Below are 57,245 nucleotides of genomic sequence, written 5' to 3'. Positions count from 1 at the left end.
GCGCGCCGAACTCGCCGGTTACGTTCCCGACCTGGAGCCGTCCGCCGGGGCTCTGGGCTTCGCGGTGCCGCTCCGCCTGCGGTCGCCGTACGGCGAACTGCGCCTGATGACGACCGTGACGACCTTCGCGACGGCCGTCGACGTGACACTCGCCGAACTGAAGCTGGAGGCGTTCCTGCCGGCCGACCCGGCGACAGCCGAGGCGCTCCTGGCAGCCACCGGACCCACGGCTCCCTCCGCTGCCGCGGGTCAGGCCCCCGGGAAGGGGTAGTCCGCCCCGACGGCCCGGCACCGCGCGGTACCGGGCCGTCCGCCCTCCCCGGGCCGGTGGCAGAGCGGGAGCGTCCCGGTCAGTTGTTGGCCAGGAACTGCTTGGCCAGCTGGTCGCCGAGGGTCACCGCGGCGCTGTGGCTCTCTATGGGGGACACCTTGGAGTTCTTGAACAGGATGTAGGTCACGCCGGAGTCGGCGCCGCCGGTCGCCGGGTCGGGGTCGATCCCGAGCGCCTTGGCGGTGGCGTAGGAGGCCTCGCCGATGATCTTCGTGGGGCCGGTGTCGCCGACCACCGCGTACTCGACCTTGTTGTTGTAGATCACGGCGACCACACCGCCGCCCTTGATGCCGGCACTGGAGTAGTTCCAGATGCTGCTGGAGCTGGGGACCACGATGTAGGGCAGCGACTCGGCCTTCAGCGGCTTGCCGTCGGACTGGTGGAACGCGGTGTCGTCCTGGTACCAGGGGTCGCGGTTCTCGTTGCAGTTGGTGGTGCGCTGCCCGTCGCAGTCGATGTCCATGTCGGCCTTCCAGAAGACCGCGCCGTTCTTGCCGCAGACGGGAATCGTCGCCGACGTCTCGTCGTCGGTCTTGTACTTGCCGTTGGAGATCTGGGAACAGGACGTCACCTTGGCGAGCAGGTCGGCCGCGCTGACCGAGCCCTCCTGGGCGGACTTCGGGACGGCGCCGGACGCGCTCGCGGGCAGCACTCCGGCGGCCAGCAGTGCGGCCCCGGAGGCCGCGGCAAGGGTCAGTGTTCGGATGCGCACTGTGGGGGGTCCCCTTCTGTTAGGAAAGTTTCCTGACCGGGTCGCGTACAAGGTGGACCCGGCTGCATGTCCGCGTCAAGCCCTGGAGGTCAACTCGGTGATTTCTCGCGCATTGCGGTGATATGGCCGCAAGGGAAGACTGATGGGGCAAGACATTCTGGATATCTGTTCAGGAGCCGTGCGGACGTTCGGCAGTGGCTCCGGTGGCTCCTGGAAGGCGAGGGGTCATGTTCGTACGCGCGGTGTACGTCACCGGCGATCCGGCGAAACTCGAGGCGGCCGTCAGGGCGCTGAACAGCGAGGGGCGCGAACTGCTCGAAGAGCGTCCCGAGTACCGGGGCGCCGGCGTCTTCATCGACCGGGAGCTGGGCAAACTGCTCGCGGTGAGCTGGTGGGGCACCGAGGCGGCCCGGCGCAACAGCGACCAGGTGATGCGCGAGCGGCGCAGGCCGATGCTGGAACCGTTCGCGGGCACCGTCGCCGTCGAGAACTTCGAGGTCGCCGTCCACCACACCGTGCGGCCGCCGAGAACCGGCGGTGGTCTGCGTTCCACCCGGGTGGAGTTCGACCCCGCCGACACGGACCTGTTCGCCGAGACCTTCCGCTCCTCGGCGGTACCCCGGCTGGAGGGACTGCCCGGCTTCGCCCAGTGCTCCCTGTTCGTCGACCGGGAGCGGGGCCGGGGCATGGCCGGCTCGCTGTTCGTGGACCGCGCCGCGATGGCCGCCTCGCGCGCCGGACAGGCCGAGGCGCGGCGCGCGGACGCCGCCAAGGCGCGCGTGACCGTGGTCGGCCTGGAGGAGTTCGAGGTCCTGCACGCGGAGGTCCGCGCCGACTGACGTGCCCCGCACGGGAGTCCGGGAACGCGAACGGCCGTCCCGCCCCGGGCGGGGCGGAACGGCCGTTCGCGGGACGGGCTCCGGTTCAGCCCACGTCGAAGGTGGCCGGGTCCGGACCGATGCGCCGGTCCTCGTTGAGCGCGCTGATCGCCGCGAGGTCCTCGGTGTCCAGGCTGAAGTCGAACACCTGGATGTTCTCCTTGATCCGGGACGGGGTCACGGACTTCGGGATCACGACGTTGCCGAGCTGGATGTGCCAGCGCAGCACCACCTGGGCCGGGGTGCGGTTGTGCTTCTGCGCGATCGCGACGATCGCCGGCACCTCCAGCAGACCCTTGCCCGAGCCGAGCGGCGACCATGCCTCGGTGGCGATGCCCTGCTCGTCGTGGTATTCGCGGGCCGCGTGCTGCTGCAGGTGCGGGTGCAGCTCGATCTGGTTGACCGCCGGGATGACCGAGGTCTCCGCGATCAGCCTCTCCAGGTGCTCCGGGAGGAAGTTGGAGACGCCGATCGCCTTGACGCGGCCGTCCGCGTACAGCTTCTCGAACGCCTTGTACGAGTCGATGTACTTGCCCCGCGCCGGCAGCGGCCAGTGGATCAGGTACAGGTCCAGGTAGTCCAGACCCAGCTTCGCCAGCGACGCGTCGAAGGCGCGCAGCGTGGCGTCGTACCCGTGGTCGGCGTTCCAGAGCTTGGTGGTGACGAAGATGTCCGCACGCGGTACGCCGGACGCGGCGATCGCCTTGCCCGTGCCCTCTTCGTTGCCGTAGATCGCCGCTGTGTCGATGCTGCGGTACCCGGCCTCCAGTGCCGTGGCGACGGCCCGCTCGGCCTCGTCGTCCGGCACCTGCCACACGCCGAAGCCCAGCTGGGGCATCTCGACACCGTTGTTGAGGATTTTCGGGGGGACCTTGCTGCTCACGAGCTCTCGATCCTTAGGTTGTCGACAGGTGGTTCCCCCATCGTCAACGATCACCGGCCCGGACGCATTCCTGACCGCGGAATCCGCCGGAACTGACCGGTGGGTCTGCCGCCGCCGACGGAGATTGGCCGGAAATGCATCCGACGTTATGGGTCCGGACCATTGACCGGGGCCGTATCTGCCGGGACTCTGGTGCGCATCATCGGACGTATCGATGAACTCAGTCCAGGGATGTGAACATCTCTGTGGGTTTCCCGATCGATCCCTGTGAACGAGAAACCTCTCTCTGCGCTCTGAGACCCCCCAACCTCAGGAAAGCAGGTACCCACCCCATGAACGAGACGACCTCCGAGGACCGGCAGTCGACCCCCGCCGCTCCGCAGACATCGGATGAAAAGCTCTGGCGAAGCCCTGGCTACCACGTCGTGGAGACCGCCCTGGAAGTGACCGGCTACGCCCTCGGCGACCGCTGATCCGCCCCGGGCGGGCCACCATGACCGTCACCGCTGCCACCACCGTCCACCCCGCGACGGACCCCGGACCCTGGCCGGTCGCGGAGTTCACCGAACGGCTGCGCGCCGTCACCGCCGACCGCTACCACGACCACCACCCCTTCAACCAGCGTATGCACCGAGGCGAGTTGACTCCGGCCGAACTGCGCCGCTGGATCACCAACCGGTTCCACTACCAGCGGCACATCCCCGTCAAGGACGCCCTGATCCTCGCCAAGCTCGACCGGCCCGAGCTGCGCCGTCCGTGGCTGCGCCGCATCCGCGACCACGACGGCACCGCCGACGGTGAGGGCGGCATCGAGCGCTGGCTGGGCCTCGGTGAGGCGGCCGGCCTCCCCCGCGAACAGCTGTGGGACGGGTCCCGGGTGCTGCCCGGGGTCCGCTTCGCGGTCGAGGGGTACGTCACCTTCTGCCGCCTGCGCCCCGCCCTCGACGCGGTCGCCGCCTCCCTGACCGAACTGTCCGCGCCCGGCCTGATGCGCACCCGCATCACCGCCTTCGAACGCCACTACCCGTGGATCGACCCGGCCGGTCTCGGCTACTTCCGCACCCGCGTCGACCAGGGCGCCCGGGACGGCGCGGAGGCCCTCGCGCTGGTCCTGTCCTGGGCCCGCACCCGCGAGGAGCAGCACCGCGCCGTCGCCGCGCTCGCCTACAAGTGCGAGGTGCTCTGGGCGCTGCTCGACGCCGTGGACCGGGGGGACACCGGGGGCCGGGCCGACGCTCCGGACGGCGGCGGGCCATGACCTGGCGCCCCGTCCTCGCCCGCACGGCCGTGTTGCGCCACGACCGGGCCCGCGGCACCGACCTGTTGCTGCTGCCCGAGCGCGTGGTCGTGCTGCACGGCCGGGCGGGCGGTGTGCTCCGGCTGTGCGACGGCAGCCGGGCGGTGCCCGAGATCGTCGCCGAACTGTCCGAGGCGTTCCCGGGCGCCCCGGTCGCGGCCGAGGTCCCGGAGTTTCTGACCGCGCTACGGAAGGAGGGATGGCTGCGATGACGACCGCGGAGCCGGGCGGCCCCGAGCCGCCCTGGGCACTGCTCGCTGAGCTGACCCACGCCTGCCCGCTCCACTGCGGCTATTGCTCGAACCCCGTCCGACTGATCGGTCGGTCAGTGGAGCTGTCGACCGCGCAGTGGACGGAGGTGTTCCGGCAGGCCGGTGAGCTGGGCGTCGTCCAGACCCACCTGTCCGGCGGCGAGCCGCTGCTCAGGCGCGATCTGCCCGAGCTGGTCGGCGCCGCCGACTCCGCCGGCCTGCACACCCAGCTCGTCACCAGCGGGCTCGGGCTGACCGAGCGGCGGCTGGCAGGGCTGGTCGGGGCCGGGCTGCGCGCGGTGCAGCTGTCCGTGCAGCACGCGCAGCCGACGGCCGCCGAACGCATCGCCGGCGCCCGTTCGTTCACGGCCAAGGAACGTGCGGCCCGGCTGATCCGCGCGGCGGGCCTGCCCTTCGGCCTGAACGTCGTCCTGCACCGGGGCAACCTGGACGCCGTCGAAGACCTCATCGCACTCGGCGTGGCCTGGGGCGCGGACCGGATCGAGCTGGCCAACACCCAGTACCACGGCTGGGCCGCCCGCAACCGCGCGGCCCTGCTGCCACTGCCGGGACAGGTCGAGCGGGCCCGCGAGACGGTCCTGCACTGGCGGCGGCGCCTGGACGAACCGGAGCTGGTCTGGGTCGCCCCCGACCTCCTCACCGGCACGGCGAAACCCTGCATGGGCGGCTGGGGCCGGGTCTCGCTCACCGTCACCCCCGACGGAACCGTCCTGCCGTGCCCGGCCGCCGCCACCCTGCCGGGCCTCGACCCGCCCAGCGTCAGGAACCGTCGGCTCGCCTGGATCTGGCGGGAGTCGAGGGCTTTCAACGTTTACCGGGGCGAGTCCTGGATGCGCGAGCCCTGCCGCGGCTGCGCCCTGCGCACCGCCGACTTCGGCGGCTGCCGCTGCCAGGCGTACGCACTCACCGGAGACGCCCGCAACACCGACCCGGCCTGCCGCCACGCCCCCGACCACCGCCTGACACCCCTGCGGCGCACCTCCGCCGCCGCGGTCCCCGGACAAGCCCCCAGGCAAGCCCCGCGAGAGGCCCCGGTGGATCTCCCGACCGAAGCCGCCGGCGGAGCTCCTGCAGAAGAAGGAGGACCATGAACCGCCTGCGAGCCGCCCTCGTGGCCGTCGCGCTCACCACCGCCATCCCGGCCGTGCTCCCCGCGGCCGTACCGCCCGCCGTCGCTGCCGCACCCGCGCCCGCCGCCCTCGCCGCGGCCGCGACCAGGCCCGCCGCCGCCACCGACTGGTCCACCGCGGTCGTCGACTCCACCATGGCCCGCTACACCCCGAGCACGATCGGCGGCTGGTCCTACCCCGTCGGTCTCTACCTCTACGGCCAGTACCTCACCTACAAACGCACCCACGACCCCCGCTACCTCACCTACATCAAGAACTACGTCGACCGGTTCGTGAAGAGCGACGGGTCCATCAACCAGTCCTTCAACAGCCTGGACAGCATGCAGGCGGGCCGGCTCCTGGTGATCCTGCACCACGAGACCGGCCAGGACCGCTACCGCAAGGCGGCCCAGAAGATCCGCGACCGGCTGAACACCTACCCGCGCACGAGCGACGGCGGCTTCTGGCACGCCGACACCAGCAGCCGCGCCCATCAACTCTGGGCGGACGGCGTCTACATGGTGAACCCGTTCCTGGTCGAGTACGGCAGGGAGTTCGGCGACAGCGCGTACACCGACGCCGAGGCGGCCAGGCAGCTCGCCGTCTACGGCGGTCACCTCCAGGTCGCGAGCGGCCTGCTCAAGCACGCCTACGACGAGTCGAAGAGCGCGAATTGGGCGGATCCGCAGACCGGGCTCGCCCCGGAGCACTGGTGCCGCGCCGTCGGCTGGTACGCGATGGCCGTCGTCAACGTGCTGGACGCGATTCCGGCGAACCAGTCACGCCGCCCGCAACTGCTCGGCATCTTCCAGAGGTTGGCGGCCGGCCTGGAGAAGTACCAGGACCCGGCGACCGGCCGCTGGTTCCAGGTGATCGACAAGGGCGGCCGGAGCGACAACTGGACCGAGACCTCCTGCTCCAGCATGTTCACCTACGCCCTCTCACGCGGCGCCCAGCAGCACTACCTCGACCCGCACTACGCGGACGTCGCCCGCCGCGGCTACCAGGGCGTGCTCGCCGAGCTGTCGGTCGGCGCGGACGGCCGTACCGAGCTCGCCGGTATCTCGATCGGCACCAACGTCGGTGACTACGCGTACTACGTCGCCCGTACCCGGGCCGTGAACGACTTCCACGGCCTCGGGGCCTTCCTGATCATGAACGAGCAACTGCGAGGTGCATGAATGTCATGAGCGCTACATCCAGAAGGGCGGTCCTCGGAGCCGCGCTGGCCGGAGCCGCCACGGCCGCCGTGGGCCTGCCCGCGACCACCGCACACGCCGCGTCCTGGCAGCTCAAGTGGCAGCCGTCGGCGAGCGGTGACGGCCTCGGCGCCTTCGAGACCGTCGAGGACGACCGCGCCGACTCCCACCCCGCCGGGCACCCGCACATCTACGCCACGGGGAACAACTGGCGCTTCAACATGCACACGGTCGACCGCGACACCTCGACCGACCGCCAGCGGCAGGAGGTCACCGGACTGCGCACGGGTGCCGGCAGCTATCTCAAGTGGACCCAGGGCCAGACCTGGCGGGTCACCTACTCGATGTACATCCCGAGCTCGCTGAAGGCGACCACCACCTTCACCCACATCATGCAGATGAAGCAGCCCGGCACCGGCACCTCGCCGATCGTCGTGCAGTCCCTGCGCCGGGTGAACGGCAAGCAGACCATCGAGCTGAACCTCGCCACCGACGGCATCATCGTCGGCCGCGCCGACCTCGACCCGCTGCACGACTCCTGGACCGACGTCGATTTCCAGATCAAGGTCGGCAACGGCTCGGCGGGTTCGGTCCGCTGGATCCTCAAGTCCGGCGGCGCCACCGTGATCGACGCCTCGAAGACCGGCGTGGACACCTTCCTGGCCGACCGGGTCCGCCCGAAGTGGGGCATCTACCGCTCCCTCGGCGACACCTCGGGCTCGCTCCAGGACACCTATCTCCTGCTCACCAACCTCCGTGGCTACCAACAGGTGTGAGGAACCGTCACCATGAAACCCCCACCCGCTGAACGGCACCGTGCCGCCGCGATCGTCCTCTTCGTCCTCGCCGTCGTCCTCGGCCTCTCCCATCCGGCGGCCCTCGCCGCCCAGCACACCGCCGCACCACACGCCGGCGCCGTCTACGACGTGCGCGACTACGGCGCCAAGGGCGACGGCTCCACCAATGACAGCCCGGCCGTCGACAAGGCGATCACGGCCGCGAACTCCGCGGGCGGCGGCATCGTCCGCTTCACCGCCGGCACCTACAAGTCCAAGAACACCCTCCACATGAAGAGCCATGTGACGCTCCAGCTCGACAAGGGCGCCACCCTCCAGGGATCCAGCGCGGACACCTACGACAAGGCCGAGTCCAACCCGTACGACGCCTACCAGGACTACGGGCACAGCCACTTCCACGACGCGATGATCTACGGCGACAGGCTCACCGACATCGGCTTCGTCGGCCAGGGCGTCATCGACGGTGCGGGCAACCTGATCACCGGCAACCCGAAGACCGGCGAGGCCGACAAGATCATCTCGCTGACCCGGTGCGACGGCCTCCGGATCGGCGACGGGCTCACCCTGCGCCGGGGCGGCCACTTCGCGGCCCTCATCAACGGCTGCACCAACGTGACGTCCGACCACCTGACCATCGACACCGCGAGCGACCGCGACGGCTGGAACGTCATCTCCACGACGAACGCCACGATCACCAACGCCACCATCCACGCCAACGACGACGCCCTGGTCTTCAAGAGCGACTACGCGCTCGGCGCCAAACTGCCCAACGGACACGTTCGGGTGAGCGGTTCGACCCTGGGCGCCAAGTGCTGCAACGCCCTGATGTTCGGCTCCGAGACCTGCGGCGACTTCTCGGACTACCAGTTCGAGAACATCCGCATCGACGGTGCCGACAAGTCCGGCCTCGGCATGGTCTCCATGGACGGCGCGAAGATCTCCGACGTCCACTACCGCGACATCACGATGACGAACGTGCACTCGCCGATCATGGAGAAGATCGGGACGCGGAAGCGCTGCGGGAACAGCCCCGGCGTCGGATCGATCAGCGATGTCACGTACGACGACATCACCGCCACCGGCAACAGCCCCTCCTTCAGCCCGACCCTGTGGGGCGAGAGCGGCCACCGCATCAGCGGAGTGACCTTCAACAACGTCGACATCACCGTCCCCGGCGGCAACGGCACCATGTCCACCGGCGTGCCCGGCAACGACCCGAACGACTACAACCCCAAGGCCATCGGCACCCGGCCCGCCTACGGCTGGTACCTGCACAACGCCGACCACGTCCAGTTCACCGACAGCAGCGTGAAGTTCGCCGCGAACGACGGGAGGCCCGCGGTCATCGCCAACGCGGCGAGCGATCTGCGCCTCACCCGCTTCACCGCCCAGAAGGGCAGCGCCTCCCCGTACGACGTGGGCCTCCAGGACGTCGCCGGCGCCTGCGTGACGGACAGTCACACCACCTCGGGCGGCGCGCTCCGCGTCTCCGGCAGTCAGGACTGCACCGCGGCCGCGCGGCCGCTCGACCTGGAGAACCCGCGCCAGGACTTCCTCCGCGCCTCCGTCGGCGGCCTCTTCCTGCACTGGGGCCTGCGCACCGCGCCCGCCCACACCAGCTGCACCGCCTGGGAGAACGACGTCACGAACGGCGGCTGGACCCCGGACTACTGGGTGAACGAGGCCCAGAAGCTGCACACCCAGTACCTGGTCCTCGCCACCTTCCACAGCCGGCTCGGCTACGCCCGCCCCTGGCCCTCCAAGATCCCCGGCTCCTGTTCCACCAAGCGGGACTTCCTCGGCGAGCTGATCACCGCAGCCAAGGCCAAGGGCATGAAGGTCATCCTCTACATGACCAACGACCCCCAGTGGCACGACGAGGGCGGCCACGAGTGGCTCGACTCCGCCGCGTACTCCGCCTACAAGGGCAAGAACGTCGACCTCACCACCAACGACGGCTTCGGGCAGTTCAGTTACGACAACTTCTTCGAGGTCATGGACCGCTACCCCGACCTCGGGGGCTTCTGGATCGACAACGACAACTCCTACTGGGAGAGCCACAACCTCTACCAGCAGATCTACGACAAGCGCCCGAACTACACGCTCAGCAACAACAACGAAGACACGCCGATCATGGACATGATCAGCAATGAGCAGAAGACGGGCATGACCCCGGCCTACGACTATCCGCAGGCCGTCTACACCGCTCAGCCCCGCCTGACCGAGGCCGACTTCAAGCTGCCCTCGACAGGTGCCTGGTGGTACGACGGCTCCAACCCCTCCGTCGACCGCGCGCTCACCCTCGGCCGCCTCATCACCAACGCAGGCTCCTCGGTGAAGGCCCTGATGGCCGAGACGGCCCAGGTCAACGGCAAGTTCCCGTCGAACCAGGCATCCTTCAACACCTTCGCCGACTCCTACCTCGACCCCATCTGGGAGTCCCTGCAGGGCACCGAGGGCGGCGGCTACATGTACGGCGGCCTCAAGCCCGGCGCCTGGAACGACGGCGCGTACGGGGTGACGACCATCGCCAAGGACGACGCGAACCGGCAGTACATCCACGTCCTGACCCCGCCCAGCACCGGCACTCTGCGCGTGCGCGACAACGGCTACCGCATCGCCTCCGTCACCAACCTCCGCACGGGAGCGGCCGTTTCGTGGTCGCAGTCCGGCGGCGTGCTCACCCTGAGCGGGCTCGGCAACTGGGACCCGTACGACACGGTCTTCAAGGTCACGGCGGCCGGCCGCCAGGGCATCCTCACCGGCGTCAAGGTCAGCGCGAGCGCCTCCGCGAGCGGGCACGCCGCGTCGGCGGCCGGTGACGGCGACTACCTCACCTACTGGGACAACAACAAGACGCTCCCCGTGAACCTCACCTTCGACCTCGGCTCGGCCAAGAAGGTGCAGTACATCGGGCTCAACCAGCGAGAGGACTCCGTGGCCTACGCCCGCTCGGACACCGAGCAGTCCGCGCGGATCAAGGACTACAAGGTGTACGTCAGCAACGACGGCACCAACTGGGGGAGCGCGGTCAAGACCGGCCAGCTGCCCAGTCGCCGCGGCATCCAGGGCATCGACCTGACCGCGGCCAACGCCCGCTACGTCCGGCTAGAGGTCGACACGACCTGGGCCGCCTCCAGCGACACCACCCGCTACAAGCGACTGCGGGTCGACGAGGCGTGGATCGGCACGTCGTACGCCACACCCGCGAACGGGGGACAGTCATGACCCGGGTCAGATCGCTCACGGTCGCGGCGGCGGGCCTGCTGCTCGCCGCGGCGGTGCCGCTCCTGGGCACCGCCCACCAGGCGGCCGCCTCCGACAACGGCCAGTCCGCACGGCCCGCCATGGGCTGGTCCAGCTGGAGCTTCGTGCGGCGCACACCGACCGAGGCGAAGATCAAGGCACAGGCCGACGCGCTGGTCTCCAGCGGTCTGAAGGACCACGGCTTCGTCTACGTCAACCTCGACGACTTCTGGCAGAAGTGCGATTCCAACGGCTTCACCGTGGACGGCTACGGTCGCTGGGCCGTCGACACTGCCAAGTTCCCGGACGGCATCAAGGGGGTGGCCGACTACATCCACTCCAAGGGCCTGAAGTTCGGCTTCTACGTCACGCCCGGCATCGCGAAGAACGCCGTCACCAAGAACACGCCGATCGAGGGGACCTCGTACCACGCGAAGGACATCGCGGACACGTCCAGGACCGAGAAGAACTACAACTGCAAGAACATGTACTACATCGACTACTCCAAGCCGGGCGCGCAGGAGTTCGTCGACTCCTGGGCCAAGCAGTTCGCGTCCTGGGGTGTCGACTACCTGAAGATCGACGGGGTGGGCAGCGCCGACATCCCCGACGTCCAGGCCTGGGACAAGGCGCTGCGGGCCGGCGGACGGCCCATCAACTTCGCCCTGTCCAACAACCTGCCGATCGCGGATGCCGCCACCTGGCGGAAACTGGCGAACAGCTGGCGCACCCAGGGTGACGTCGAGTGCTACTGCGGGCCGGGGAGCAACGGCAGCGGCTATCCGCTGACCGACTGGTCCCACGTCTCCAAACGGTTCGACTCGGCCGCCTCCTGGCAGCAGTACGCCGGCCCCGGCGGCTGGAACGACCTGGACTCGCTGGAGATCGGCAACGGCGACCAGGTGGGCCTGACGGCCGACCAGCGCCGCTCGCACTTCACGCTGTGGTCGATGGCGGCGGCCCCGCTGCTGCTCGGCACCGACCTCACCCAACTCGACCCCGTCGACAAGGCGATGCTGACCAACGACCGGCTGATCGGCGTCGACCAGGACGGGGTCGCCGCGAAGCGGATCGTGAGCAGCGGTGTCAAACAGGTCTGGAGCAAGAAGGAGAGCGACGGACAGTACGTCGTGGCCCTGTTCAACACCGGGACCTCGGGCAACGCGACGGTGAGCGTGGACTGGTCGCAGGCCGGCTTCAGCGGCTCGGGTGACGTCACCGACCTCTGGTCCGGATCCCACAAGGGCGTGATCGCCGACTCCTACAGCGCGACCCTGCGTCCGGGCGAGACCCGGCTCATCCGGGTCAAGCCCGTCAACTCCGCGAAGGCGGCGGCCGCTTCGCCCGGGTTCGCCGTGGCCCCCTACGAGTACCTCGGCTGGGGCAGCCCCCAAAGCCCCACGTCGGTGATGTCCGCGACCGGCGTCAAGTGGTTCACCCTCGCCTTCGTCCTCTCCGACGGCACCTGCAACCCGAAGTGGGACGGCTCCCGCCCGCTGACCGGAGGCAGCGACCAGTCCACGATCAACGCGATCAGAGGCGCGGGCGGTGACGTCGTCGTCTCCGTCGGCGGCTGGAGCGGGAACAAGCTCGGCGAGAAGTGCTCCAGCGCCTCCGCGCTCGCCGGCGCCTACCAGAAGGTGATCAACGCCTACCGGCTGAAGGCGCTCGACATCGACATCGAGAACACCGAGTGGTCCAACGCGACCGTGCGGCAGCGGGTGGTCGACGCGCTGAAGACGGTGAAGGCGAACAACCCGGGCCTCAAGACCGTCATCACCTTCGGCACCACCTCCGGCGGCCCCGACTCCACCGGCGTCGACATGATCAAGCGGGCCGCCGACTCCGGTCTGGCGAACGACGTCTGGTGCATCATGCCGTTCGACTTCGGCGGCGGCACCACGAACATGGGCAGCCTCACCACCAAGGCCATGGAAGGACTCAAGGCCCGGGTGAAGTCGGCGTACGGCTACAGCGACGCCACCGCCTACACCCACATCGGGCTGTCGTCGATGAACGGCAGGACCGACGACTCCGGTGAGCGCGTGCGGGTGGCCGACTTCAAGACCATGCTCGCCTACGCCCAGCAGCACCACATCGGACGGCTCACCTACTGGGCCGTCAACCGCGACCGGGCCTGCGGCTCGGGCACCGACGGCGACGCCTGCAGCGGCGTGACGCAGCAGCCGTACGACTACCTCAAGGTCTTCACCCAGTACACGGGCTGAGGGGGAACATCCGTGAACATCAGAAGAGTTCTGCCGTACGGCGTCGCGGCGGCCCTGGCGCTGCCGCTCGCCGGACTCGGCCAGGGCACCGCCCTGGCCGCCACCGACTACCAGGCCGAGGACGCCCAGATCTCGCAGGGCACCGTGGCCACCAACCACACCGGTTACACCGGAACCGGCTTCGTCGACTACACCAACGTCAAGGGCTCCTACGTGGAGTTCACGGTGAGCGCGGCCTCCGCCGGCACCTCCGCCCTCACCCTGCGCTACGCCAACGGGACCTCCACCGACCGGCCGATGGACATCTCCGTGGGCGGCACGGTCGTCGCCTCCGCGGTGTCCTTCCCGGCCACCGCCGACTGGAACACCTGGGTCACCAAGACCGTCAACGTCCCGCTGACCGCGGGCACCGACAAGATCCGGGCGACCGCCACCACCGCCAACGGGGGCCCCAACCTCGACCGGGTCAGCCTCGACGCGGCCGCCGACACCCAGGCCCCGACCCGTCCCGGACAGCCCAGCTGCTCGGACATCGGCGAGGACTCCCTCACCCTGGCCTGGGGGGCGGCCACGGACAACGTGGGGGTGAGCGCGTACGACATCTACGAGCACGGCAACAAGATCAGTGAGGCGCCGGGGAGTTCGACCTCCAAGGCGCTGACCGGGCTCACCCCGAACACCGACTACAACCTCACGGTGATCGCCCGCGACGCGGCGGGCAACACCTCGCCCGCCAGCCCGGTCGTCGACTGCACCACCAGGCCCAGCTCCGACACCACCCCGCCGAGCAAGCCGGGCACGCTGTCCGCGAGCAATGTCACCGCCAACAGCGCCGACCTCAAGTGGGGTGCCTCGACCGACGACAAGGCGGTCGTCGCCTACGACGTCCGCAGCGACACCACCGTCTACGACACGGTCACCAGCGGCACGTCGACCACGCTCACCGGGCTCGCCTGCAACAGCCCCTACAGCCTGAACGTCGTGGCCCGGGACGCGGCCGGCAACGTCTCCGAGGCCGGCAACACCGTCACCTTCACCACGAAGGCGTGCGCGACCGACGGCGGCGTCCCGTCCTCCATCGCGACGCTCTCCAGCGGCTGGACCATCCCCTGGGGCACCTACTGGATGCCCGACGGCAAGACCGCCCTGGTCACCGAGCGGGACGACTTCAAGGTCTGGAAGGTGACCAAGGACGGCACGAGGACGCAGGTCGGCACCGTCCCGAACGCCGTCACCACCAACGGGGAGGGCGGACTGCTCGGCGTCGCCGTCGACCCCAAGTGGGACACCAACCACTACGTCTACTTCATGCACACCGCGGACGAGGGCAACCGGGTCGTGCGCATGACCTACGACGGCACCAGGCTCAGCGACTACAAGATCCTCCTCCAGGGCATCAAGAAGAACCGCTACCACAACGGCGGACGGCTCCTCTTCGGCCCCGACGGCTACCTCTACGTCTCCACCGGGGAGGCCCAGACACCCGACCTCGCCCAGGACAAGAACTCCCTCAACGGCAAGATCCTGCGCATGACGACCGACGGGAAACCGGCCCCCGGCAACCCCTTCGGCAACTACGTCTACAGCCTCGGCCACCGCAACCCGCAGGGCCTCGCCTTCGACCGCAACGGGCGGCTGTGGGAGGCCGAGTTCGGCAACAGCTCCAAGGACGAGCTCAACCTCATCAAGCCGGGCGCCAACTACGGCTGGCCGACCTGTGAGGGCACCTGCTCGGTCGCCGGGATGACCAACCCCAAGGCCACCTGGAACGTCTCCGAGGCATCCCCGAGCGGCATCGCCATCGTCCGCAACGTCGTCTACATGGCGTCCCTGCGCGGCGAACGGCTGTGGCGGATCCCGATCAACGGCGACAACGAGAGCGTGGGCACGCCGACCGCGTACTACGTGGGAACCTACGGCCGGCTGCGGACCGTGACCAAGGTGCCGGGCGCCGACCAGCTGTGGCTGTCCACCACCAACTGCGACAACAACGGCAACGAGCCGGACGGATCCGACAAGATCTTCCGGGTCAGCATCAGCTGACAGGCCGTCAGGCCCGGTACAGGGCCTCGACCTCGTTGGCGTAGGCGTTCTCGATCGCCTTGCGCTTGAGCTTCAACGACGGGGTCAGCAAGCCGTGTTCCTCGGTGAACGGCTGGGCGAGGATACGGAACGTACGGATCGACTCGGCCTGCGAGACCAGGGTGTTGGCGGCCACCACCGCGCGCCGCACCTCGGTCTCCAGGTCGGCGTCCCGCACCAGCTGGGCCGCGGACATCTGGGGCTTGCCGCGCATCTGCAGCCAGTGCTCGACCGCCTCGGTGTCCAGGGTGACCAGGGCGGCGATGTAGGGGCGGTCGTTGCCGACGACGATGCACTGGTTGATCAGCGGATGGTCGCGGACCCGCTCCTCCAGGACGCCGGGGGAGACGCTCTTGCCGCCGGAGGTCACCAGGATCTCCTTCTTGCGGCCGGTGATCGTCAGGTAGCCGTCCTCGTCCAGGGAGCCCAGGTCGCCGGTGGCCAGCCAGCCGTCGTGCAGGGTGGCGTCGGTGGCCTTCTGGTTGTTCAGGTAGCCCTGGAAGACATGGCCGCCGTGCAGCCAGACCTCCCCGTCGTCCGCGATGTGCACGGTAGAGCCCGGGACGGCCTGCCCGACCGTGCCGTACCGGGTGCGCTCGGGCGGGTTGGCGGTGGCGGCCGCCGTCGACTCCGTCAGGCCGTAGCCCTCGTAGATCTGCACACCCGCGCCGGCGAAGAACAGGCCGAGCCGGCGGTCCATCGCCGAGCCGCCGGACATGGCGTTGCGGATCCTGCCGCCCATCGCCGCCCGCACCTTGCCGTAGACGAGCTTGTCGAAGATCTGGTGCTGCATGCGCAGCGACGCCGACGGGCCGGGCCCGGTGCCCCAGGCCTTCGCCTCGACGGCGTCCGCGTACTTCACCGCGACCTCGACCGCCTTCTCGAACGGCCCGCCCTTGCCCTCCTTCTCCGCCTTGCGCCGCGCCGCGTTGAACACCTTCTCGAAGATGTACGGCACGGCCAGGATGAACGTAGGCCGGAACGCGGCCAGGTCGGGCAGCAGCGCCGCCGCGTGCAGCTGCGGCTGATGGCCGAAGCGGACCCCGTGCCGGATCGCCGCCACCTCCACCATGCGCCCGAAGACGTGCGCGAGCGGCAGGAAGAGCAGGGTGGAGACCTCCTCGCCCTTCTTCGCGCGGAACACCGACTCCCAGCGGGCCACGACCGTGTCCGCCTCGTACATGAAGTTGCCGTGCGACAGGACACAGCCCTTCGGGCGGCCCGTGGTGCCCGAGGTGTAGATGATCGTGGCCACCGATTCGGGCGTCACCGCCTGCCGGTGCCGGTGCACCACCTCGTCGTCCAGGTGCGCGCCGGCGTCATACAGCTCCTGCACCGCGCCCTCGTCGAGCTGCCACAGCTGGCGCAGTTGCGGCAGCCGGTCGATGACGGTGGCGATCGTCATCGCGTGGTCCTCGTGCTCCACGATCGCCGCCGTGCACTCGGCGTCGTACAGCATCCAGAAGCACTGCTCCGCCGACGAGGTCGGGTAGACCGGCACCACCTGGGCGCCGATGGTCCACAGCGCGAAGTCGAACAGCGTCCACTCGTAGCGGGTGCGGGACATGATCGCGACCCGGTCGCCGAACCGGATGCCCCGGGCGAGGAGTCCCTTGGCGAGGGCGAGGACCTCGTCGCGGAACTCGGCGGCGGTCACGTCGCGCCACTGGCCGAGCTCGTCCTTGCGGCCCAGCGCGATGTGCAGCGGGTCCGTCCGGGCATGCTCGAACACGCTGTCGGCCAGACCGCCGACCGGCGGCGCCGACACCAGCGGCGGGTTGGTGAACTCGCGCAAACCCCGCTCCCCGCTCCTCGCTCCACAGTGACGGTAGTAGTGACGCTCCGGACAGCGCCGTGAAAGCTACCCCACCGGAAGACCGATCGGGAGGGGGTGCGAAAACGAGCATTGCTCTCGTATGACCACGCTCACGTCCGGAAAATACGCCCACATGGGGAAGGGCCGGACAGAATCCTTACGGTTCAGTAAGTTCCGGCACCGTAATCTCCACGGAATCTGTACGACCCGATTACGGCCCCCGGCCGGTTACCCGCCGGTCAGGGGCGGGGCGCCGCAGCTTCCTCTCTGGACTGCGCCGACAGGGCCGATTCCGTCACTCCCCCCGGCTAGGGGCGTCGCAGGCGGGCTCCGCTGGTCAGGATCGCTGCTGCCAGCGCGTCTGCCGCCGACTGGGCCGGTGAACGTCTCGGGCCGTGTACGAGGACGAAGTCGACCCTGCCCAGTTCCGGGAGGCCCGCGCGGTCCGGGACGCGGAACAGGCCCGGGGGGATGAGGCCCTTCGAATGGGCCATCACGCCCAGACCGGCCTGGGCCGCCGCGAGCAGGCCGTTGAGGCTGCCGCTCGTGCAGACGATGCGCCAGTCGCGGCCCTGGCGCTCCAGTGCCTCCAGGGCCAGCGCGCGGGTGATGCCCGGCGGGGGATAGACGATCAGCGGGACCGGGCGCGCGGGGTCCAGGCGGAGCCGTTCCGCGCCGATCCACACCAGGTCGTCGTGCCAGACCAGCTCGCCCAGCGGGTCCTCGGAGCGCCGCTTGGCCAGCACCAGGTCCAGCTTCCCTGCGGCCAGCCGCTCGTGCAGGGTGCCCGAGAGCTCCACCGTCAGTTCGAGGTCCACCTCGGGGTGGTCATGGCGGAAGCCCTCCAGGATCTCCGGCAGCCGGGTCAGGACGAAGTCCTCCGACGCGCCGAAGCGGAGCCGGCCGCGGACCCGGGTACCCGTGAAGAAGGCCGCCGCCTGCTCGTGCACCTCCAGGATCCGGCGGGCGAACCCGAGCATCGCCTCGCCGTCCTCGGTCAGCTCCACGGAGTGCGTGTCCCGGGAGAACAGCTGGCGGCCGGCCGCGTCCTCCAGACGGCGCACGTGCTGGCTCACCGTGGACTGGCGCAGCCCGAGCCGCCGGGCGGCCTGGGTGAAGCTGAGCGTCTGGGCCACCGCAAGGAAGGTGCGCAGCTGCGAGGGGTCGTACACTCCGACATGTTATCGCGGAACGCGATGGCAGTCAGAGTGGTATGCCGGATTCCCGATCAAGTGGTGGAGGAGGACGATGGAGGGGGCCCTTCCGGGCCCGGCGAGAGACCGGCCGCATCCGCGGCTACGGCACCCTGACCGACCCGCAAGTGGAGCACCGTGAAACGCCTCAGCTGGCCCAGTTGGATGCCGATCGACCCGTACGTCCTGCTGTTGCTCGGGACGGTGTGCCTCGCCGCGCTCCTTCCGGCCCGGGACACGGCCGCCGACGTGGCCTCAGGCGCCTCCACGGCCGCGATCGCCTTTCTCTTCTTCCTCTACGGGGCCCGCCTGTCCACCCGCGAGGCCGTCGACGGGCTGCGGCACTGGCGGCTCCACGTCACGGTCCTGGTCTGTACCTTCGTGATCTTCCCGGTGCTCGGCATGGCGGCCCGCGGGCTCGTGCCGGTCCTGCTCACCCATCCGCTCTACCAGGGCTTCCTCTTCCTGACCCTGGTGCCCTCCACCATCCAGTCGTCCATCGCCTTCACCTCCATCGCCCGCGGCAACGTGCCCGCCGCGATCTGCGCGGGGTCCTTCTCCTCGCTGATCGGCATCGTCCTCACACCGTTGCTCGCCGCCGCGCTGCTCGGCAACAGCGGGGGCGGGTTCTCCGCCGACTCGATCGTGAAGATCGTGCTCCAGCTGCTGGTGCCGTTCGTCGCCGGGCAGCTGCTGCGCCGGTGGATCGGGGCCTTCATCGCCCGGCACAAGAGGATCCTCGGCCTCGTCGACCGGGGCTCCATCCTGCTCGTCGTCTACACCGCGTTCAGCGAAGGCATGGTCCGGGGCATCTGGCACCAGGTCAGCGTGGTCCGGCTGGCCGGGCTCCTCGCCGTCGAGGCCGTGCTGCTCGCCGTGATGCTCCTGCTGACCTGGTACGGCGCCAGGGCGCTCGGCTTCGGGCGCGGGGACCGCATCGCCATCCAGTTCGCCGGGTCGAAGAAGTCCCTCGCCTCCGGGCTGCCCATGGCCAGCGTCCTGTTCGGCGCGCACGCCTCGCTGGCCGTGCTGCCGCTGATGCTCTTCCACCAGATGCAGCTCATGGTCTGCGCGGTCATCGCCAAGCGCCGTGCCCACGACCCCGAGGCCCAGGAGGAGGCCGAGACCCCGGCCGCCCCGGCGGCGGAGTCGCGGCCCGCGGTCGGCACGGGCCCGCTCCGCCGCTGAGCCGCGGCCGTGGCCGGGGTGCCGCACACTCCGCCGTCGGCTGCCGAACGCGACCGGTTCACGGGCCTGTTGATCCGGATTTCCGGTACGGACGGCTCATGACGGCTAACGTTCCGTCATGACCGCACCCCTGGCGCTCGATCCGGCGCGCACGGCCCTCGTCCTCGTCGACCTGATGGACCGCATCGTCGCGCTGCCCCTGGAGCCCCGCAAGGGCACCGACGTCCTGCACACCGCCGAGGAACTGGCCCACACCTTCCGCGCCGCAGGCGCGCCCGTGGTGCTGATCCGCGTAGAACGGCCCTCGCTCGCCGAGCAGCCGCCGGGCAGCGGACTCGTCGCCGGGCTGAGGAAGGAAGGGGACCTGGAGATCGTCAAGCGGACGATCGGCGGCTTCCAGGGCACGGAACTCGACGCCCGGCTCCGCGCGCTCGGCGTCACCCGGCTGGTGTTCGGCGGCATCGCCACCAACCTCGGCGTCGAGTCCACCGCCCGCGCCGCCGCCGACCTCGGCTACGACCTGGTCTTCGTCGAGGACGCCATGGCCGCGCTCACCGGCCCCGAGCACGAGGCGTCCGTCCGGCTCGACTTCCCGCGCCTCGGCACGGTCGTCACCGCCGCCGACCTCGGCCTCACGCCCTCCTGACCGCCCGGTCGGTCAGACCAGCGTCCCGCCCCCGTCCACGACCACCACCGACCCGGTGCTGTACCCCCCACGCATCAGGTACAGGTACGCCTCCGCCACATCCGCCGGCTCGCCCATCCGCCCCACCGGCAGCGACTCGGCGGACGACCGGAACAGCTCCTCCCGGACCGCCTCCGGCAGCTCCCGCCACAGCTCGGTCCGCACCACCCCCGGCGAGACCACGTTGACCCGCACCGGCGCCAGCTCCACGGCCAGCGCCCGGGTCAGCGACTCCATCGCCCCGCACAGTGCCGACGCGACGCTCGATCCGGACAGCGGCCGCTGCCCCGCGGTCCCCGTGGTCAGCACCACGGACCCGCCCGGCCGGATCGACCCGCTGCCGTGCTTCACCGCCGCGTAGGCACCCCACAGCCGGGTGTCCAGAAAGCCCCGGGCCGTCGCGATGTCCGTCCCGGCCATCGGCTCCAGCAGGATCGAGTCACCGGCCGTGTACACCAGGTGGTCGTACGCCCCGATCCGCGTGAAGAAGGCGCGCACGGCGTCCTCGTCCGTGGCGTCGAGGACCTGCCCCTCGGCGCCCTCCGGCAGCACCTTCAGCGTCGCATCGACACTCTCCTGCCGCCGCGAGGCGACGACCACCCGCGCGCCCTCCCGTGCCGCGCCCTCGGCGACCGCGCGGCCGATGCCCGACGTACCCCCGATGACGACGACACGCTGTCCCTGCAGACCCATGGCTGATCCCTTTCCAGGCGTTCTTCAGTCCCGTTCGGACATCCCCAGGCTGCGGTCCGGTGGCATCGGCCGTCCAAGACCTCTTTCGGTGGTGGCGATACCCTGAAGACATCGCCACCCGGGAAGGAGCCGCGGTCATGGACCTGGATCTGCGCAAGGTCCGCTACTTCGCGGCGGTCGCCGAACTCCTCCACTTCGGCCGGGCGGCGGAGCGGCTGCACATCGCCCAGCCCGTGCTGAGCCGTCAGATCCGCGCCCTGGAGAAGGACTTGGGGGCCGAGCTGTTCGTACGGGACAGCCACGGTGTGACCCTGACCGACGCGGGGCGCCAACTCCTGGAAGACGCACGGCAGCTGCTGGCCGTCGCCGACGGAACCCGGCGCCGGGTCGCGCAGGCCGCGCGGGGCCGGCGCCGCCTCGTCGTCGGCTTCCGGGCCGGTGTCGTGGTCACCGAGGCACTGCGGGCCTTCACCGCGCACCACCCGGACGTCGAGGTGCGCGCCCTCCGGGTCGAATGGGACGACCAGGAGCAGCTGATCCTCGACGGCACCGTCGACATCGCCTACGTACGGCTCCCGGTCCGGGGGGAGGGTCTCGACGTGCGGGCCCTGTACAGCGAGCCCCGCGTCGCCATGCTCCCGGACCGGCACCGGCTCGCCGGGAAGCAGGAGATCTCCCTCTCCGACCTCGACGGCGAGCAGTGGCTGCGCTACAACGACCCCCGGCCCGGCGACCTGCCGCTGCGCACCATCGAGGAGAAGTTCGAGTGCGTGGCCGCCGGCACCGCCATCACGATGGTGCCGCGCTCGGCCGCCGAGCAGTACTCCCGCCCGGACATCGTCTACGTCCCGGTCGTCGACGCCGAACCCGACCGGGTGCTGCTGGCCTGGGCGGCCGGCCGCCGCTCGGCGCTGGTCGCCGCCTTCGCCGAGGCAGCGGCGGACGTCGGGGCGCCCCGCTCCGGCTGAGGCGGGGCGTTGCGGCGCGGGGGACACGGGACTGAGGCGGGGCCCCTGCGGCGCAGGGGGCGCTCCCCGCCGGCCGGGGCCCCGCCGCCGTGCCGCGGGGAACCGTCAGCCCTGGGCGGCCGCGGCCCGCAGGGCGATGCGGTCCTCGCCCGCGTACACGTTCATGTTGCTGCCGCGCAGGAAACCGACCAGGGTCAGCCCGGTCTCCAATGCCAGGTCCACCGCCAGCGAGGACGGCGCCGAGACGGCCGCGAGCATCGGGATGCCCGCCATCACGGCCTTCTGCGCCAGCTCGAAGGAGGCCCGCCCGGAGACGAGCAGGATCGCCCGGGACAGCGGCAGGCCGCCGTTCTGCAGGGCCCGGCCGACCAGCTTGTCCACCGCGTTGTGCCGGCCCACGTCCTCACGGATGTCCAGCAGCTCGCCGTCCTCCGCGAACAGGGCCGCCGCGTGCAGCCCCCCGGTCCGGTCGAAGACCCGTTGCGACGCGCGGAGCCGGTCGGGGAGGCTCGCGAGCAGCTCGGGCTCCACCCGGACCGGGGGAGTGTCGGCGATCGGCCAGCGGGCCGTCGTACGCACCGCGTCCAGGCTGGCCTTGCCGCACAGCCCGCAGGACGAGGACGTGTAGACGTTCCGTTCCAGGGTGAAGTCGGGGAGCCGGACGCCCGGCGTGGTCCGGACGTCGACGACGTTGTAGGTGTTGGAACCGTCCACCGTGGCGCCCGCGCAGTACACGATGTTCTGCAGGTCGGCGGCGGCCGCCAGTACCCCCTCGCTCACCAGGAACCCGGCCGCCAGCGCGAAGTCGTCGCCGGGCGTGCGCATGGTGATGGCGAGCGGTTTCCCGTTGAGTCTGATCTCCAGCGGTTCCTCGGCGACGAGCGTGTCCGGCCGGGCGGAGACCGCTCCGTCGCGGATGCGGATGACCTTGCGTCGTTCCGTGACTCGTCCCATGGTCTGATCAGCCCCGGTTCTGTACGTGCTGGTAGCCGAAACGGCCCTTGATGCAGAGATTGCCGTGGGTCACCGGGTTGTCGTGCGGTGAGGTGACCTTGACTATCTCATTGTCCTGCACGTGGAGCGTGAGGTTGCAGCCCACACCGCAGTACGCGCACACCGTGGTCGTCTCCGTCTGCTTCGACTCGTCCCAGGTACCCGCCGCCCGCATGTCGAACTCCGACTTGAACGACAGCGCCCCCGTGGGACACACCTCCACGCAGTTCCCGCAGTAGACGCAGGCCGAGTCGGTCAGCGGGGCGTCGTGCTCGACGGCGATCCGGGCGTCGAAGCCGCGCCCGGCGACGGAGATCGCGAAGCTGTTCTGCCACTGGTCGCCGCAGGCGTCGACGCACTTGTAGCAGAGGATGCACTTGCCGTAGTCGCGCACGTACAGATCGTTGTCGACCCTCGGTTCCTCGTTCAGGCGGGCCGCGTCGGGGCCGAAGCGGTCCGGTTTCGCCTCGTACTCCTTGATCCACTCGGCTGCGCGGGGGGTCGTCGACAGGTCCACCGAGGAGGCCAGCAGCTCCAGGACGATCCTGCGGCTGTGCCGGACGCGTTCGCCGCCGGTGCGGACGACCATCCCCGGCTCGGCCTTCCGGGAGCAGGCGGGCACGAGGGTCCGCGCCCCCTCCACCTCCACCACGCACACCCGGCAGGCGTTCTTCGGGCGCAGCGTGTCGCCCTCGCACAGGGTCGGCACGTCCTTGCCTGCCGCCCGGCAGGCGTCCAGGATCGTCGAGCCCTCCGGGACCCGCGCCTCCTCGCCGTCGATGGTGAACTCCAGCAGCCGGCGCGGGATCCCCAGCGGTGTCACGGTCATTCGTACGCCCCCAGACGGTCGATGGCGGATTCCACGGCGTTCCACGCGGTCTGCCCGAGACCGCAGATCGAGGCGTCCCGCATCGCCCGGCCGACCTCGCGCAGCAGCGCGACGTCCCCGGCCGCGCCGGCGCCGGTGCGCTCGACGATCCGGTGCAGCGCCTCCTCCTGCCGGACCGTGCCGACCCGGCAGGGCACGCACTGCCCGCAGGACTCGTCCCGGAAGAACTGGGCGATCCGGAGCAGGAGCCGCGGCAGCGGCACGGTGTCGTCGAAGGCCATGACCACACCGGAGCCGAGCGTGGTGCCGGCCTCCCGGGTCCCTTCGAAGGTGAGCGGGATGCCGAGTTCGTCCGGCCGTACGAAGCCGCCCGCGGCGCCACCGAGCAGGACCGCCCGCAGGCCGTCGCGCACTCCGGCCAGGTGGAGGAGTTCGCCGAGCGTGGCGCCGAAGGGGAGTTCGAAGATGCCGGGGCGGGCCACGCTCCCGGACACGCAGAAGAGCTTCGGGCCGGTGGACCTGGCGGTGCCGATCGCCGCGTACGCCGGGGCGCCCATGGTCAGGATCGGCAGGACGTTGACCAGCGTCTCCACGTTGTTCTCGACCGTCGGCTTCCCGAACAGCCCTTTCTCCACCGGGAACGGCGGCTTCGAGCGCGGCTCGCCCCGGTACCCCTCGATGGAGTTGAACAGGGCCGTCTCCTCGCCGCAGATGTACGCCCCGGCGCCGCGCCGGATCTCGATGTCGAAGGCGAAGCCCTGCCCGAGCACGTCCTCGCCGAGGAAGCCCCGGGCGCGGGCCTGGTCGATCGCGTGCCGGAGACGCCGGGTCGCCCGCGGGTACTCGCCGCGGAGGTAGACGAAGCCCCGGCGGGCGCCGATCGCGTACCCCGCGATCGTCATCGCCTCCACCAGGGAGTACGGATCGCCCTCCATGAGCACGCGGTCCTTGAAGGTGCCCGGCTCCGATTCGTCGGCGTTGCAGACCAGGTAGTGCGGGTGGTCGGGCTGGGAAGCGGTGGCCTGCCACTTGCGGCCGGTGGGGAAGGCGGCGCCGCCGCGCCCGACCAGCCCCGAGTCGGTGACCTCGCGGATGACCCCGGCGGGGCCGAGCGCGAAGGCGTGCCGCAGGGCGGTGTAGCCGCCGTTCGCCCGGTAGTCGTCGAGCGAGGCGGGGTCGACCACGCCCACCCGCTGCAGCAGGGTCAGGCCCTCCTGTCCCGCCTGGGGTACGGCCGCCCCGGCCGGCGGCTCCTCCTGTGCCGAGTCGGGCGCGGTGGCCGCGAGCACGGCCGCCTCGACCGTCGCCGGGGCCGCCACCGCCGTACGCACCGGGCTCCCGGCCCGGATCGCCAGGGCCGCCGGGGCCCGCTCGCACAGGCCCAGACAGGGGCTGCGCTCGACGTGCACGCCGGGGCCGAGGCCCGCCTCCACCCCGGCGCACAGTGCGGACGCCCCGGCCGCCGTGCACGCCAGGTCCGTGCAGACGTGCAGGACGGTCGCCGGGCGGGGCCTGACGGAGAACATCGCGTAGAAGGTGGCGACTCCGTACGCCTCGGCCGGGGGGACGGTCAGGCGGCGGCAGAGGTAGCCGAGGGCGCCCTCGCTGATCCAGCCGACCCGGTCGTTGATCGCGTGCAGCCCCGGCAGCAGCAGGTCGCGGCGGTCCCGGGCCTCCCGGCCGCCGCGCGCCCAGCGCAGGTCCGCGTCGGAGCGGTCGGCGCCCTCCCAGGAGGACTCCGGAGGGCCCAGCAGGGCGTCGACGGCGGCGCGTTCGTCGTCCGTCGGTTTGCTGTCGCCGAAGTGCAGGTCCACTTACGTCACCTCACGATGGTCGCGACCGGGAGCTTCTCGATACGGATCGCGGACGCCTTGAACTCCGCAGTCCCCGCGATCGGGCAGTTCGCCTCGATCGTCAGCTGGTTGGTGTCCACCTCGTCGGGAAAGTGCATGGTCATGAAGGCGAGCCCGGGGCGCAGCGCCGGGTCGACCCAGACCGGCGCCACCACCGCGCCCCGCCGGGAGGACACCTGGACCTCCTCGCCGACGGTCACCCCGTACCGCTCGGCGTCCTCCGGGCACAGCTCGATGTACTCGCCGCGCCGCAGCGGGGAGGCGTAGCCGCCGCTCTGCACACCGGTGTTGTAGGAGTCGAGACGGCGCCCGGTGGTGAGCCGGATCGGGTACTCCTCGTCGGTGAGATCGACCGGGGGATCGTGCCGGACCAGCCCGAACGGTGCCGGTGTCCCGCGCCTGTCCGGGTCCGTCTCCCACAACCGGCCGTGCAGGTACGTCGGTTCGAGCCGCTCGGTGCTCGGGCACGGCCACTGGATGCCCTGGTGCTCGACGAGCCGGTCGTACGTCATGCCGTAGTGGTCGGGGGAGACGGAGCGGAGCTCGTTCCAGACGGCCTCCGCGTCGGCGTACTTCCAGTCGTGGCCCAGGAGCCCCGCCAGCTCGCAGATGATGTCGATGTCCTCACGGGCCTCGCCGGGCGGGGCGACCGCACGGCGCACCCGCTGCACCCGGCGCTCGCTGTTGGTCGTGGTGCCCTCGGTCTCCGCCCAGCCGGCGGTCGCGGGCAGCACCACGTCCGCCAGTTCCGCCGTCTTCGTGAGGAAGATGTCCTGGACGACCAGGAAGTCGAGGGCCCGCAGCCGCCGCACCGCCTGCTCGCTGTCGGCCTCCGACTGGGCCGGGTTCTCACCGATGCAGTAGACCGCCCTGAGCGAGCCCTCCTCCATCGCCTCGAACATCTCGGTGAGGGTCAGCCCGTAGTGCGGCGGGATGACCGTGTCCCAGGCCGACTCGAACTTCAGCCGGGCGTCCGGGTCGAGGATGTCCTGGAAGCCGGGCAGGCGGTTGGGGATCGCGCCCATGTCGCCGCCGCCCTGCACGTTGTTCTGCCCGCGCAGCGGCTGCAACCCGGCGCCCCAGCGTCCCACCTGACCGGTGAGCAGGGAGAGGTTGATCAGGGCGCGGACGTTGTCGGTGCCGTTGTGGTGCTCGGTGATGCCGAGGGTCCAGCACAGCTGGGCGCGCTCGGCGCGGGCGTAGGCGTGCGCCAACTCCCGTATCGCGCGGGCCGGTACGCCCGTCACCTTCTCTGTGAGGGACAGCGTCCACGGCTCGACGAGGGCCTTGTACTCCTCGAAGCCGGTGGTGGCCCGCTCGACGAACGCCTCGTTGACCAGCCCCGCGTGGATGATCTCCCGGCCGATCGCGTGCGCCATCGGGATGTCGGTGCCGACGTTCAGCCCGAGCCAGCTCTCCGCCCACTCCGCGGTGGAGGTGCGCCGCGGGTCGACGGCGTACATCCGGGCGCCGTTCCTGATCCCCTTCAGCACGTGCTGGAAGAAGATCGGGTGCGCGAAGCGGGCGTTGGAACCCCACATCACGATGACGTCGGTGTGCTCGATCTCCTCGTACGACGAGGTGCCGCCGCCGGACCCGAAGGCCGCCGAGAGACCGGCCACGCTCGGGGCGTGACAGGTCCGGTTGCAGGAGTCGACGTTGTTGGTGCCCATCACCACCCGGGCGAACTTCTGCGCCACGTAGTTCATCTCGTTGGTCGCGCGGGCGCAGGAGAACATCCCGAACGCCTCGCGGTTGCGCTCCAGGCCGCGGGCCGCGCGGTCCAGCGCCTCCTCCCAGCTCGCCTGCCGGAACGGCTCGTCGCGGGAGTCCCTGACCAGCGGGTGGGTGAGACGGGTGTAGGTCTTCGGTTCGCGCTTCCGGGTGCGCTTCGTGCCTGTCGTGCTCCTCATGCGGCGCTCCTCAGGGCGAGCAGGTCCGAGATGGCGTGCACGGTGCGGAGGGTGGGCACCTGCACGCCGGTGATCTCCGCCAGCTCCACGACGGCCGCGAGCAGCACGTCGAGTTCCAGCGGCTTGCCGCGCTCCAGGTCCTGGAGCGTGGAGGTGCGGTGGTCGCCGACCTTCTCGGCGCCCGCCAGCCGGCGTTCGATGGAGATCCCGACCTCGCAGCCGAGCGCCTCGGCGACGTCGAGCGTCTCGCGCATCATGATCTCGATGACCCGCCGGGTGCCGCCGTGCAGGCACATCTGCCGCATCGTGGCGCGGGCCAGCGCGCTGATCGGGTTGAAGGAGATGTTGCCGAGCAGCTTGAGCCAGATGTCGTTGCGCAGGTCGGGCTCGACCGGGCACTTCAGGCCGCCGGTCTGCATGGCCTCGCTGAACCGCAGACACCGTTCGGACACGCTGCGGTCGGGCTCGCCGACCGAGAACCTGGTGCCCTCCAGGTGCCGTACCACGCCGGGGGCTTCGAGCTCGGTGGCCGCGTACACCACGCAGCCGACGGCGCGTTCGGGGGCGAGTACGGCGCTGACGGTGCCGTCCGGGTCGACGCTCTCGACGCGGTGGCCGTCGTAGGGGCCGCCGTGCCGGTGGAAGTACCACCAGGGGATGCCGTTCTGGGCGGCGACCACCGCAGTGCGCTCGTGCAGCAGCGGCTCGACCAGCGGCCCGCACGCCGCGTACGAGTTGGCCTTCAGGCCCAGGAAGACGTAGTCGACCGGGCCGACCTCGGCCGGGTCGTCGGTGGCGTGGGCGTGCGCGGTGAAGTCGCCGCGCGGGCTGAGCACCCGTACTCCGTACTGCCTCATGGCCGCCAGATGGGGTCCACGGGCGATGAGATGCACATCGGCGCCCGCGCGGTGGAGCGCGGCACCGACGTAGGCGCCGATCGCACCGGCGCCGAGGACTGCGACTTTCACGGAACGCTCCGTTCGGTTTGAGGGATACCGCGGAGGTGGCCTCGGACTCGGCCGCGGAGTCGGCCTTCGCGAGGCATGTCGACGAAATATTGTCTACAGTATGGAGTCCGGGTCGACAAGGGTCCGGACAGCGACCGTTCGGCGCATTCTGGATACCGTTCAACGCATACGATCGAACTCGCGGGTTCTCAACCACCCTTGCGGGGCCATAGCGTCCGGGATTCATGAGCAGCCCCCCTGTTGCGCCTCCGGGCTGGAGCCGCTGGCTCGTCCCGCCCGCCGCCCTCTCCGTCCATCTCGCCATCGGCCAGGCCTACGCCTGGAGCGTGTTCAAGCCGCCACTCGAATCCGCCCTGAACCTGAGCGGCACCCAGAGCGCGCTGCCCTTCCAGCTCGCGATCGTGATGCTCGGCCTGTCGGCCGCGTTCGGCGGCACCCTCGTCGAACGCAACGGACCGCGCTGGGCCATGACCGTGGCCCTGATCTGCTTCTCCTCCGGCTTCCTGATCTCCGCGCTCGGCGCCGAGACCAAGCAGTACTGGCTGATCGTCCTCGGCTACGGCTTCGTCGGCGGTATCGGCCTCGGCATCGGCTACATATCGCCCGTCTCCACCCTGATCAAGTGGTTCCCGGACCGGCCCGGCATGGCCACCGGCATCGCCATCATGGGCTTCGGCGGCGGCGCGCTGATCGCCTCACCGTGGTCGGCGCAGATGCTCTCGTCCTTCGGCAGTGACAACGATGGCATCGCCCTCGCCTTCCTGGTGCACGGGCTGTCGTACGCCGTCTTCATGACCCTCGGGGTCCTGCTCATCCGTGTCCCGCGCACCGAGAAGCCGGTCGCGGCGGCGCCGAGCGCCTTCGAGGGTGTGCAGGTCTCCGCGAACAGCGCGATCCGCACTCCGCAGTTCTGGTGCCTGTGGGTCGTGCTCTGCATGAACGTGACCGCCGGCATCGGCATCCTGGAGAAGGCCGCCCCGATGATCACGGACTTCTTCGCCGACAGCTCCACCCCGGTGTCGGCGTCCGCGGCGGCCGGCTTCGTCGCCCTGCTGTCCGCCGCCAACATGGCGGGCCGGATCGGCTGGTCGTCCACCTCCGACCTGATCGGCCGCAAGAACATCTACCGCGTCTATCTGGGCGTGGGCGCCGTGATGTACCTGCTCATCGCCCTGTTCGGGGACTCGTCCAAACCCCTGTTCATCCTCTGCGCCCTGGTGATCCTCTCCTTCTACGGCGGCGGCTTCGCGACCGTCCCCGCCTACCTGAAGGACCTCTTCGGCACCTACCAGGTCGGTGCCATCCACGGCCGGCTGCTCACCGCCTGGTCCCTGGCAGGTGTGCTCGGCCCGCTGATCGTCAACTGGATCGCCGACCACCAGAAGGGCGCCGGCAAGCACGGCGCCGACCTCTACACCCTGTCCTTCGGCATCATGATCGGCCTGCTCGTCGTCGGTTTCGTCGCCAACGAGCTGGTCCGGCCCGTCCATGCCCGCCACCACATCCCCGCCCCGAGGGAGGCCGTCGATGTCGAACGAGAGCAGCCGGCCTGAGCCGGACCGCCGCTGGCTGATCGCCGTCGCCTGGGTCTGGGTCGGCGCGCCCTTCGCCTACGGGGTGTACGAACTCGTACAGAAAGCGACACAGCTGTTCAACGGGTGACCGGTGGGGATAGCCGGGCGTCCGAGGGTCTGCAAGAAGCCGACAACTCGGGCGCCCGTTTCCTGTGGCCTCACATGCCGTCGTACCCGTGAGTCACTGAACAGACTGGTGGACCCACACCGAGGCAACGAGGGGGCTCCACCACCCATGATCGGATCGCGCATCGCCGCCGTCGGCCACTATCAGCCCGCCAGGATACTCACCAACGAGGACCTGGCGGGCATGGTCGACACCAGTGACGAGTGGATCCGCAGCCGGGTGGGCATCAACACCCGGCACATCGCGGGCCCCGACGAACCCGTCGACGAACTGGCCGCGCACGCCGCCGCCAAGGCCCTCGCCACGGCCGGCCTCACCCCCGCGGACATCGACCTGGTCCTGGTCGCCACCTCCACCGCGATCGACCGCTCGCCGAACATGGCCGCGCGCGTCGCCGCCCGGCTCGGCATCCCGCGGCCCGCCGCGATGGACGTCAACGTCGTGTGCGCCGGTTTCACCCACGCGCTCGCCACCGCCGACCACACCGTGCGGGCCGGCGCCGCCGCCCGGGCGCTCGTCATCGGCGCCGACAAGATGTCCGAGGTGACGGACTGGACCGACCGTACGACCTGCGTCCTGGTCGGCGACGGGGCGGGCGCGGCCGTGGTCGAGGCCTGCGGGCCCGGCGAGGAGCCCGGGATCGGACCGGTCCTGTGGGGCTCCGTCCCCGAGATGAGCCACGCGGTACGCATCGAGGGCACCCCGCCCCGGTTCGCGCAGGAGGGGCAGAGCGTCTACCGCTGGGCCACCACCCAGCTGCCGCCCATCGCCCGGCGCGCCTGTGAGAAGGCCGGGGTGGCACCCGCCGACCTCGCGGCCGTCGTGCTGCACCAGGCCAACCTGCGGATCATCGAGCCGCTCGCGGCGAAGATCGGCGCGGTCAACGCGGTCGTCGCCCGTGACGTCACCGAATCGGGGAACACGTCGGCGGCGAGCATCCCGCTCGCCCTCTCCAAGCTGGTCGAACAGGGCCGGGTGTCCAGCGGCGACCCGATCCTGCTGTTCGGCTTCGGCGGCAACCTGTCGTACGCGGGGCAGGTCGTGCGCTGTCCCTGAGAGCGGGGTGCGGGGTGCGGGGTGCGGGGTGCGGGGTGCGATGTGACCGACCCCCGCTTCCTCTGGCGGCTGTGCGCCGTAGACTGTAGACGAAAGACAATCGATACTGAGTGTCCGCTCGTAACGGGAGTCTGCCGAAGGGGGACCCGATGTTGTCAGCCGGACTGCCGCAGGGCGCGGTGCCCAGACTCGAACGCCCCGGACCGCTCCGCGACCGCGTCTACGAGGCGCTGCTGGAACTCATCACCACCCGCGCCCTCCAGCCCGGCCAGCACCTCGTCGAGAGCGAACTCGCCGGGCACCTCGGCGTCTCCCGGCAGCCGGTCCGTGAGGCGCTCCAGCGGCTGAACACCGAGGGCTGGGTGGACCTGCGGCCCGCACAGGGCGCGTTCGTGCACGAGCCGACGGAGGCGGAGGCCGATCAACTCCTCACCGTCCGCACCCTGTTGGAAGCCGAGGCGGCACGGCTCGCGGCGGCCAACGCGGGCAGCGCCGGCGTGGCCGCCCTCGAATCCCTCTGCGCCGAGGGCGAGAAGGCGGTCGCCGCGGACGACGTGGACGGAGCCGTCGCGCTGAACGCCGCGTTCCACGCCAAGATCATGGACCTGGCCGGCAACGCGGTCCTCGCCGAACTCGCCGCCCAGGTCGACCGGCGGGTCCGCTGGTACTACACGCCGGTGGCCCGGCAGCGCGGCCACCAGTCCTGGGTCGAGCACCGCGCACTGATAGCGGCGATCACGGCCCGGGACGAGCAACTGGCCACCACGCTGATGCGCGAACACACGGAGCACACACGGCGGTCGTACCACGAGCGGGCGACGTCCTGACCCGAGTGACGGCGCGGGCCGTGTCCGTCCCGGCCGGGCGGTTCACGGCAGCGTGATGAGAGCGATGCCCTCCGCCGTCGCGACGGCCAGCCGGGTGCCGTCGGGGTGGAGGGCGGCGACGGGGGTGGGAACACGCCGGTAGCCGAAGCAGGTCGGTTTGACGGGCACGGCGACCTCCGGCCACTCCGCCACGATGCGCCCGGTGACCGGGTCGAGCAGCCGCGGGTGGCCGAAGAACGAGAGCACCTGGTCGCCACGGGGCACCAACAGCACCCCCGGCTCGGCATCGCCGACGGGACTGCGGTGGAGCCAGCGCCCCTCGGACACGGACCACACCCCGACGTGGCGCGGCGGCAGCCCGGCCGTCTCCTCCTCGTAGCACTCCTCAGCTCCCGTCGCCAGCACCAGCCGGTCGGCGTCGAGCCAGCAGCCCGCCGTCACCTCGGCGGTCATGACCGCCGATATCGGCAACAGACCGTCGCCATCCAGGGTGCCGGGGTCGCTGAGCGCGAGCGCGGTGTCGTAGACCAGGGCCATGCCGAAGGGCTGCCAGACCCAGCCGACCGAGAGCAGGTACCGGCCGTCCGGGCTCAGACTCAGCCTGGAGTGGAAGACGTCCTCCGGCTCCCGCCCGCCGGCGGTCAGCCGCTCGCCGCTCGCGGCATCCTCGATCTGCAGGACGTTGTACTCGTCGGGGCAGTGCACGACGACCTCGCGACCGTCGCCCAACGCGCCCAGGGCGAGCGGATAGTCGTAGTCCGGCGCGTGGTAGTAGCTGCGGTTCAGCTCCCGCACGGTCCGTTCGCCTCCGACCAGCACCGCCTTGGTGCCACGCTCCTGGTACACCGCGGAGTAGTGCCCCGAGGCCGAGGCGGTCCCGGCGTCGAACGGGAAGCTCCACGTGAAGGACGCCGTGTGCTCCACCCCGTCACGGTCCCAGCGCCGACCGCCCCCGACCGCGGAGACCAGTTCGTCGCCCTCCCACATCAGCGACTTCGGCGCCGACTTCACCGGTATCGACTTCACGGTCATGGATGCCCCCAACCCGGAGCACCTCGGGCGGGCCTCCGCCGGGAATCTACGGGACGCCGCGCACTCAGCGCGTACGAATTTCGCGGCTCCATTCCTGTTCCTACCCGTCGTCCCGGCACAGGCAGAAGGGATGACCGGCGGGATCGAACAGCACCCGTACGTGGTCCTGTGGTTGATCCGGCGCGAACCGCGCCCCCAGGGCGACGGCCTCGCCCACCGCCGCGTCCAGGTCGGCCACCTGGAAGTCGAGATGCGTCATCTCGCGCTGCTCACCGACGGCCGGCGGCCAGGTGGGCGGCCGGTAACCGGAGGCCTCCTGGAAGACGATGTACACGGCTTCCTGGGGTGGGGCGACGACAGCCGCCCCGGACTCCTCGTGCACGACCGGCCAATCCAGCAGCTCGGAGTAGAAGCGGGCCAGGAGCGCGGGGCCGATGCCTCGACGGCGGTTCCCCACCACATGTCGATTGTTCGGGATCGGCGCCGGGGTCCTGCGTCGAACAGACCGACGAGCCGATCTACCGCCTTCCGGACCGGGAGCAGCATTGTCCGGGCCGGCGGCGAAGGCCGTATCCGGAAGCGGCTGAGTCCCGGACCCGGGTCCGGGACTCAGCCGTCGGGAACACCTCGCCCCGAGGTTCGGCGGAACCCGTCAGGTAGCCGTCTGCGGCTGCATCACCCCCGCCATGGTGGCCGCACCCCGCCCCGGCTGCCGCAGCAGCAGTGCCACCCCCGCCGCCAGCATCGAGATGCCGCCGGCCAGGGCGTAGGCGCCGTTGTAGCCCCAGGCGCCGACGACCATGGAGCCGAGGCCGCCGCCGAAGAGGCCGCTGATGAGTTTGCCGCTGTAGACGAGGCCGTAGTTGGTGGCGTTGTAGTTCTCGCCGAAGTAGTCCGGGGTGAGGGCGGCGAAGAGCGGGTAGAAGGCGCCGCCGCCGAAGCCGGAGAGGAAGGCGAAGAACAGGAACAGCCACTCGCTCTTGATGTCACCGGCCCAGATCACGCCGAACTGGGCGAGGCCGAGGACGACGATGACGAAGACGAGGGTCGGTTTGCGGCCCAGGCGGTCGGAGAGCCAGCCGACCACGCCGCGGCCGATGCCGTTGATGACCGCCATCACGCCCATCGAGGAGGCCGCCACCAGCGGGCCGAAGCCCACGTCCTTCGCGAAGTCCACCTGGAAGGAGATGCCGAAGATCGAGACGCCGGCCGTCATGACGATGGAGATCCACATCAGGGGGAGCATTCCCGTGCGGATCGCCTCCTTCGGCGTGAACTGGCGTACCGCGGGCGGGTTCTTGGTGAGGGCCGCACCGGTCCTGGTGTCGGTCGCGTGCGTGAGCGGGTCCACGTCGGCAGGCCACCAGTTCTTCGGCGGGTCCTTGAAGAAGAACGCGGTGACCAGGACGACGACCATCACGTAGGCGCCGATCAGGTCCAGGACCCGGTGGTAGTTGGCCGTGTCGAAGGCGTAGTTGAAGATGAAGATGAAGGGCAGCGAGCCGTACGCGAAGCCGCCGTTCACGAACCCCGTGCGGGCGCCCCGGCGTTCGGGGAACCACTTGCCGACCATGTTGATGCAGGTCGCGTAGACCAGGCCGGAGCCCAGGCCGCCGATCACGCCGAAGCCGATGATCGCCAGCCAGATCTCGCTGATGTGGGAGAGGGCCAGGAAGCCGATCAGACACATCCCGGAGCCGGTGTACATGGCGCGCCGTGCGGTGAGGACGCCCTTCTCGCGCAGCCAGCCCGCCGGGAAGGCGATGCCGGCCTGGAAGAACACCCAGACGCTCAGGATCCAGAAGGTGTTGGACTGCGTCCAGCCGTGCGCGTGGGACAGCGTGTCCTCCGCGGAGCCGTACGCGTACTCGAAGACGCTGATGGCCATCATGGCTGTCCAGGGGAGGTACACCATGATGTTGCGGGAGTGGCCGAGGATGTCCCGGTCGGTCTCGCCGATCCGGTAGACGCGGCCGCGGGCGTCCGTGACCTCGCGGTACGGGCGGCTTCCGGCGTCCGTGCTGTTCGTGGCTACAGGGTCTGCCGTCATGTCACGCCATCTCCTCGCCGAGCGGCTGCGGGTTGGGGACGATGCGCCGGGCGCTGGGCCTGCCCGGTGCCTTGAGGAAGAGGGCCAGCACTGCGGAGGCCAGGCCGACGGAGCCCGCGAGCACGAACGCGCCGTGGTAGTCCCACTCACCGACGACGACCGCGCCCAGACCGGAGCCCACCAGGCCGGAGATCAGCTTGGAGCTGTAGACCATTCCGTAGTTGGTGGCGTTGTTGTTCTCGCCGAAGTAGTCCGCCGTCATGGCCGCGAAGAGCGGGAAGATCGCCCCGCCGCCGAACCCGGAGACCATGGAGCAGAACAGGAAGAACGGCATGCTGTGCATCTGGCCGGAGACCAGCACGCCGAACTGCGCGGTGCCGAGCACGATGCACACGATGATGAGCGTGTTGCGGCGGCCGTAGCGGTCCGATATCCAGCCGATGACGCCGCGCCCGGTGCCGTTGACGATCGCCTTCAGGGACATGGCCGTGGCGACGATCCCGCCCGCGAACCCCATGTCCTTGCCGAACGGCACCTGGAAGGCGATGCCGAAGATGTTGATCCCGGCCGTGCAGAGCAGACAGAACCACATCATCCACAGGACGGGCGTACGGGCGGCCTCCTTGGGTGTGTACTGCTTGACGGCCGGCGGGTTCTTCTCCAACGCCCGCCGTATCCTGGGATCCTGAGTGGCCTTCAGCGGGTCGACGTGCGGCGGCCACCAGTTCTTCGGCGGGTCCTTGAAGAACCAGCCGGCCGACGCCACCACCAGGCACAGCCCGACCCCGACCGCGGTGAGCACGACCCTGTAGTTGCTCAGGTCGAGGACCGAGGTGAAGAGGAACACGAACGGCACGGACCCGTAGGCGAAACCGCCGTTCACGAAGCCCGTCTTGCCGCCCTTGCGCTCCGGATACCACTTGCCGACCATGTTCACGCAGGTCGCGTAGACGAGACCGGCGCCGATGCCGCTGCACATGCCGAAGCCGAGATAGGCGACGACCACGTTCGGCGCGAACGCCAGCGACACATAGCCAAGGAGCGTGCCGACCGCGCCGATCAGCATGGCCGTACGGGCGGGAAGCCGTCCGCTCTCCCGCAGTTGCCCGGCCGGGAAGGCCACGGCCGCCTGGAAGAACACCCAGACGCCCATCAGCCAGAAGATGTGCCCGCTGCTCCACAGATGCGCCTCGTGCAGCGTGTCCTCCGCCGACGTGAACGCGTACTCGGCGGAGCTGATGCCCATCATGCCCACCCAGGGCAGGATGACCATCCACTTGCGTGTCCGGCCCATCAGATCGACGTCTGTCTCGCCGATCCGGTACCTGCGGCCGTTGCGGTCCGTCACCTCCCTGTAGGGGACGGACGCCGTGAGATCGATGGATGACATGTTCGTTCAGCACCCCTTGCGTCGAAAGTTCTGGCCAGCGCCCCCTGTCCAATGCCTTTCGTGCGCGCTCGGGTCCCGGGGCCGGCCGACGCGCACCGTCGGCCGGCTCCCTCCCGCACCTACGTCATGAGCCGCCCCCCAACAGTCCGGCCGCCCGCGCCCAGCGGTACTTGGCGCCGAGCACGGCCACCGGCCGCTCGGTCGTGTACGGGTACGCCACGACCCCCCGCTCGTACAGGTACTGGCAGGCCTCCTCGACCTCGACGTCCCCCGCGAGCGAGGCGACGACCGGCTTCTCGATGCCCCGCTCCCGGAACTCCGCGACCACCCGCGCGGTCAGCTCCGCGAACACCATCGGCGGCGTGACGATGGTGTGCCAGTAGCCGAGGACGAGCGCGTGGATCCGCGGGTCCTCAAGACCCAGCCGGATCGTCGCCTCGTACGTCGACGGCGGCTCGCCGCCCGTGATGTCCACCGGGTTGCCGGCGGCCCCGAACGGCGGGATGAAGCGGCGGAACGCCTCGTCCAGGTCGGGCGGGATCTCCATCAGGGTCAGGCCGTTGTCGGTGATCGCGTCGGACAGCAGGACGCCGCTGCCGCCCGCGCCGGTGATGATCACGACGTTGTCGCCCTGCGGGGGCGGCAGCACCGGCAGGCCGCGCGCGTACTCCAGCATGTCGTTGAGGCCCGGTGCCCGGATGACGCCCGCCTGCCGCAGGATGTCGTCGTACACCGCGTCGTCGCCCGCGAGCGCGCCCGTGTGCGAACCGGCCGCCTTGGCACCGGCCGCCGTACGGCCCGCCTTGAGGACGACGACGGGCTTCTTCGGTACGGTCGCCCGCGCCGCCTCGACGAACGCGCGGCCGTCCTTCAGGTCCTCCAGGTGCATCGCGATGCACTCGGTGTGCGGGTCCTCGCCGAACCAGGTCAGCAGGTCGTCCTCGTCCAGGTCCGACTTGTTGCCGAGGCCGACGATCGCCGACACACCCGTCTTGGTGGTGCGCGCGAAGCCCAGGATCGCCATGCCGATGCCGCCCGACTGGGACGTCAGCGCCACGCCGCCCTTCACGTCGTACGGCGTGCAGAACGTGGCGCACAGGTCCTGCCAGGTGGAGTAGTAGCCGTAGATGTTCGGGCCGAGGAGGCGGATGCCGTGGCGCTCGCCGATCGCGACGATCTCCTCCTGGAGTTCGTGCTCGCCGGTCTCCGCGAAGCCGGACGGGATCAGGACGGCGTTGGGGATCTTCTTCCGGCCCACCTCCTCCAGCGCCGCTGCCACGAACTTGGCGGGAATGGCGAAGACGGCCACATCCACCTCACCGGGAACGTCCGTGACACTCTTGTACGCCTTGCGGCCCAGAATGTCATCGGCCTTGGGGTTCACCGGATGGATCTCCCCGGCGAAGCCGCCGTCGACGAGGTTGCGCATCACCGAGTTGCCGATCTTGCCCTGCTCGTTGGAGGCGCCGATCACGGCGACCGAGCGGGGCTGCATCAGCCGGCGCATGCTCTCCAGGATCTCCTCGCGGGAGTACTTCCTGCGCGGCGCGGGCTGGTGCTCGGCCAGGATGATCCGGATGTCGGCGGCGACCGCGCCCTGCGGCGTGGCGATCACCGGGTTGAGGTCCACCTCGGCGATCTCCGGGAAGTCCGCGACCAGTTGGGAGACCCGGCGGATCTGCTCGGCGACCGCCCACCGGTCCACCCCGGCCTGCCCGCGCACCCCGCGCAGCACCTCGGCCGCCGCGATGGAGTCCAGCATCGACAGCGCCTCGTCGGCGGAGACGGGCGCGAGCCGGAAGGTCACGTCCTTCAGCACCTCGACCAGCACCCCGCCGAGCCCGAAGGCGACGACCTTCCCGAAGGTCGGGTCGGTGACCGCGCCGACGATCACCTCCGTGCCCTTCGGCAGCAACTCCTGGACCTGGACGCCCTCGATGCGTGCGTCGGCGTCGTAGGCACGAGCGTTCTCGACGATCCGGTGGAAGGCCGCCCGCACGTCCGCCGCGCCCTCCACCCCGACGACGACTCCGCCCGCGTCGGTCTTGTGCAGGATGTCCGGCGACACGATCTTCATGACCACCGGTCCGCCGAAGCGCGCCGCGTACGCCACGGCCTCGTCGACGTCGGTGGCCAGTTCCTCGCCCGGTACGGCGATCCCGTACGCGTCGGCGACCACCTTGCCCTCCGGCGCGGTGAGTGCCGTACGGCCCTGCGCGCGCACCGAGTCGAGGAGTTCCCGGACCCGCAGCTCCCGGTCCTCTGCCATCACGTCAGATCACTCCGTTCGACTTGAGCAGGCGCAGCTCCTCGTCGCCGAGGCCGAGTTCACCGATGTAGACCGCCTCGTTGTGCTCGCCGAGCAGCGGTGAACTGGTGACGTCCACGGGGGAGTCGGAGAGTTTGAGTGGGCTGCCGACGGTGACGAACTCACCGCGCTCGGGGTGCGGGACGGTGACCACCATCTCGTTGGCGACCAGCGACTCGTCCTCGATGATCTCCTTGGTGGAGAGGATCGGCCCGCACGGGATGCTGTGGGCGTTGAGCTGCTCCAGCACCTCCCACTTGGGGAGCGTCGAGGACCACTCCTCGATCAGCTGGAACATCTTGTTGAGCTTGGGCAGCCGGGACTCCGGGGTCGCCCACTCGGGGTCGTCCGCGAGCTCCGGCCGGCCGATCAGCCGGGTGATCGGCTGCCAGCCGACCGGCTGCACGATGACGTACACGTAGTCGTTCGGGCCGCCCGGCGCGCACCTGACCGCCCAGCCGGGCTGGCCGCCGCCGGAGGCGTTGCCGGAGCGGGGCACCTCGTCGCCGAAGTCCTCGTTGGGGTACTCGGCGAGCCGGCCGTGCGCGAGCCGCTGCTGGTCGCGCAGCTTGACCCGGCACAGGTTCAGTACGGCGTGCTGCATGGCGACGTTGACGCGCTGGCCGCGGCCGGTGTGCTCCCGCTGGAAGAGTGCCGCCAGTATCCCGGCCACCGTATGCACTCCGGTGCCCGAGTCACCGATCTGCGCGCCGGTGGCCAGCGGCGGGCCGTCCTCGAAGCCGGTGGTGGCCATCGACCCGCCCATCGCCTGGGCGACCACCTCGTACGCCTTGAAGTTGGTGTACGGGCCGTCCCCGAACCCCTTGATGGACGCGTACACGATCCGCGGGTTGATCTCCTTGATGCGGTCCCAGGTGAACCCCATCCGGTCGACCGCGCCGGGGCCGAAGTTCTCCACCATCACATCGGAGCGGCGGATCAGCTCGGTCAGCAGCTCCTTGCCGCGCTCGGTCTTGGTGTTGAGGGTGATGCTCCGCTTGTTGCAGTTGAGCATCGTGAAGTAGAGGGAGTCGACGTCCGGGAGGTCGCGCAGCTGCTTGCGCGTGATGTCACCGGTCGGCGCCTCCAGCTTGACGACGTCGGCGCCGAGCCAGGCGAGCAGCTGGGTGGCGGAGGGGCCCGACTGGACGTGGGTCATGTCGAGGACGCGAATGCCCTCAAGTGCCTTGGCGGTCATGGGCGTTCCACCTCACTTGTACATGGTCTGGTTCATGGTTCCGGGGGCGTACGCGTCCGGGTCGACCCAGACGTTGATCAGCGACGGCTTGCCCGACTCCCGGGCCCGGCGCAGGGCGGGGCCGATGTCGGCGGGGTCGCGGACCTCCTCGCCGTAACCGCCCAGCATCTGGGCGAACTTGTCGTAGTGGACGTCCCCGAGGGTGTTGCCGACCCGCTCGCGCTCGATGCCGTACTTGGCCGCCTGGCCGTAACGGATCTGGTTCATCGAGGAGTTGTTGCCGACGATCCCGACGAAGGGCAGGTCGTAGCGGACCAGGGTCTCGAAGTCCCAGCCGGTGAGCGAGAAGGCGCCGTCGCCGAAGAGGGCGACCACCTCCTTGTCGGGGCGGGCCTGCTTGGCGGCGAGCACGAAGGGGACGCCGACGCCGAGGGTGCCGAGCGGGCCGGGGTCCATCCAGTGGCCGGGCGACTTGGGCTGCACGACCTGCCCGGAGAAGGTGACGATGTCGCCGCCGTCGCCGATGTAGATCGAGTCCTCGGTGAGGAAGTCGTTGATCTCGCTGACCAGGCGGTACGGGTGGATGGGCGAGGCGTCCGACCTCAGGCTCGGCAGCCGCTTCTCCAGCGCGGTCTGCTCGGCGGCGCGCAGCTCGTCGAGCCACTCCTTGCGCCTGGAGGCACCCGCGTCGACACGCCCCGAGGCGGCCTCGGTCACCGACTTCAGGACCAGCCCCGCGTCTCCGACGATCCCGAGGTCGATGTCCCGGTTCTTGCCGACCGTGCGGTAGTCGAGGTCGATCTGGACGACGGTCGCGGCGGGAGAGAGACGCTTGCCGTAGCCCATGCGGAAGTCGAAGGGCGTGCCGACGATCACGATGACGTCGGCGTTGGAGAACGCGTACCGGCGGGAGAGCTGGAAGTGGTGCGGGTCGCCGGGCGGCAGGGTGCCGCGCCCCGCGCCGTTCATGTACGCCGGGATGTTGAGGGTGCGCACCAGCTCGATGGCGTCCGCGGTACCGCGGGTCGTCCAGACCTGGCTGCCGAGCAGGATGGCCGGCTTCTCGGCGTGCACGAGCAGGTCGGCGAGCTTCTCGATCGCCTCGGGGTCGCCGGCCGAACGGGTCGAGGCGCGGTAGGCGCCCGCCCTGGGCACCCGCGCCTTCTCCGCGGGGACCTTGGCGTCGAGGACGTCGCGGGGGATCTCCAGGAAGGAGGGGCCCGGCGCGCCGTGGTAGCACTCGCGGAACGCCATGGAGACCATGTCGGCGGCGCGGGCGGTGTCCGGGACGGTCGCCGCGAACTTGGTGATCGGCGTCATCATGTCGACGTGCGGCAGGTCCTGCAGGGAGCCCATCTTGTGCTGGGTGAGCGCCCCCTGGCCGCCGATCAGCAGCATCGGGGACTCCGCGCGGAAGGCGTTGGCGACCCCGGTGACGGCGTCGGTCGTACCCGGACCGGCCGTGACGACCGCGCAGCCCGGCCTGCCGGTGAGGCGCGCGTAGCCGTCGGCGGCGTGCGCGGCCACCTGCTCGTGGCGGACGTCGACGACTTCTATGCCCTCGTCGACGCAGCCGTCGTAGATGTCGATGATGTGGCCGCCGCACAAGGTGTAGATGCGGTCGACCCCCTCGGCCTTCAGCGCCTTGGCAACGAGATGACCACCGGAAATCACGTCCTGGGTGTCGTCGGGCATGGCGAAGTCCTGTCCCTTCGTAGGGGGTTGGAACGCTCTCGCGGTACATTGCATACAGTCGACGAATACTGTATGAACCTTGTTATCCCGCATCCGGTGGGTGGTGTCCAGGGGGCGTGCGGCACTTTTCAGTCGTCGGAGTTCGGCCTCGTTCGGCCTCTCGACGGCTTCTCGACGGACTTCGCAGACAGGAGCCGGAATGGACCTGTACGAACACCAGGCAAGGGAACTCTTCGAAGACCACGGCATCGTGGTGCCGAGGGCCGAGGTCACCGACTCGCCCAAGGAGGCCCGGGAGATCGCCCGCCGACTCGGCGGCAGGGTCGTCGTGAAGGCGCAGGTCAAGACCGGTGGCCGGGGCAAGGCGGGCGGCGTGAAGCTCGCCGCCGACCCGGCCGCGGCGGAACTCACGGCACGGCAGATCCTCGGCATGGACATCAGGGGCCACACGGTCGGCAAGGTGATGCTGGCCCAACCCGTCGACATCGACAGCGAGTTCTACGTCTCCTACGTCCTCGACCGGGCGGCCGGCGGCTTCCTCGCGATCGCCTCCGCCGAGGGCGGCACGGAGATCGAGGAGGTGGCCGCGACCCGCCCGGAGGCGGTGGCCCGGATCCCCGTCGACCCCGCGGCCGGCGTCACCTCCGCCAAGGCCCAGGAGATCGCCGACGCCGCCGGACTGCCGCCGCAGACCGTCGACGTCCTGGTACGGCTCTGGCAGGTACTGGTCCGCGAGGACGCGCTGCTCGTCGAGGTGAACCCGCTCGTCCGCACCCGAGAGGGCCGGATCCTGGCCCTCGACGGCAAGGTCACCCTTGACGGCAACGCCCGTTTCCGGCAGTCCCGCTGGGGCGCCGACGACGGTGAGCACCACGACCCGCTGGAGGCGGCGGCCGCCGCGAAGGGACTCAACTACGTCAAGCTCGACGGAGAGGTCGGCATCATCGGCAACGGCGCCGGCCTGGTGATGTCCACCCTGGACGTGGTGGCCGGCTGCGGTGCGCGGCCCGCCAACTTCCTCGACATCGGCGGCGGGGCCTCCGCCCGGATCATGGCCGACGGACTCTCGGTGATCCTCTCCGACCCGTCCGTGAAGTCGGTCTTCGTCAACGTCTTCGGCGGGATCACCGCGTGCGACGCAGTCGCCGACGGGATCGTGCAGGCCCTGGAGACCGTCCGGCTGACCAGGCCGCTGGTGGTCCGGCTCGACGGCAACAACGCGGCCCGCGGCCGGGCGATCCTCGACGGCCGCGCGCACCCCCTGGTCGAACAGGCCACCACCATGGACGGCGCCGCCCGCCGCGCCGCCGAACTCGCCACCACCGCCTGAGGAGTCCTGTCATGGCGATCTATCTCACCAAGGAGAGCAAGGTCCTCGTCCAGGGCATGACCGGCGGCGAGGGCATGAAGCACACCCGCCGGATGCTCGCCGCCGGAACCGACGTCGTCGGCGGGGTCAACCCGCGCAAGGCCGGCCGGACCGTCGACTTCGACGTCCCCCAGTGCCCGAACGGCCTGGGCGGTGCCCCCACGGCCGTCCCGGTCTTCGGCACGGTCGCCGAGGGCATGGCGGCGACCGGCGCCGACGTCACCGTCGTCTTCGTGCCGCCCGCCTTCGCCAAGGCGGCGGTCCTGGAGGCGGCCGACGCCGGCATCGGCCTCGCGGTGGTGATCACCGAAGGCATCCCGGTCCACGACTCGGTGGCCTTCACGTCGTACGCCAGGCGGAACGGCACCCGGATCATCGGGCCCAACTGCCCCGGCCTGATCACGCCCGGCCAGTCCAACGCCGGCATCATCCCCGCCGACATCGCCGAGCCCGGCCGCATCGGCCTCGTCTCCAAGTCGGGCACGCTGACCTACCAGCTCATGTACGAGCTGCGGGACGTCGGCTTCTCCACCTGCGTGGGCATCGGCGGCGACCCGGTCGTCGGGACCAGCCACATCGACTGCCTGGCCGCCTTCGAGGACGACCCCGACACCGAACTCGTCGTCCTCATCGGGGAGATCGGCGGCGACGCGGAGGAACGGGCCGCCGCCTACATCCGGGAGCACGTCACCAAGCCGGTCGTCGGCTACATCGCCGGGTTCACCGCGCCCGAGGGCCGCACCATGGGCCACGCGGGCGCCATCGTCTCCGGCGCGGCCGGCACCGCCCGGGCCAAGCAGGAGGCGCTGGAGGCGGTCGGGGTGCGGGTGGGGAGCACGCCCACCGAGACCGCCCGGCTCGTGCTGGAGCTCCTGAAAGCGGGGAGTTGACCATGGTCCTCGTCCGCAAGCCCGGCACCGGCTGGGACGACGCCTGGGCACGCTGCCTCTCCCTCGCCCCCGAGGCCTTCCGGGACGACCGCGTCCTCAACCTCTGGGCCGGCGCCTGGCAGCCCGACGGCGGTCCGCTCCCCGCGACCAGCCCCGTCGACGGCAGCCCGATCGCCGGCGCCCCGCGCCTCGACCACACCACCGCGCACCGGGCCGTCCGCGCCTGCCTCGACCAGCACCGCGCCTGGCGGCACGTCCCGCTGGAGGAGCGCCGGGCCAGGGTGGCCGCCACCCTGGACGCCCTCACCGAACACCGCGAACTTCTCGCCCTGCTGCTCGTCTGGGAGATCGGCAAGCCCTGGCGGCTGGCCCAGGCGGACGTCGACCGCGCGATCGACGGGGTGCGCTGGTACGTCGACGGCATCGGACCGATGCTCGCCGGACGGGCCCCGCTGGACGGGCCGGTGTCCAACATCGCCAGCTGGAACTACCCGATGAGCGTGCTGGTCCACGCGGTACTGGTCCAGGCCCTGGCGGGCAACGCGGTGGTCGCGAAGACCCCGACCGACGGCGGGGTCGCCTGCCTCACCCTGGCCTGCGCACTGGCCGCCCGGGAGGGCCTGCCGGTGACGCTGGTCAGCGGCAGCGGGCGCGAACTGTCGGAGGCGCTGGTGCGGGCGCCCGAGATCGGCTGCGTCTCCTTCGTCGGCGGCCGGGACACCGGAGCGGCAGTGGCCACGGCCGTCACCGACCTCGGCAAGCGGCACGTACTGGAACAGGAGGGACTCAACACCTGGGGCATCTGGAACTTCACCGACTGGGCCGCGTTCACCGCCGTCGTCCCCAAGCTCTTCGACTACGGCAAGCAGCGCTGCACCGCCTACCCGCGCTTCGTCGTCCAGCGCGAGCTGTTCGACGAGTTCCTCACGGCCTACCTCCCGGCGGTGCGCCGGCTCCGGGTCGGCCACCCGCTGGCGGTCGCCGACCCCGCCGACCCGCTCCCGGAGCTGGACTTCGGGCCGTTGATCAACGCGGCCAAGGCCAAGGACCTGACCGACCAGGTGGCCGAGGCGGTCGACCGCGGTGCCGTCCCGCTGCACCGCGGCAGTGCGGCCGACGCCCGCTTCCTGCCCGGCCAGGACACGTCGTCGTACGTCCACCCGGTCACCCTCCTCAACCCGCCGCCCTCCTCACCCCTGCACCACGCGGAGCCCTTCGGCCCGGTCGACACGATCGTCCTGGTCGACACCGAGGCCGAACTGCTGGCCGCCATGAATGCCTCCAACGGCGCGCTGGTCGCCACGCTCTCCACCGACGACGAGGCCACCTTCGCGCGCCTGGCCCCGCAGATCCGCGCCTTCAAGATCGGCCACGGCACGCCACGCTCCCGCGGCGACCGCGACGAGCTCTTCGGCGGCTTCGGCGCGTCCTGGCGGGGCGCCTTCGTCGGCGGGGAACTGCTGGTGCGGGCGGTGACCCGGGGGCCGGTGGGGGAGCGGCTGCCGGGGAACTTCCCGGAGTACCAGCTGATGCCCTGACCGCGCGCCCCCTCGCGCCGTGGCGCGCCCGCCACCCGGGCGCGCCCGCCACCCGGGCGCGCCCGGGTGCCGGTGCGCCCCCCCGGCCCCGTCACGTTCCGGACGTCCGCGTGCCCGGCGACCGCCCCCGGCGGACCGCCGGGCGCCGCTTCCGCCCGCCGCCGCCCACCCGGTGACGGACCCGCCACGCCCCGTGACCCGCCCCCCACCTGCACCGGAGCCGACGGAAACGCAGGTGAAAGGCACTCCGAAAGCTTGGTATTGTTGTCCATGTCGCCGCGGGGAACACCCCCGGTCGCGCGACAGACACCTAGTCCGGGTGGCGGAATGGCAGACGCGCTAGCTTGAGGTGCTAGTGCCCTTTATCGGGCGTGGGGGTTCAAGTCCCCCCTCGGACACAACCACTGACGATACGGTGATGAGGGCCTCGACCTTACGGTCGCGGTCCTCTTTGCGTGTTCGTAGCTGATGGTGATGCCCAGGCCTTCATAGAGCGAGCCTTTCTTGTGGACGTCGGCCGTACGGATGCGCTGTGCGATGCCTCCAAGACTGTCAGTGATCTCGCGGATCTGCTGGGCGTTGAGTGGGGGTTGCTTCTTCCGGGCGAGGGCGGGGAGCGCGTCAAGTTTCTTCTGGGCCGCCTCTTTGTCTTGCTGTGCTGCGTTGATCCACTGGGTGACGACGGCTGGGTCCGCTCCGGCTTCGAGTGCTGCCTGGTAGCGGGCGGCGTCGTGGGCGGAGGGGCAGGGGATGCCGTCGCGGGTGAGCTGGGCGGCGATGGCTTCGTCGCTCATGCCGTCGATGTACAAGCGGAAGATCCGCTGCACGACGGGTGCGGCGGCGGGGTCGGGTTCGAGTTTGTGGATGCGCTGGCCGACGGCGGCTTTGGAGGGGTTGGGGTGGGGTCCGGCGTCAGTGATCCGGTAGCCGTAGGGAGGTCGTCCGCCGAGGTAGCGGCCCTTGAGCTGGGCCTGGGAGCTCATGGCGGTCCGGACTCGGATCTTGATGCGGTTGCGTTCGCCCCTGCTCATGCCGCCGAAGACGGACATGACGAGATCGTGGGCCTCGTTGTCCGGGTCGATGGGGCCGCCGATCTCCGGGACCCACAGGGGGATGCGGAAGTGGACGAAGACGGGGAAGGTGTTGCCGAACTGGTTGCCGTAGAAGGTGCGCTGTGGCTCCCCGATCACGACTGCGTCGAATCCGCGGTTGGGGTTGCGGAGGGCCTGGAGGAGTTCGTTGGCGCGGGGGCGGCGCTGCCAGGGCATGCCGCTCAGCGCCCCAGGATGCCCGGAGGCGCCGAAAAACGAGGCCGAGGCCGCCCGCGCCCTTACGCTGCGGCGGGCCCGGGCGGAGCGGGATGCCCGGCGCAGGCACGTCGGACGTAGCGCCAATGTGCGTCGATATGTGCACGCCGCTTGCGGACTGGAGCTGGACCTCGTCATCGAACACGGTCTCGGAGCACGCCTAATCCACGCCGTCAACCACGTCCCGGGCAACGGGCTGCACAGCATCGCGGAACCGTACGACGCCGACAGCGAGCGGTGCGCACTGGGTGCGTAGGATACCCAGCCGACAGATCATGCGGGAGGGGACAACATGAGAAGACGTATACGGGCGGCCGCAGTTGTAGTCGCCGCGATAATGGGGTGGGTGCCGATAAACGAGGGCGCAGCGTCCGCGGCACCGTCCGACATGCACGTGTCCACGCCTCACCAGATCGGGACATTGAAGGAGTGGGCCAGCGGAATCCCGAAGTCCCTGCACCGAGGCGGCACGATCGACCTCACTATGTCCTACGCGCAGAAGTCCCGAGACGTTCTGGCCCCGGGCAGCTTTGCGCTGTCCTTGTGGAACTTCGCTGCCCCGGGCGAAAAGCAACTGCGGGGCATCTCCGGCACGTGGTGGAATCCGGTGCACCGCCGCTGGGAGAAGGCCAGCTACTACGATTCGAACGGGTTGATCGGTTTCGATCTTCCTGGGTCTTCACCCACGATAAAGGTCGCCTCCGGCAAGGTCGGCCACATCTATGTGCGAGTCACCTTCGGCAAGACCGCCTACACGGGCACGTGGCACTTCGAGCCGATGGTGGACTCGTACCAGCTGCTCACCTCGAAGGGCACCTACGACCCCAACTTCCTCGGCGACGACAGGAGCCGGTACACCTCCACTCTGCGCCCGTAAAAGGTCGCATTCTCGCGACGTTTCTTCGTGGACTGAGTGTTTCGACCTGGGGCCTCGGGCGGCCGATTCCGGAGCGCCGTCTCGTGCGGCATCAGGATCGGAGGCCTGGGGGAGGAGCACCGTCCGTGCATCTGCCAATCGAGCGACCAGGTTCTCCTCCCCTCCTGCTCCACCTCGGCGCTCCGCGCCCGGACCGCGGCATCTGCGGCCAGTGCGGCGGGCAGCCGAGTGTTCTGCCAAGATCGGGCAGCCGGCAGTTGAGCGAACTGGGCTCGCCGGCCTGGGCGGGAACGAGACGTCAAGCGAGGCCGGCCGCCCCGGCTCGCCTTCTCCGACAACGCCGCACCGAACTCCACGACGCCCTCGTCTCCCTCGCTTGCGGACTCATCTGCGCGGTGCAAATGGTCGAGAACTCCAGCTTGTTGCCAGCGGCCCAGACGCCGCCAGCAGGTCTGCCTGGAGCCGAATCCCAGCTCCGGTGGCAGGAGTTGCCAGGCTATGTCCTGTGTGCCTTGAGCAGTGTCCTGATCTTCAGCAGGGTGCGGTGCATGGCAGTCCGACTGCTGTCGAACAGCATGGCGCGGCGTCGTTGCGGTTCGCGGAGAACGTGCCGTTCACCGCGGCGCACGCGGTGAATGCGATGGAGTGGGCGCGCGTGGACAGGCCGGTGGCGCATGCGTCGGGGATCGCCTGGCAGGCCGTGAAGGCGGGAGACCCGCTCACGGTCCTGTCACTGGAACCCGAACTGTATTCAGGCACCGGCATCACTCCGCTGAACCCCACCTGGCCTGGCCTGAAGGCCGTTCCACCTCGGGTTCGAGCCCTGAGCGGAGACTCCGGCAGCATGATCAGGACAACGTGTTAATGATCTGCAAGCCCTTAGCGGCTGAGCGCGTGCCGGAGAGCGGATCTGATCGTCAGTCGGTCCGCGAAACGGCCTCGACCACGTTGATCTGATGGATCTTGCGCCGACGCGGGCTGCAGTGGACATCGACGACGTCCCCTACCCGGAACCGGTCCTTGAGCTCCGGGTTCGCTGCGCGTGAGAACATCGGCCGTCTCCACTGGTCGACCTCGAAGGACCAGGCTCTCCGCGTCGCGGGGTCCTCGATGGAGCAGCAGTAGTGCGTGACATCCGTGTGCGGGTCGTCGTGGTGAGTGTCGTAGTCCCAGCGTGAGATGACGGCACCGCGAAAGCTCGACTCGTCGGGAACCGCCAGGACCCTCCGGCGGGCCGGCAGCCACAGGCCCCACAGCAGTACGCCGGTGAGCACCGGAGCGGTGTCCCATTCCCAGCCGAACGGCGGGCACGCGGTCAGGGTCACCACGACCACGGCGACGAAGGCGGCGCACACGGTCACGGCCAGCACCACGAACTGCCACAGGTGTCCCCAGCGCGGGGTATCCAGCGGCCCGGCGTCCACGACGTGCCACGATCTGCCGTACGAGGACCAGATCCGCTGCGGCTTGCGTACGGGAAGCGCCGATTCGGGCCCAGCCGCTCCCACCTGGCGTTTGGGCAGCCGATGCTCTCCAGCGTGGTCGTGGGTCCGCCACTCGCGCGCGGCCTGCCGTCCGGCGGCCGTCAACCTGGGCCCGGATTCGAGCGGGACGTCTGACAGCCACACCAGCCCCAACAGGCTGAGCACGAGGACCACTTTGAGAATGATCCGCATCCACTCGGGACTGAACGAAACGCCCGCCCACAGGGCGCCGAACCAGGCCGCGAGGGCCGCACCCCGATACAGCAGCGTCACGTACTTGTTCCGGGCCGGCCGTATGAGGCCAAGAGCAGTCGCCTCGTTGCGGATACTGTTCTGAAAGCCGCGCCACCATACCCAGAACTCGTCGCCGTCGCCCGGCCCGAGGGCGCCTATCGGCACGCGGTCGACACCGCTTCGGCAGCGCCGGCGGATCCGTTCGACCACCAGTTCCTCGACGGGCCGCAGCGGTGCCGAGTCGGCGGTCTGCGGGACGATCCGTACGGTCACCGTACCGTCGGCTTTCTCTTCACCCTGGAGTCGGCCCGTGCGGACCATTTCCAGGGCGGTGGTCTCGATGCCCTTCGGAGTTGTCTCCCCTTCTCCCATAAGCAGGTTCACCACACCCGCGGTCAGCATTCGATATTTCATACGCCCCCCAGAAATGTGACCGAGACGACTGTAGATGCTCTTGGGGATCACCGCATCGGGGAAATCACGCAGCCGAGGCATCGTCGAAGCTGATGTCCGAGCTGAGAGGTGTTAAGTCACCACGATCCTCCACGGCCAGGCCGCCCGCCCCGCGACCGAGATCACCTCAGGCCGATCGGACAGGGCTGCGCGGAACCCGGCGCGAGGCAGCCGACGCCTGCGTCCGCTACCTCACGGCCACCTCGACCACCTCCGCTACGACACCACGCTCACCGCGGGCTGGCCCATCGCCACCGGTCCGATCGAAGGCGCCTGCCGCCACTTGATCGGCGTCCGCCTCCACATCACCGGCAGCCGCTGGGGCCTGGACGGCGCCGAAGCCGTCCTCCAACTCCGCGCTCTCATCGACAACGGCGACTTCGACGCCTACCGGCGATACCACCTCGCACGCGAGCACGAACCCCTCCACCCACCCCCGAAGTAGCCGACACTCCCGCCCCACCTGCAGATCTCCCGAGGCACTTCCGCCTGCGGGCGCACCTTCAGACGGGCCTGCCAGGCCGATAGCGTGTGGTCGTGACGGACCATTCCTATGACGCGGCCGACATCGAGGTACTCGAGTTCGATGCCGCCGTGCGCAGACGCCCGGGTATGTACTTCGGGGTGGGATCCGGAAATCCGAAGCTGCCGGCCAACTTGCTCTGCGCGGTGGGCCGCCATGTGCTTCATCCAGCGGCAAACGTTGCCCGGGAGCACACACTGCGTGGTCTTCTCGAGATCACCAGCGACAGCAGCTTCACGATATCCATGGACCAGCCGCACGCCTGGCATGACCCCGGTGCTCCCGTCCTCGGATACTTCGGCTCCCTCCTTGGGCCCGAGTGGTGGCTATTGGCCGCTGCTGCCACGCTGTCCGGGCAGATGACTGTTGAGATGTGGTGCGCAGGGCGCGGGTTGCGCCAAGTCCACACCGGCATCCGGCCTCGCACCGCCCCCCAAGCGTTTCATCCACCACAAGGCAGCGGCACGAGCGTGAGCTTCGCCTTCGACCCGGCATATGTCGGGCCGCATTTCGTTCTCCCCGCGGGACTTGAGGACCTTGACCTGCACGGTCCGCACTGCTCGGAGCCAGCGGGCCCGGGCCACGTCCTGTTGAGGGACGTCCGCCGCGGACGAGCAGTACAGGAGGAAGTCTTGCACCGCTGACTTGATCGCCTGATCAGGGACGTCCCTCAAGGGGAACTACACCCGTCTCCAGGCGCTGTCCGGGCGCGGCGGCTGGCGGCGTTGGGACCGCATCCAGGAGTGCCTGGTGGCGCACCACGAGATGTTCACCGCTGCCCTGTTGAAATAGCGGGCTCAGCGGGTGCGTGGATCTCTGCGGCGATTCAGCTGCGCGGGCGCGCTGTCGCCCTCCTGCGCACCAACGGGACCAGCGTCTCGGCCAGGCCACCGGCGAGACTCCGTCAGGTCGGGGCCCCGTTGCTGTTGAACCGCCTGCGCAGGTGCGCAGTTGAGGGGCTTCGCCGAGGGGGCACCAGGCATGTCAGAGGGGTTGGCCCAGTGGGGGCCAGAGCTCTTCATGACGCGGGAACGGGAGCTACGTCGCGGCCTGGCACCGGAGAACGACGTGGGAGGGACATCGCGCACGGGGGGGTGCCTCTATGTCTTTCGTCAAGGCACTCAGGTTCGGTTTGGGGTGGTTTGGCTTGTGGGGGTCATGCGGCGAGTTCGATGTCCTCAGCAGTGCGTGGTTCGTAGAAGGTGCCGTCTCGGAGCATGGCGAACAGGACGCTGATGCGTTGGCGGGCCAGGCGGAGGAGGGCCTGGGTGTGGGTTTTGCCGCGGGCTCGTTGCTTGTCGTAGTAGGTGCGGGAGACGGGATCGGCGTTCATGCAGGCGAAGGCGGAGAGGAACATTGCCCGTTTGAGCTGCCGGTTTCCGCTTCGGGGTGCGTGTTCGCCGTGGATCGAGGTCCCGGACGACTTCGTGGCCGGGGCCAGGCCGGCGTAGGAGGCGAGGTGGGCGGCGGTGGGGAAGCTGGTGCCGTCGCCGACGGTGACCAGCAGGACGGCGGCGGTCCTGACGCCGACGCCGGGCATCGACGTCAGGACCGGGGAAAGAGGGTGGGCCTCCAGCAGGGCGTTGATCTGGGCTTCCAGGGCCCGGCGCTGGGTGTGGACGGCGGCGAGCGAGGCGGCCAGGGAGGGCACGACGATGTCGAGGGTGCCGGTGCCGGGCACGACGACGGTCTGTTCGTCGAGCGCGTCGAAGACGTCGTCGATCAGCCGCTGGGCCATGCGCGGCGCCTTGGGCCGGATCAGGTCCACGAGTCTGCGGCGTCCGGCCTTTCGCAAGGCGGCCGGGGAGCCGTAGCGCTCCAGGAGCCAGGTGACGGCCTGGTGGTCGAGACGAGGGCCGAGGACGCGTTCGAGGCTGGGGTGGAACTGGGTGAGCAGGCCGCGTATCCGGTTGGACGTGCGGGTGGCCTCGGCGGCGAGGTCCTGGTCGAAGCCGACGAGGACGGTGAGTTCGGCGGTGATCTCGTCGGTCAGTTCCAGCGAGCGCAGGGTGTGGGGCATCGTCCGGGCAGCGTCGGCGATGACCGCCGCGTCCTTCGCGTCGGTCTTGGCCTCACCCGGGTAGAGATCGGCGATCCGGCGCATGGCGAGTCCGGGCAGGTAGGCGACCTGGCAGCCTGCGTCGCGGGCAACGGTCAGCGGGAGGGCGCCGATGGAGGCGGGCTGGTCCACGATCACCAGCACGGTGCCGAACTTCGAGGTCAGCTTGTCGAAGACGGCCCGCAGTTTTGGCTCGCTGTTGGGCAGCTGCTTGTCGAAGACCTTCTTCCCGGCCGGGGTCAGCCCGTGACCGTGATGGCTGCTCTTGCCGACGTCCAGGCCGAGGAACACGCCCACGTCTTCGGTGTCGAACATCGCGCCTTTCCCAGGGTGTTGACGGTGCCGGCCTCGGCTTCGGTGTCGTACGCGCGCATCCACGTTATGCAGACCTGCCGCTCGCGAGTTGTCCGGCATTGCGCCGAACCGGGCGGTGGCCGGACCTCTCATCAGCGTCTCCGACGGCACCTCCCGGGCCCGGTGACACCACCCCCCAGGTCATCCGTTCGACAGGGGGACACAGTCATGCCGGGCCCGGAGGCCAGCGGCCCCGTTGCGGAACCGCGGAAAACATAACGGGGGGGGGCGAGCCCTGCCTGCTGACCCTTCTGCGGCTGTCGGTGCGCAGGCACTCGAGCACCGGTCTCACCAGTGGGTGGTTCCCGAGGGCGCTTGCCCGCCCGCACCGGCCACCTCGTCCGCGCGGCTGAGCTGGCGTACACGATCAGTGACGACCTCAAGCAGGGTACGGAACTACTGGAGCTGGTGCAGGCCGCGGCGGGCGCGGGAGACCTGGGCAGCGCTCAGGCGCTGGCCGAGTCGATTCCCCTCCGGCAGGTGCGGGACCAGGCACTGGTCGCCCTCGTGCCGACGTGGGCCCGTGCCGGTGAGCATGACCGGGCCGTCTCTCTGGCGGAGAGGATCCGCTACCCGCACAACTGTGGGTGGGTCTGGGCCCTGTTGGCGAAGGCTGTGACGGACAGCGGCGACATCGATGAGGCGCTCAGGTTCGCCGCTCGCGCCGACGACGTGGTGAGTTCTTACGCCGACGGGACGGAACAGGTGCCCGCCCTCCTGGTGGAGGTGGCCGTCGCCAGCGGCGACCATGACCGGGCCGCCGCACTTGCCGACCGCGTGGAGGACCTCACCCGCGCCCCCAACTCGACAGGGTGGTCCGAGCCTGTTGACACAGCAGCAGTGCATCGCGCAACTCGGCTTCGCCGCCGTTCTTCAAGGCGAGCGCACTCGCTCCGTCCCCCTGCTCGAACAGGCCCTGGCGACGTCCGAGGCCCAAGGAAACTCGTGGCACCAGTGCTACCTGCTTTGGGCCCTTGCCGTCGACCAAGGTGAAGCCGGGGCGCCCGAGACCGCCCTGCGGCTCCTCCACCGTGCGCTCCGGCACACCAGGAAGATCGACGAGTACCTGGGAGAAGCAATACTCAGCGAAACTCTGGCCTGGCTGCTCTCCTCCTATGGCGACGCACGCTCGGCAGCGGTCCTGCTGGGAACCGTGGGCCGCGTGTGCGCCCGTCCGGCACTCCTCGGCTCTTCGGGTTCGCCCTCCTGACCGCCCACCGGGAACGCGGTCTCGAAAATGCCCGTAGCTCACTCGGCGACATCGAGTACACCCGTGCGTACCAGGAAGGCCAACGCCTCGGTCTGCGCCAGGTCCTGGAGAAGACACTCCGGGAAAACGAGTTTTTCCGCCAAGGCGCTTTCCCAGCGACGGCACATGGCGATGACTCCAGAACAGAACAGGACGCACAAGAGTGAGCTGGCGGTTACGCCCCCTGAGGGACGATGGCGCCCGTCCGCCTGAGCCAGACGTCGCCCGTTCGGTTGACGTGTCTTGGAGTGCCGAAAGCGCGGACCGAGGCGGAAGCGGCTGAGGCCCGGGTTCCCAGTCATTCCCGCCGCCAGTTACGTTACTGAGGTTGAACTCGTGATGTCGCCGGGTTGCTCGGGTGAGTCTGGTTGTCGGGCCGGTCTTGGCGAGGCAGCCGCTTATGACCAGAACGCCGGCCGCCGCCGATTACCGGGTGCGCTCAGTGCGGCAGTCGTACTCTTCGCGGGCGGTGATGACTTCTTCGATGTGCAGCACGGACCATTCCGTGAGCGCCTTCAGCGGTTCCCGCAGCGTCTGGCCGAGCGGGGTCAGCTCATACTCCACGTGCGGCGGCACCTCTGGGTAGACGGTCCGGCTGACCAGCCCGTCGCGTTCGAGGGTGCGCAGCGTCTGGGTGAGCATCTTCTCGCTCACGCCCGCCAGCGCCTGCCGGAGCTGGCCGAACCGGGAGGTCCCGTTCCGGCCGAGTTCGCCCAGCACGAGGACCGCCCACTTGCTGCCGATCTGGTCGAGCAGGTCCCTCGACGGGCAGCCGCGCTCGTACGGATCGAATGACGGTGTGGGCTCGGTCATGTTTTCGACAGCGGCCATAGGGCTCACCTCATTGCTATCGGTCCGGTAAGTACCCTACCAAGAAGTGGCTACTACCCAGCAGAGAGTGTCCAGGTCAGTGTGTGTTCCATCCGGCCGCGGACGGACCGCGGCAGGCGTGCGAGGCACGCCCGGAAGGAAGGGCTGACCATCATGTCGATCGTCGTCACCGGAGCCACCGGCCAGCTGGGCAGGCTCACCGTCGAGGCACTGCTGCGGCACGGGACCCCGGCCGCGGACATCATCGCGACCGGCCGGGACATCGCGAGGATCAAGGACCTGGCCGACCGGGGCATCACGGTACGCCGCGCCGACTTCGCGGACACCGACGGCCTGGCCGAGGCATTCGCGGGGGCGGACAGGCTGCTGCTGGTCTCGGCCTCGGTCCCCGTGGGCGAGCGGGTCGCCAACCACCGCCGCGTGATCGACGCCGCAGTGTCAGCAGGCGTGTCGCTGGTGGCGTACACGAGCACGACGCACGCGAACACGGCCACCACCGTCATCGGCGCCACGCACGGCGAGACGGAGGAGTATCTGCGGGACCGCGGAATCCCCAGCGTGCTGCTGCGCAACAGCTGGTACTTGGAGAACTACACCAGCCAACTGCCGCAGATCCTGCAGAACGGCGCCGTCGTCGGCGCCGCTGGCGAGGGGCGGATCAGCGCCGCGTCCCGCGCCGACTACGCCGAGGCCGCAGCGGTCGTCCTCACCACCGAAGGCCACACCGGCGCCGTGTACGAGCTCGGCGGCGACGAATCCTTCACCCTCACCGAGCTCGCCTCCGCGATCTCCGCTGCGGCCGGAAAGCAGGTTACCTACGCTGACCTCCCGGAGACCGACTTCGCCCAGGCACTGGCCGCCGCGGGCCTGCCCGCCGAGCTGGCGGAGGTTCTCGCCGACGCTGACCGCGGCATGACCCGCGGCGAGATGTACACCGACTCTGGCGACTTGCGCCGCCTGATGGGCCGTCCGCCCGTGACCCTGGCCGAGGCACTCGCGGTCGCCCTGCATTAATGAGGTTGAAATCGTGATGTGGCCGGGTTGGTCAGCTGGGTCTGATTGGCAGGCCGGTCTCGGCGAGGCAGCCGTCTATGAGTTCGCTGCGGTACTGGATGTGCCGGAGGCCGCGCCGGATGCGCTGGACGAGGAGTTCGGGGGTGCTGAAGGCGACGTTGGAGAGCCAGCCGCGTCGCAGGAGAGACCAGGTCGGCGGGCAGGCCGTCCATGCCGGTGTCGGGGCAGTGGTGGCGAATCAGCAGCCGGCCTGCGGCTCCGGGTGTGCCGACGGGCCGCGGAGCCACCGCAAGTATGCCGCCGATGGCGTCTTTTCAGGGCCTGCTGTCAGGTCGCGGCGTCAGGGTGCCCGACGTTCGCGTCCTCCTGATGCTGTTGGTAGACGACCCCGGCGGCCTACGACCGGGCCGCTTCGGCCGCGGTGTCTGCCAACTCCTTGCGCACCTGCTCGGCGTGTTCTTCCCGCACCCCACGGCGCTCTGTCAGCCACACCATCAGGTTCTGGGCCGTGCCCCCTCCTTTCGCGGGCCCATCGTCACGGCCCTGCATGCACGGTAGGGAGTCCGGTGCGCAGCGTGCAGGAGATCCGAGGAGGAACGCCCTCAGGCGGGGACGCGCGGCGGCCGGCTGCAGAGCGGACCTGCTCGACGGACCAGTGCGGGTGATCGGCACGGAGGCACATCGTGCAGGGGCGGACACGTGGTGGAATGCGGGGGGTGGTGGCCCCGGTTCCGACGGGGCCACCACCCCCTGTTCTGCTCTGTCCGGTCAGGCCGGTTCGGCCAGGGTCAGCGGTAGCAGGTGGTCACGAGGACCGTGTCACCCGGGTGGACGACCGTCGGGGCATGCGGCGACAGCGCGACCACCGCGTCCTCCTGCTTCTTGCAGTCGGACATCCGGACCCGGGTGAACTCGGGCGTGAGGCGGAAATGGACAAGCGCCACCCTGGCCCTCGCCGCGCTCACGCCGGCCAGCTGCTCCCTGGCGGTCGTGCCGTCGCTGGTGCGGACAAGCAAGGTGGTGCTGTCGGCGGTGGTGCTGTCGGCGGCGGTCTGCGCCGAGGTGTGCGAACCGCTGCCGGCGACGCCGGCGGCCAGGGCGGTGCCTGCGCCGCAGGCCACGACCAGGGCGGTGGCGATGCCCGCGATGGCGGTGGCTCGCCTGCGGCGAGCCCCACGCTCGATGACGGCCGTGTCGAAGTGCGGCGTCTCGGCGGTGTTCACGAAGTCGTTCATAGCGTTCACCAGTTCCTGCTCGAAGAGTGTGCAGCCGGAAGGCTGCGAATCGCGTGATCTCATCGGGTTCCTTCCGTGGGCTGCCGTGGTGAAGGGCTGGAGAGTGCGGGGAACTGGCCTCTGAGCTTGTCGATGCCGCGAGCGAGCTGGGACCGCACGGTGCCTGGTGAGATCTTCAGGTCGGCCGCGATCTCGTCATCCGACAGGTCGTGGAAGTACCGCAGTACCACGACCGTCCGCATGCGAATCGGCAGACCCTGGAGAGCCCGGACCAGTTGGTCCCTCGTGTCCACCTGCCCGTACTGGTCCCCGGGGGCGGCACGGTCGCCGCCGTCCTGGTGCGGGACCGTGCGGCGGAACCTCCGCCACCGGTCGTTGACCAGGTTCACCATGATCCGCCGCACGTAGGCCTCCGGAGCGTCCTTGGCGGCGATGGTG

Annotated in this window: 51 protein-coding genes, 1 tRNA gene and 3 pseudogenes (2 of these 55 running past the window's edge); 29 read left to right on the top strand and 26 right to left on the bottom strand. The window is 70.0% G+C overall.

Translation table 11 applies throughout. The features are described from left to right. Positions 1-271: the final stretch of a helix-turn-helix domain-containing protein gene (locus BLW82_RS07520; RefSeq protein WP_093498078.1), read on the top strand. It extends 512 nt beyond the left edge of the window; only the last 271 of its 783 coding nucleotides appear in the window; its start codon lies off the left edge, out of view; it ends in the stop codon at positions 269-271. A 79-nt stretch (positions 272-350) separates the two neighbouring features. On the opposite strand, the gene BLW82_RS07515 is transcribed toward BLW82_RS07520, so the two are convergent. Next, positions 351-1,043, bottom strand: a complete 693-nt coding sequence (locus tag BLW82_RS07515) for a glycoside hydrolase family 75 protein (RefSeq protein WP_093498077.1) — start codon at positions 1,041-1,043, stop codon at positions 351-353. Positions 1,044-1,270: 227 nt separating this feature from the next. Between BLW82_RS07515 and BLW82_RS07510 the strand changes: the two genes are divergently transcribed. Further along, positions 1,271-1,882: a hypothetical protein gene (locus BLW82_RS07510; protein ID WP_093498076.1), complete on the top strand. Its 612-nt coding sequence runs from the start codon at positions 1,271-1,273 to the stop codon at positions 1,880-1,882. 85 nt (positions 1,883-1,967) lie between these two features. Here the strand turns inward: BLW82_RS07510 and BLW82_RS07505 are convergent, their stop codons facing one another. Next, positions 1,968-2,804, bottom strand: coding sequence for an aldo/keto reductase (locus BLW82_RS07505; RefSeq protein ID WP_093498075.1), 837 nt, complete (start codon positions 2,802-2,804; stop codon positions 1,968-1,970). A 332-nt stretch (positions 2,805-3,136) separates the two neighbouring features. Between BLW82_RS07505 and BLW82_RS43135 the strand changes: the two genes are divergently transcribed. From BLW82_RS43135 to BLW82_RS07465, 9 genes are read left to right on the top strand one after another with little or no spacing between them, the layout of a single operon-like run. After that, the gene (locus BLW82_RS43135; protein WP_107408511.1) at positions 3,137-3,277 is read left to right on the top strand and encodes a pyrroloquinoline quinone precursor peptide PqqA; all 141 of its coding nucleotides are present in this window, start codon (positions 3,137-3,139) and stop codon (positions 3,275-3,277) included. 20 nt (positions 3,278-3,297) lie between these two features. Then, on the top strand, positions 3,298-4,062 hold the full coding sequence (pqqC, locus tag BLW82_RS07500) for a pyrroloquinoline-quinone synthase PqqC (RefSeq protein WP_093498074.1): 765 nt from the start codon (positions 3,298-3,300) through the stop codon (positions 4,060-4,062). Then, positions 4,059-4,313 carry a pyrroloquinoline quinone biosynthesis peptide chaperone PqqD gene (gene pqqD, locus BLW82_RS07495; RefSeq protein WP_093498073.1) on the top strand — a complete coding sequence of 85 codons (255 nt, stop codon included), beginning with the start codon at positions 4,059-4,061 and terminating at the stop codon, positions 4,311-4,313. Before pqqC ends, pqqD begins: the two co-directional genes overlap by 4 nt. Beyond that, positions 4,310-5,464 (top strand): pyrroloquinoline quinone biosynthesis protein PqqE, encoded by a 1,155-nt coding sequence (gene pqqE / locus BLW82_RS07490; protein ID WP_093498072.1) that lies wholly within the window; start codon positions 4,310-4,312, stop codon positions 5,462-5,464. The genes pqqD and pqqE overlap by 4 nt, the downstream gene beginning before the upstream one ends. Then, positions 5,461-6,663: a glycoside hydrolase family 88/105 protein gene (locus BLW82_RS07485; RefSeq protein WP_093498071.1), complete on the top strand. Its 1,203-nt coding sequence runs from the start codon at positions 5,461-5,463 to the stop codon at positions 6,661-6,663. The genes pqqE and BLW82_RS07485 overlap by 4 nt, the downstream gene beginning before the upstream one ends. Before the next feature lie 5 nt (positions 6,664-6,668). Beyond that, entirely contained in the window at positions 6,669-7,457 is a 789-nt protein-coding gene (locus tag BLW82_RS07480) for a heparin lyase I family protein (RefSeq protein ID WP_093498070.1), read from the top strand. A gap of 12 nt (positions 7,458-7,469) precedes the next feature. Then, entirely contained in the window at positions 7,470-10,706 is a 3,237-nt protein-coding gene (locus BLW82_RS07475) for a glycosyl hydrolase family 28 protein (protein ID WP_107408509.1), read from the top strand. Beyond that, positions 10,703-12,952 (top strand): alpha-galactosidase, encoded by a 2,250-nt coding sequence (locus BLW82_RS07470; protein ID WP_093498069.1) that lies wholly within the window; start codon positions 10,703-10,705, stop codon positions 12,950-12,952. The genes BLW82_RS07475 and BLW82_RS07470 overlap by 4 nt, the downstream gene beginning before the upstream one ends. 12 nt (positions 12,953-12,964) lie before the next feature. Further along, positions 12,965-14,995, top strand: coding sequence for a PQQ-dependent sugar dehydrogenase (locus BLW82_RS07465; protein WP_093498068.1), 2,031 nt, complete (start codon positions 12,965-12,967; stop codon positions 14,993-14,995). A gap of 7 nt (positions 14,996-15,002) precedes the next feature. On the opposite strand, the gene BLW82_RS07460 is transcribed toward BLW82_RS07465, so the two are convergent. Further along, positions 15,003-16,829 carry an AMP-dependent synthetase/ligase gene (locus BLW82_RS07460; RefSeq protein ID WP_093498067.1) on the bottom strand — a complete coding sequence of 609 codons (1,827 nt, stop codon included), beginning with the start codon at positions 16,827-16,829 and terminating at the stop codon, positions 15,003-15,005. Positions 16,830-17,158: 329 nt separating this feature from the next. Beyond that, a complete protein-coding gene (locus BLW82_RS07455; RefSeq protein ID WP_093498066.1) occupies positions 17,159-18,022 on the bottom strand; it encodes a LysR substrate-binding domain-containing protein in 864 nt (287 codons plus the stop codon). 159 nt (positions 18,023-18,181) lie between these two features. Between BLW82_RS07455 and BLW82_RS07450 the strand changes: the two genes are divergently transcribed. Then, positions 18,182-19,231, top strand: coding sequence for a bile acid:sodium symporter family protein (locus BLW82_RS07450; RefSeq protein WP_093498065.1), 1,050 nt, complete (start codon positions 18,182-18,184; stop codon positions 19,229-19,231). A 118-nt stretch (positions 19,232-19,349) separates the two neighbouring features. Continuing rightward, positions 19,350-19,877, top strand: coding sequence for an isochorismatase family protein (locus BLW82_RS07445; protein ID WP_093498064.1), 528 nt, complete (start codon positions 19,350-19,352; stop codon positions 19,875-19,877). Positions 19,878-19,889: 12 nt separating this feature from the next. Here the strand turns inward: BLW82_RS07445 and BLW82_RS07440 are convergent, their stop codons facing one another. Then, positions 19,890-20,609, bottom strand: coding sequence for an SDR family oxidoreductase (locus tag BLW82_RS07440; protein ID WP_093498063.1), 720 nt, complete (start codon positions 20,607-20,609; stop codon positions 19,890-19,892). Positions 20,610-20,746: 137 nt separating this feature from the next. Here BLW82_RS07440 and BLW82_RS07435 point away from each other — a divergent pair, with 137 nt between their 5' ends. Continuing rightward, the gene (locus tag BLW82_RS07435) at positions 20,747-21,577 is read left to right on the top strand and encodes a LysR family transcriptional regulator (protein ID WP_093498062.1); all 831 of its coding nucleotides are present in this window, start codon (positions 20,747-20,749) and stop codon (positions 21,575-21,577) included. Positions 21,578-21,682: 105 nt separating this feature from the next. Here BLW82_RS07435 and fdhD read toward each other — a convergent pair whose 3' ends face one another. From fdhD to BLW82_RS07410, 5 genes are read right to left on the bottom strand one after another with little or no spacing between them, the layout of a single operon-like run. Then, positions 21,683-22,531 carry a formate dehydrogenase accessory sulfurtransferase FdhD gene (gene fdhD / locus BLW82_RS07430; protein ID WP_093498061.1) on the bottom strand — a complete coding sequence of 283 codons (849 nt, stop codon included), beginning with the start codon at positions 22,529-22,531 and terminating at the stop codon, positions 21,683-21,685. A gap of 7 nt (positions 22,532-22,538) precedes the next feature. Next, positions 22,539-23,399 carry a 2Fe-2S iron-sulfur cluster-binding protein gene (locus BLW82_RS07425; RefSeq protein WP_093498060.1) on the bottom strand — a complete coding sequence of 287 codons (861 nt, stop codon included), beginning with the start codon at positions 23,397-23,399 and terminating at the stop codon, positions 22,539-22,541. Further along, the gene (locus BLW82_RS07420) at positions 23,396-25,213 is read right to left on the bottom strand and encodes an NADH-ubiquinone oxidoreductase-F iron-sulfur binding region domain-containing protein (protein WP_093498059.1); all 1,818 of its coding nucleotides are present in this window, start codon (positions 25,211-25,213) and stop codon (positions 23,396-23,398) included. The genes BLW82_RS07425 and BLW82_RS07420 overlap by 4 nt, the downstream gene beginning before the upstream one ends. Before the next feature lie 5 nt (positions 25,214-25,218). Then, positions 25,219-27,165, bottom strand: a complete 1,947-nt coding sequence (locus BLW82_RS07415) for a molybdopterin oxidoreductase family protein (protein WP_093498058.1) — start codon at positions 27,163-27,165, stop codon at positions 25,219-25,221. Beyond that, the gene (locus tag BLW82_RS07410) at positions 27,162-28,133 is read right to left on the bottom strand and encodes a 2-dehydropantoate 2-reductase (protein ID WP_093498057.1); all 972 of its coding nucleotides are present in this window, start codon (positions 28,131-28,133) and stop codon (positions 27,162-27,164) included. The genes BLW82_RS07415 and BLW82_RS07410 overlap by 4 nt, the downstream gene beginning before the upstream one ends. A gap of 224 nt (positions 28,134-28,357) precedes the next feature. Here BLW82_RS07410 and BLW82_RS07405 point away from each other — a divergent pair, with 224 nt between their 5' ends. From BLW82_RS07405 to BLW82_RS07395, 4 genes are all read left to right on the top strand, one after another. Next, positions 28,358-29,686, top strand: coding sequence for an OFA family MFS transporter (locus BLW82_RS07405; RefSeq protein WP_093498056.1), 1,329 nt, complete (start codon positions 28,358-28,360; stop codon positions 29,684-29,686). Then, positions 29,661-29,795 (top strand): MFS transporter small subunit, encoded by a 135-nt coding sequence (locus BLW82_RS45220; RefSeq protein WP_256215692.1) that lies wholly within the window; start codon positions 29,661-29,663, stop codon positions 29,793-29,795. The genes BLW82_RS07405 and BLW82_RS45220 overlap by 26 nt, the downstream gene beginning before the upstream one ends. A 147-nt stretch (positions 29,796-29,942) precedes the next feature. Beyond that, positions 29,943-30,890, top strand: coding sequence for a beta-ketoacyl-ACP synthase III (locus BLW82_RS07400; protein WP_093498055.1), 948 nt, complete (start codon positions 29,943-29,945; stop codon positions 30,888-30,890). A 149-nt stretch (positions 30,891-31,039) separates the two neighbouring features. Then, on the top strand, positions 31,040-31,717 hold the full coding sequence (locus BLW82_RS07395) for a GntR family transcriptional regulator (protein ID WP_093498054.1): 678 nt from the start codon (positions 31,040-31,042) through the stop codon (positions 31,715-31,717). A gap of 42 nt (positions 31,718-31,759) precedes the next feature. On the opposite strand, the gene BLW82_RS07390 is transcribed toward BLW82_RS07395, so the two are convergent. The 7 genes from BLW82_RS07390 to BLW82_RS07360 form a co-directional block, all read right to left on the bottom strand. Further along, positions 31,760-32,749 carry a hypothetical protein gene (locus BLW82_RS07390; protein WP_093498053.1) on the bottom strand — a complete coding sequence of 330 codons (990 nt, stop codon included), beginning with the start codon at positions 32,747-32,749 and terminating at the stop codon, positions 31,760-31,762. 100 nt (positions 32,750-32,849) lie between these two features. Further along, positions 32,850-33,209, bottom strand: a complete 360-nt coding sequence (locus BLW82_RS07385) for a VOC family protein (protein WP_256215691.1) — start codon at positions 33,207-33,209, stop codon at positions 32,850-32,852. 192 nt (positions 33,210-33,401) lie between these two features. Continuing rightward, positions 33,402-34,799: an OFA family MFS transporter gene (locus BLW82_RS07380; protein ID WP_093498052.1), complete on the bottom strand. Its 1,398-nt coding sequence runs from the start codon at positions 34,797-34,799 to the stop codon at positions 33,402-33,404. A 1-nt stretch (position 34,800) separates the two neighbouring features. Next, positions 34,801-36,189, bottom strand: coding sequence for an OFA family MFS transporter (locus BLW82_RS07375; protein ID WP_093498051.1), 1,389 nt, complete (start codon positions 36,187-36,189; stop codon positions 34,801-34,803). Positions 36,190-36,313: 124 nt separating this feature from the next. After that, positions 36,314-38,458, bottom strand: a complete 2,145-nt coding sequence (locus tag BLW82_RS07370; RefSeq protein WP_093507905.1) for an acetate--CoA ligase family protein — start codon at positions 38,456-38,458, stop codon at positions 36,314-36,316. A 4-nt stretch (positions 38,459-38,462) separates the two neighbouring features. Further along, the gene (frc, locus tag BLW82_RS07365) at positions 38,463-39,695 is read right to left on the bottom strand and encodes a formyl-CoA transferase (RefSeq protein ID WP_093498050.1); all 1,233 of its coding nucleotides are present in this window, start codon (positions 39,693-39,695) and stop codon (positions 38,463-38,465) included. 12 nt (positions 39,696-39,707) lie between these two features. After that, positions 39,708-41,390 carry a thiamine pyrophosphate-binding protein gene (locus BLW82_RS07360; RefSeq protein ID WP_093498049.1) on the bottom strand — a complete coding sequence of 561 codons (1,683 nt, stop codon included), beginning with the start codon at positions 41,388-41,390 and terminating at the stop codon, positions 39,708-39,710. Between the two features lie 199 nt (positions 41,391-41,589). Here BLW82_RS07360 and sucC point away from each other — a divergent pair, with 199 nt between their 5' ends. The 4 genes from sucC to BLW82_RS07340 all read left to right on the top strand — a co-directional run bounded on the left by sucC (position 41,590) and on the right by BLW82_RS07340 (position 45,585). Next, entirely contained in the window at positions 41,590-42,720 is a 1,131-nt protein-coding gene (gene sucC / locus BLW82_RS07355; RefSeq protein ID WP_093498048.1) for an ADP-forming succinate--CoA ligase subunit beta, read from the top strand. Positions 42,721-42,731: 11 nt separating this feature from the next. After that, positions 42,732-43,649, top strand: a complete 918-nt coding sequence (sucD, locus tag BLW82_RS07350) for a succinate--CoA ligase subunit alpha (protein ID WP_093498047.1) — start codon at positions 42,732-42,734, stop codon at positions 43,647-43,649. A gap of 2 nt (positions 43,650-43,651) precedes the next feature. After that, on the top strand, positions 43,652-45,187 hold the full coding sequence (locus tag BLW82_RS07345) for an aldehyde dehydrogenase family protein (RefSeq protein WP_093498046.1): 1,536 nt from the start codon (positions 43,652-43,654) through the stop codon (positions 45,185-45,187). 313 nt (positions 45,188-45,500) lie between these two features. Beyond that, positions 45,501-45,585 (top strand) — tRNA-Leu (locus tag BLW82_RS07340). Here BLW82_RS07340 and BLW82_RS07335 read toward each other — a convergent pair. After that, on the bottom strand, positions 45,550-46,455 hold the full coding sequence (locus BLW82_RS07335) for a recombinase family protein (protein ID WP_093498045.1): 906 nt from the start codon (positions 46,453-46,455) through the stop codon (positions 45,550-45,552). The two genes, BLW82_RS07340 and BLW82_RS07335, sit on opposite strands and share 36 nt — an antisense overlap. A 139-nt stretch (positions 46,456-46,594) precedes the next feature. Between BLW82_RS07335 and BLW82_RS44305 the strand changes: the two genes are divergently transcribed. Beyond that, positions 46,595-46,750, top strand: coding sequence for a hypothetical protein (locus BLW82_RS44305; RefSeq protein ID WP_177232870.1), 156 nt, complete (start codon positions 46,595-46,597; stop codon positions 46,748-46,750). Positions 46,751-46,840: 90 nt separating this feature from the next. Further along, positions 46,841-47,371, top strand: coding sequence for a hypothetical protein (locus BLW82_RS07330; RefSeq protein WP_143063649.1), 531 nt, complete (start codon positions 46,841-46,843; stop codon positions 47,369-47,371). A gap of 394 nt (positions 47,372-47,765) precedes the next feature. On the opposite strand, the pseudogene BLW82_RS43130 reads toward BLW82_RS07330, so the two are convergent. Continuing rightward, positions 47,766-47,871, bottom strand: a pseudogene (locus BLW82_RS43130) (transposase); the annotation flags it as partial. Positions 47,872-47,876: 5 nt separating this feature from the next. Here BLW82_RS43130 and BLW82_RS07320 point away from each other — a divergent pair. Continuing rightward, positions 47,877-48,236 (top strand): PIN domain-containing protein, encoded by a 360-nt coding sequence (locus BLW82_RS07320; protein WP_256215690.1) that lies wholly within the window; start codon positions 47,877-47,879, stop codon positions 48,234-48,236. 52 nt (positions 48,237-48,288) lie between these two features. Here BLW82_RS07320 and BLW82_RS07315 read toward each other — a convergent pair whose 3' ends face one another. Further along, entirely contained in the window at positions 48,289-49,584 is a 1,296-nt protein-coding gene (locus tag BLW82_RS07315; RefSeq protein WP_143063648.1) for a DUF2207 domain-containing protein, read from the bottom strand. 34 nt (positions 49,585-49,618) lie between these two features. Between BLW82_RS07315 and BLW82_RS45215 the strand changes: the two are divergent. Beyond that, positions 49,619-49,987 (top strand): annotated as a pseudogene (locus tag BLW82_RS45215) (ISKra4 family transposase); the annotation flags it as partial. A gap of 92 nt (positions 49,988-50,079) precedes the next feature. Next, a complete protein-coding gene (locus BLW82_RS07310; RefSeq protein ID WP_256215689.1) occupies positions 50,080-50,709 on the top strand; it encodes a hypothetical protein in 630 nt (209 codons plus the stop codon). A 512-nt stretch (positions 50,710-51,221) separates the two neighbouring features. Here BLW82_RS07310 and BLW82_RS07305 read toward each other — a convergent pair. Together BLW82_RS07305 and BLW82_RS44295 are read right to left on the bottom strand one after the other, a co-directional pair. Next, entirely contained in the window at positions 51,222-52,439 is a 1,218-nt protein-coding gene (locus tag BLW82_RS07305) for an IS110 family RNA-guided transposase (protein WP_093498040.1), read from the bottom strand. Positions 52,440-52,874: 435 nt separating this feature from the next. Next, complete coding sequence (locus BLW82_RS44295; RefSeq protein ID WP_177232868.1) at positions 52,875-53,015, bottom strand: hypothetical protein; 141 nt, start codon at positions 53,013-53,015, stop codon at positions 52,875-52,877. Between the two features lie 289 nt (positions 53,016-53,304). Between BLW82_RS44295 and BLW82_RS07295 the strand changes: the two genes are divergently transcribed. Next, positions 53,305-53,688: a hypothetical protein gene (locus tag BLW82_RS07295; RefSeq protein ID WP_093498038.1), complete on the top strand. Its 384-nt coding sequence runs from the start codon at positions 53,305-53,307 to the stop codon at positions 53,686-53,688. Between the two features lie 465 nt (positions 53,689-54,153). Here the strand turns inward: BLW82_RS07295 and BLW82_RS07290 are convergent, their stop codons facing one another. Further along, positions 54,154-54,558 (bottom strand): winged helix-turn-helix transcriptional regulator, encoded by a 405-nt coding sequence (locus BLW82_RS07290; protein WP_093498037.1) that lies wholly within the window; start codon positions 54,556-54,558, stop codon positions 54,154-54,156. 153 nt (positions 54,559-54,711) lie between these two features. Between BLW82_RS07290 and BLW82_RS07285 the strand changes: the two genes are divergently transcribed. Next, positions 54,712-55,572: an SDR family oxidoreductase gene (locus BLW82_RS07285; protein ID WP_177232867.1), complete on the top strand. Its 861-nt coding sequence runs from the start codon at positions 54,712-54,714 to the stop codon at positions 55,570-55,572. A gap of 31 nt (positions 55,573-55,603) precedes the next feature. On the opposite strand, the pseudogene BLW82_RS45205 reads toward BLW82_RS07285, so the two are convergent. From BLW82_RS45205 to BLW82_RS07270, 3 genes and pseudogenes are all read right to left on the bottom strand, one after another. Then, a pseudogene (locus BLW82_RS45205) lies at positions 55,604-55,762 on the bottom strand (IS630 family transposase); the annotation flags it as partial. Positions 55,763-56,360: 598 nt separating this feature from the next. After that, positions 56,361-56,870: a hypothetical protein gene (locus BLW82_RS44290; RefSeq protein ID WP_177232866.1), complete on the bottom strand. Its 510-nt coding sequence runs from the start codon at positions 56,868-56,870 to the stop codon at positions 56,361-56,363. Continuing rightward, on the bottom strand, positions 56,867-57,245 hold the 3' portion of the coding sequence (locus tag BLW82_RS07270; protein WP_177232865.1) for a SigE family RNA polymerase sigma factor. Its footprint extends 203 nt past the window's final position; the window shows 379 of its 582 coding nt (coding positions 204-582); its start codon lies beyond the right edge, outside the window; it ends in the stop codon at positions 56,867-56,869. Before BLW82_RS07270 ends, BLW82_RS44290 begins: the two co-directional genes overlap by 4 nt.

The sequence above is a fragment of the Streptomyces sp. Ag109_O5-10 genome, assembly GCF_900105755.1.
In the GTDB taxonomy this organism is placed as follows: domain Bacteria; phylum Actinomycetota; class Actinomycetes; order Streptomycetales; family Streptomycetaceae; genus Streptomyces.
This window is presented reverse-complemented; position numbering and strand designations above follow the sequence as displayed.

Coding starts and splice junctions, on each gene's coding strand:
- BLW82_RS07345 (WP_093498046.1), top strand. CDS start 43,652: ATGGTCCTCGTCCGCAAGCCCGGCACCGGCTGGGACGACGCCTGGGCA.
- BLW82_RS07380 (WP_093498052.1), bottom strand. CDS start 34,799: ATGACGGCAGACCCTGTAGCCACGAACAGCACGGACGCCGGAAGCCGC.
- BLW82_RS44290 (WP_177232866.1), bottom strand. CDS start 56,870: ATGAGATCACGCGATTCGCAGCCTTCCGGCTGCACACTCTTCGAGCAG.
- pqqC (WP_093498074.1), top strand. CDS start 3,298: ATGACCGTCACCGCTGCCACCACCGTCCACCCCGCGACGGACCCCGGA.
- BLW82_RS44295 (WP_177232868.1), bottom strand. CDS start 53,015: ATGCTCACCGGCACGGGCCCACGTCGGCACGAGGGCGACCAGTGCCTG.
- BLW82_RS07405 (WP_093498056.1), top strand. CDS start 28,358: ATGAGCAGCCCCCCTGTTGCGCCTCCGGGCTGGAGCCGCTGGCTCGTC.
- sucC (WP_093498048.1), top strand. CDS start 41,590: ATGGACCTGTACGAACACCAGGCAAGGGAACTCTTCGAAGACCACGGC.
- BLW82_RS07305 (WP_093498040.1), bottom strand. CDS start 52,439: ATGTTCGACACCGAAGACGTGGGCGTGTTCCTCGGCCTGGACGTCGGC.
- BLW82_RS07290 (WP_093498037.1), bottom strand. CDS start 54,558: ATGGCCGCTGTCGAAAACATGACCGAGCCCACACCGTCATTCGATCCG.
- BLW82_RS07315 (WP_143063648.1), bottom strand. CDS start 49,584: ATGCCTCGGCTGCGTGATTTCCCCGATGCGGTGATCCCCAAGAGCATC.
- BLW82_RS07425 (WP_093498060.1), bottom strand. CDS start 23,399: ATGACCGTGACACCGCTGGGGATCCCGCGCCGGCTGCTGGAGTTCACC.
- BLW82_RS07435 (WP_093498062.1), top strand. CDS start 20,747: ATGGACCTGGATCTGCGCAAGGTCCGCTACTTCGCGGCGGTCGCCGAA.
- sucD (WP_093498047.1), top strand. CDS start 42,732: ATGGCGATCTATCTCACCAAGGAGAGCAAGGTCCTCGTCCAGGGCATG.
- BLW82_RS07510 (WP_093498076.1), top strand. CDS start 1,271: ATGTTCGTACGCGCGGTGTACGTCACCGGCGATCCGGCGAAACTCGAG.
- fdhD (WP_093498061.1), bottom strand. CDS start 22,531: ATGGGACGAGTCACGGAACGACGCAAGGTCATCCGCATCCGCGACGGA.
- BLW82_RS07390 (WP_093498053.1), bottom strand. CDS start 32,749: ATGACCGTGAAGTCGATACCGGTGAAGTCGGCGCCGAAGTCGCTGATG.
- BLW82_RS07335 (WP_093498045.1), bottom strand. CDS start 46,455: ATGCCCTGGCAGCGCCGCCCCCGCGCCAACGAACTCCTCCAGGCCCTC.
- BLW82_RS07480 (WP_093498070.1), top strand. CDS start 6,669: ATGAGCGCTACATCCAGAAGGGCGGTCCTCGGAGCCGCGCTGGCCGGA.
- BLW82_RS07400 (WP_093498055.1), top strand. CDS start 29,943: ATGATCGGATCGCGCATCGCCGCCGTCGGCCACTATCAGCCCGCCAGG.
- BLW82_RS07375 (WP_093498051.1), bottom strand. CDS start 36,189: ATGTCATCCATCGATCTCACGGCGTCCGTCCCCTACAGGGAGGTGACG.
- BLW82_RS07485 (WP_093498071.1), top strand. CDS start 5,461: ATGAACCGCCTGCGAGCCGCCCTCGTGGCCGTCGCGCTCACCACCGCC.
- BLW82_RS07445 (WP_093498064.1), top strand. CDS start 19,350: ATGACCGCACCCCTGGCGCTCGATCCGGCGCGCACGGCCCTCGTCCTC.
- BLW82_RS07285 (WP_177232867.1), top strand. CDS start 54,712: ATGTCGATCGTCGTCACCGGAGCCACCGGCCAGCTGGGCAGGCTCACC.
- pqqE (WP_093498072.1), top strand. CDS start 4,310: ATGACGACCGCGGAGCCGGGCGGCCCCGAGCCGCCCTGGGCACTGCTC.
- BLW82_RS07415 (WP_093498058.1), bottom strand. CDS start 27,165: ATGAGGAGCACGACAGGCACGAAGCGCACCCGGAAGCGCGAACCGAAG.
- BLW82_RS07440 (WP_093498063.1), bottom strand. CDS start 20,609: ATGGGTCTGCAGGGACAGCGTGTCGTCGTCATCGGGGGTACGTCGGGC.
- BLW82_RS07475 (WP_107408509.1), top strand. CDS start 7,470: ATGAAACCCCCACCCGCTGAACGGCACCGTGCCGCCGCGATCGTCCTC.
- BLW82_RS07395 (WP_093498054.1), top strand. CDS start 31,040: ATGTTGTCAGCCGGACTGCCGCAGGGCGCGGTGCCCAGACTCGAACGC.
- BLW82_RS07470 (WP_093498069.1), top strand. CDS start 10,703: ATGACCCGGGTCAGATCGCTCACGGTCGCGGCGGCGGGCCTGCTGCTC.
- frc (WP_093498050.1), bottom strand. CDS start 39,695: ATGACCGCCAAGGCACTTGAGGGCATTCGCGTCCTCGACATGACCCAC.
- BLW82_RS43135 (WP_107408511.1), top strand. CDS start 3,137: ATGAACGAGACGACCTCCGAGGACCGGCAGTCGACCCCCGCCGCTCCG.
- pqqD (WP_093498073.1), top strand. CDS start 4,059: ATGACCTGGCGCCCCGTCCTCGCCCGCACGGCCGTGTTGCGCCACGAC.
- BLW82_RS07370 (WP_093507905.1), bottom strand. CDS start 38,458: ATGGCAGAGGACCGGGAGCTGCGGGTCCGGGAACTCCTCGACTCGGTG.
- BLW82_RS07360 (WP_093498049.1), bottom strand. CDS start 41,390: ATGCCCGACGACACCCAGGACGTGATTTCCGGTGGTCATCTCGTTGCC.
- BLW82_RS45220 (WP_256215692.1), top strand. CDS start 29,661: ATGTCGAACGAGAGCAGCCGGCCTGAGCCGGACCGCCGCTGGCTGATC.